Source organism: Burkholderia metallica, assembly GCF_001718555.1.
Classification (GTDB): Bacteria; Pseudomonadota; Gammaproteobacteria; order Burkholderiales; family Burkholderiaceae; genus Burkholderia; species Burkholderia metallica.
Genome location: NZ_CP013401.1, coordinates 2054475 through 2111702, shown reverse-complemented (window position 1 = coordinate 2111702; position 57228 = coordinate 2054475). Strand labels below are relative to the sequence as shown.

General features: G+C 66.9%; 50 protein-coding genes and 1 other RNA gene (2 of these 51 running past the window's edge). 38 read left to right on the top strand and 13 right to left on the bottom strand.

What is annotated here, in order from left to right:
* The 4 genes in view from WJ16_RS09445 to lipA are tightly spaced (at most 54 nt apart) and all read left to right on the top strand, a layout consistent with a single transcriptional unit that may run on beyond the window.
* Window positions 1–838, top strand: the 3' portion of a protein-coding gene (locus WJ16_RS09445; RefSeq protein ID WP_069256839.1) for a thiamine pyrophosphate-dependent dehydrogenase E1 component subunit alpha. The gene continues 146 nt to the left of window position 1, outside the view; the window shows 838 of its 984 coding nt (coding positions 147–984); its start codon lies beyond the left edge, outside the window; it ends in the stop codon at window positions 836–838.
* A gap of 54 nt (window positions 839–892) precedes the next feature.
* Window positions 893–1897: an alpha-ketoacid dehydrogenase subunit beta gene (locus WJ16_RS09440; RefSeq protein WP_069256838.1), complete on the top strand. Its 1005-nt coding sequence runs from the start codon at window positions 893–895 to the stop codon at window positions 1895–1897.
* A 4-nt stretch (window positions 1898–1901) separates the two neighbouring features.
* On the top strand, window positions 1902–3017 hold the full coding sequence (locus WJ16_RS09435; protein WP_069256837.1) for an acetoin dehydrogenase dihydrolipoyllysine-residue acetyltransferase subunit: 1116 nt from the start codon (window positions 1902–1904) through the stop codon (window positions 3015–3017).
* A gap of 2 nt (window positions 3018–3019) precedes the next feature.
* Window positions 3020–3985 (top strand): lipoyl synthase, encoded by a 966-nt coding sequence (gene lipA, locus WJ16_RS09430; RefSeq protein WP_069256836.1) that lies wholly within the window; start codon window positions 3020–3022, stop codon window positions 3983–3985.
* An 11-nt stretch (window positions 3986–3996) separates the two neighbouring features.
* On the opposite strand, the gene WJ16_RS09425 is transcribed toward lipA, so the two are convergent.
* The 8 genes from WJ16_RS09425 to trxA all read right to left on the bottom strand — a co-directional run bounded on the left by WJ16_RS09425 (window position 3997) and on the right by trxA (window position 12594).
* Complete coding sequence (locus WJ16_RS09425; RefSeq protein WP_069256835.1) at window positions 3997–5352, bottom strand: MATE family efflux transporter; 1356 nt, start codon at window positions 5350–5352, stop codon at window positions 3997–3999.
* 2 nt (window positions 5353–5354) lie between these two features.
* Entirely contained in the window at window positions 5355–7112 is a 1758-nt protein-coding gene (locus WJ16_RS09420; RefSeq protein ID WP_069256834.1) for an ArnT family glycosyltransferase, read from the bottom strand.
* Between the two features lie 218 nt (window positions 7113–7330).
* Window positions 7331–7594, bottom strand: coding sequence for a type B 50S ribosomal protein L31 (locus WJ16_RS09415; RefSeq protein ID WP_011884985.1), 264 nt, complete (start codon window positions 7592–7594; stop codon window positions 7331–7333).
* Between the two features lie 157 nt (window positions 7595–7751).
* A complete protein-coding gene (locus WJ16_RS09410; RefSeq protein ID WP_069256833.1) occupies window positions 7752–8585 on the bottom strand; it encodes a M90 family metallopeptidase in 834 nt (277 codons plus the stop codon).
* Between the two features lie 38 nt (window positions 8586–8623).
* Window positions 8624–10180, bottom strand: a complete 1557-nt coding sequence (locus tag WJ16_RS09405) for an MFS transporter (RefSeq protein WP_069256832.1) — start codon at window positions 10178–10180, stop codon at window positions 8624–8626.
* Window positions 10177–10677: a MerR family transcriptional regulator gene (locus WJ16_RS09400; protein ID WP_069256831.1), complete on the bottom strand. Its 501-nt coding sequence runs from the start codon at window positions 10675–10677 to the stop codon at window positions 10177–10179. The genes WJ16_RS09405 and WJ16_RS09400 overlap by 4 nt, the downstream gene beginning before the upstream one ends.
* A gap of 134 nt (window positions 10678–10811) precedes the next feature.
* Window positions 10812–12074 (bottom strand): transcription termination factor Rho, encoded by a 1263-nt coding sequence (gene rho / locus WJ16_RS09395; protein WP_006478662.1) that lies wholly within the window; start codon window positions 12072–12074, stop codon window positions 10812–10814.
* A 193-nt stretch (window positions 12075–12267) separates the two neighbouring features.
* On the bottom strand, window positions 12268–12594 hold the full coding sequence (gene trxA, locus WJ16_RS09390) for a thioredoxin TrxA (RefSeq protein ID WP_006402348.1): 327 nt from the start codon (window positions 12592–12594) through the stop codon (window positions 12268–12270).
* A gap of 405 nt (window positions 12595–12999) precedes the next feature.
* Between trxA and ffs the strand changes: the two genes are divergently transcribed.
* From ffs to WJ16_RS09340, 10 genes are all read left to right on the top strand, one after another.
* Window positions 13000–13098, top strand: an RNA gene (gene ffs, locus WJ16_RS09385) — signal recognition particle sRNA small type.
* A 127-nt stretch (window positions 13099–13225) separates the two neighbouring features.
* Window positions 13226–15619 carry a DNA polymerase III subunit gamma/tau gene (locus WJ16_RS09380; RefSeq protein ID WP_069256830.1) on the top strand — a complete coding sequence of 798 codons (2394 nt, stop codon included), beginning with the start codon at window positions 13226–13228 and terminating at the stop codon, window positions 15617–15619.
* A 92-nt stretch (window positions 15620–15711) separates the two neighbouring features.
* Window positions 15712–16038, top strand: a complete 327-nt coding sequence (locus WJ16_RS09375) for a YbaB/EbfC family nucleoid-associated protein (RefSeq protein WP_006482124.1) — start codon at window positions 15712–15714, stop codon at window positions 16036–16038.
* 31 nt (window positions 16039–16069) lie between these two features.
* The gene (gene recR / locus WJ16_RS09370; RefSeq protein ID WP_034181272.1) at window positions 16070–16666 is read left to right on the top strand and encodes a recombination mediator RecR; all 597 of its coding nucleotides are present in this window, start codon (window positions 16070–16072) and stop codon (window positions 16664–16666) included.
* Between the two features lie 48 nt (window positions 16667–16714).
* Complete coding sequence (locus WJ16_RS09365; RefSeq protein WP_069256829.1) at window positions 16715–17920, top strand: CaiB/BaiF CoA transferase family protein; 1206 nt, start codon at window positions 16715–16717, stop codon at window positions 17918–17920.
* Window positions 17921–18139: 219 nt separating this feature from the next.
* Window positions 18140–18901: a 5'/3'-nucleotidase SurE gene (surE, locus tag WJ16_RS09360; protein WP_069256828.1), complete on the top strand. Its 762-nt coding sequence runs from the start codon at window positions 18140–18142 to the stop codon at window positions 18899–18901.
* Window positions 18898–19830, top strand: a complete 933-nt coding sequence (locus tag WJ16_RS09355; protein WP_069256827.1) for a protein-L-isoaspartate(D-aspartate) O-methyltransferase — start codon at window positions 18898–18900, stop codon at window positions 19828–19830. The genes surE and WJ16_RS09355 overlap by 4 nt, the downstream gene beginning before the upstream one ends.
* A gap of 5 nt (window positions 19831–19835) precedes the next feature.
* Window positions 19836–20723, top strand: a complete 888-nt coding sequence (locus tag WJ16_RS09350; RefSeq protein ID WP_069256826.1) for a peptidoglycan DD-metalloendopeptidase family protein — start codon at window positions 19836–19838, stop codon at window positions 20721–20723.
* 11 nt (window positions 20724–20734) lie between these two features.
* On the top strand, window positions 20735–21823 hold the full coding sequence (gene rpoS / locus WJ16_RS09345) for an RNA polymerase sigma factor RpoS (protein ID WP_069256825.1): 1089 nt from the start codon (window positions 20735–20737) through the stop codon (window positions 21821–21823).
* 3 nt (window positions 21824–21826) lie between these two features.
* Window positions 21827–22603 (top strand): 3'-5' exonuclease, encoded by a 777-nt coding sequence (locus WJ16_RS09340; protein WP_069256824.1) that lies wholly within the window; start codon window positions 21827–21829, stop codon window positions 22601–22603.
* 42 nt (window positions 22604–22645) lie between these two features.
* Here the strand turns inward: WJ16_RS09340 and WJ16_RS09335 are convergent, their stop codons facing one another.
* Complete coding sequence (locus WJ16_RS09335) at window positions 22646–23500, bottom strand: endonuclease/exonuclease/phosphatase family protein (protein WP_069256823.1); 855 nt, start codon at window positions 23498–23500, stop codon at window positions 22646–22648.
* Between the two features lie 137 nt (window positions 23501–23637).
* On the opposite strand from WJ16_RS09335, the gene rlmD reads away from it, so the two are divergent.
* Window positions 23638–25131: a 23S rRNA (uracil(1939)-C(5))-methyltransferase RlmD gene (gene rlmD, locus WJ16_RS09330; protein WP_069256822.1), complete on the top strand. Its 1494-nt coding sequence runs from the start codon at window positions 23638–23640 to the stop codon at window positions 25129–25131.
* A gap of 63 nt (window positions 25132–25194) precedes the next feature.
* Here rlmD and WJ16_RS09325 read toward each other — a convergent pair whose 3' ends face one another.
* Window positions 25195–25893 carry a Bax inhibitor-1/YccA family protein gene (locus tag WJ16_RS09325; protein WP_069256821.1) on the bottom strand — a complete coding sequence of 233 codons (699 nt, stop codon included), beginning with the start codon at window positions 25891–25893 and terminating at the stop codon, window positions 25195–25197.
* Window positions 25894–26142: 249 nt separating this feature from the next.
* On the opposite strand from WJ16_RS09325, the gene ndk reads away from it, so the two are divergent.
* The 17 genes from ndk to WJ16_RS09240 all read left to right on the top strand — a co-directional run bounded on the left by ndk (window position 26143) and on the right by WJ16_RS09240 (window position 45077).
* The gene (ndk, locus tag WJ16_RS09320) at window positions 26143–26568 is read left to right on the top strand and encodes a nucleoside-diphosphate kinase (protein WP_006478674.1); all 426 of its coding nucleotides are present in this window, start codon (window positions 26143–26145) and stop codon (window positions 26566–26568) included.
* Between the two features lie 55 nt (window positions 26569–26623).
* Complete coding sequence (gene rlmN / locus WJ16_RS09315; protein WP_069256820.1) at window positions 26624–27763, top strand: dual-specificity RNA methyltransferase RlmN; 1140 nt, start codon at window positions 26624–26626, stop codon at window positions 27761–27763.
* Window positions 27764–27927: 164 nt separating this feature from the next.
* Entirely contained in the window at window positions 27928–28920 is a 993-nt protein-coding gene (locus WJ16_RS09310) for a helix-turn-helix domain-containing protein (RefSeq protein ID WP_069256819.1), read from the top strand.
* Between the two features lie 112 nt (window positions 28921–29032).
* Window positions 29033–30337, top strand: a complete 1305-nt coding sequence (ispG, locus tag WJ16_RS09305; RefSeq protein ID WP_069258020.1) for a flavodoxin-dependent (E)-4-hydroxy-3-methylbut-2-enyl-diphosphate synthase — start codon at window positions 29033–29035, stop codon at window positions 30335–30337.
* 16 nt (window positions 30338–30353) lie between these two features.
* Window positions 30354–31694 (top strand): histidine--tRNA ligase, encoded by a 1341-nt coding sequence (gene hisS / locus WJ16_RS09300; RefSeq protein WP_039360260.1) that lies wholly within the window; start codon window positions 30354–30356, stop codon window positions 31692–31694.
* A 55-nt stretch (window positions 31695–31749) separates the two neighbouring features.
* Entirely contained in the window at window positions 31750–32379 is a 630-nt protein-coding gene (locus WJ16_RS09295; protein ID WP_069256818.1) for a tetratricopeptide repeat protein, read from the top strand.
* Window positions 32380–32420: 41 nt separating this feature from the next.
* Window positions 32421–33566: an outer membrane protein assembly factor BamB gene (gene bamB / locus WJ16_RS09290; RefSeq protein WP_069256817.1), complete on the top strand. Its 1146-nt coding sequence runs from the start codon at window positions 32421–32423 to the stop codon at window positions 33564–33566.
* A 247-nt stretch (window positions 33567–33813) separates the two neighbouring features.
* Entirely contained in the window at window positions 33814–35151 is a 1338-nt protein-coding gene (gene der, locus WJ16_RS09285; protein WP_069256816.1) for a ribosome biogenesis GTPase Der, read from the top strand.
* A gap of 154 nt (window positions 35152–35305) precedes the next feature.
* On the top strand, window positions 35306–35545 hold the full coding sequence (hfq, locus tag WJ16_RS09280; protein WP_006399927.1) for an RNA chaperone Hfq: 240 nt from the start codon (window positions 35306–35308) through the stop codon (window positions 35543–35545).
* 72 nt (window positions 35546–35617) lie between these two features.
* Window positions 35618–36793 (top strand): GTPase HflX, encoded by a 1176-nt coding sequence (gene hflX, locus WJ16_RS09275; protein WP_175912572.1) that lies wholly within the window; start codon window positions 35618–35620, stop codon window positions 36791–36793.
* Between the two features lie 47 nt (window positions 36794–36840).
* A complete protein-coding gene (gene hflK / locus WJ16_RS09270) occupies window positions 36841–38181 on the top strand; it encodes an FtsH protease activity modulator HflK (protein WP_069256814.1) in 1341 nt (446 codons plus the stop codon).
* 14 nt (window positions 38182–38195) lie between these two features.
* Window positions 38196–39095 (top strand): protease modulator HflC, encoded by a 900-nt coding sequence (gene hflC / locus WJ16_RS09265; protein ID WP_069256813.1) that lies wholly within the window; start codon window positions 38196–38198, stop codon window positions 39093–39095.
* 36 nt (window positions 39096–39131) lie between these two features.
* Window positions 39132–39323, top strand: a complete 192-nt coding sequence (locus WJ16_RS09260; RefSeq protein ID WP_011352254.1) for a DUF2065 domain-containing protein — start codon at window positions 39132–39134, stop codon at window positions 39321–39323.
* A gap of 114 nt (window positions 39324–39437) precedes the next feature.
* Complete coding sequence (locus tag WJ16_RS09255) at window positions 39438–40586, top strand: ATP phosphoribosyltransferase regulatory subunit (protein ID WP_069256812.1); 1149 nt, start codon at window positions 39438–39440, stop codon at window positions 40584–40586.
* A gap of 113 nt (window positions 40587–40699) precedes the next feature.
* Window positions 40700–42046 carry an adenylosuccinate synthase gene (locus tag WJ16_RS09250; protein WP_069256811.1) on the top strand — a complete coding sequence of 449 codons (1347 nt, stop codon included), beginning with the start codon at window positions 40700–40702 and terminating at the stop codon, window positions 42044–42046.
* A gap of 7 nt (window positions 42047–42053) precedes the next feature.
* Window positions 42054–42650: a phosphoribosyltransferase gene (locus WJ16_RS09245; protein ID WP_006485899.1), complete on the top strand. Its 597-nt coding sequence runs from the start codon at window positions 42054–42056 to the stop codon at window positions 42648–42650.
* A 510-nt stretch (window positions 42651–43160) separates the two neighbouring features.
* The gene (locus tag WJ16_RS09240; protein ID WP_069256810.1) at window positions 43161–45077 is read left to right on the top strand and encodes a potassium transporter Kup; all 1917 of its coding nucleotides are present in this window, start codon (window positions 43161–43163) and stop codon (window positions 45075–45077) included.
* A gap of 21 nt (window positions 45078–45098) precedes the next feature.
* Here the strand turns inward: WJ16_RS09240 and WJ16_RS09235 are convergent, their stop codons facing one another.
* Both WJ16_RS09235 and WJ16_RS09230 read right to left on the bottom strand, forming a co-directional pair.
* Window positions 45099–46145, bottom strand: coding sequence for a terpene synthase family protein (locus WJ16_RS09235; protein ID WP_069256809.1), 1047 nt, complete (start codon window positions 46143–46145; stop codon window positions 45099–45101).
* Between the two features lie 414 nt (window positions 46146–46559).
* Entirely contained in the window at window positions 46560–48884 is a 2325-nt protein-coding gene (locus WJ16_RS09230; protein WP_069256808.1) for a Tex family protein, read from the bottom strand.
* Window positions 48885–49048: 164 nt separating this feature from the next.
* Here WJ16_RS09230 and WJ16_RS09225 point away from each other — a divergent pair, with 164 nt between their 5' ends.
* The 3 genes from WJ16_RS09225 (at window position 49049) to WJ16_RS09215 (ending at window position 52383) form a co-directional block, all read left to right on the top strand.
* A complete protein-coding gene (locus WJ16_RS09225; protein ID WP_069256807.1) occupies window positions 49049–49792 on the top strand; it encodes a hypothetical protein in 744 nt (247 codons plus the stop codon).
* A gap of 76 nt (window positions 49793–49868) precedes the next feature.
* On the top strand, window positions 49869–50084 hold the full coding sequence (locus tag WJ16_RS09220; protein ID WP_006478692.1) for a YdcH family protein: 216 nt from the start codon (window positions 49869–49871) through the stop codon (window positions 50082–50084).
* A 55-nt stretch (window positions 50085–50139) separates the two neighbouring features.
* Window positions 50140–52383, top strand: a complete 2244-nt coding sequence (locus tag WJ16_RS09215; protein WP_069256806.1) for an ATP-dependent DNA helicase — start codon at window positions 50140–50142, stop codon at window positions 52381–52383.
* 120 nt (window positions 52384–52503) lie between these two features.
* Here the strand turns inward: WJ16_RS09215 and WJ16_RS09210 are convergent, their stop codons facing one another.
* Entirely contained in the window at window positions 52504–53328 is an 825-nt protein-coding gene (locus tag WJ16_RS09210) for an outer membrane protein assembly factor BamD (protein ID WP_021163132.1), read from the bottom strand.
* Between the two features lie 41 nt (window positions 53329–53369).
* Between WJ16_RS09210 and WJ16_RS09205 the strand changes: the two genes are divergently transcribed.
* The 3 genes from WJ16_RS09205 to phaC form a co-directional block, all read left to right on the top strand.
* Window positions 53370–54578 carry an RluA family pseudouridine synthase gene (locus WJ16_RS09205; RefSeq protein ID WP_069256805.1) on the top strand — a complete coding sequence of 403 codons (1209 nt, stop codon included), beginning with the start codon at window positions 53370–53372 and terminating at the stop codon, window positions 54576–54578.
* A gap of 6 nt (window positions 54579–54584) precedes the next feature.
* Entirely contained in the window at window positions 54585–55424 is an 840-nt protein-coding gene (gene pgeF, locus WJ16_RS09200; protein WP_069258019.1) for a peptidoglycan editing factor PgeF, read from the top strand.
* Between the two features lie 359 nt (window positions 55425–55783).
* Window positions 55784–57228, top strand: partial view of a class I poly(R)-hydroxyalkanoic acid synthase gene (gene phaC, locus WJ16_RS09195; RefSeq protein WP_069256804.1) — the 5' portion only. 421 nt of this gene lie beyond the right edge of the window; only the first 1445 of its 1866 coding nucleotides appear in the window; it begins with the start codon at window positions 55784–55786; its stop codon lies off the right edge, out of view.

Below are 57228 nucleotides of genomic sequence, written 5' to 3'. Positions count from 1 at the left end.
GGCGTCGGCGGTCGGCACGATGCTGCACCTCGGCCTCGACGACTACGTCGCGACCACGCATCGCGGCCATGGCCATTGCATCGCGAAGGGCGTCGACGTGCACGGGATGATGGCCGAGATCTACGGCAAGAAGACGGGCGTCTGCCACGGCAAGGGCGGCTCGATGCACATTGCCGACCTGTCGATGGGGATGCTCGGCGCGAACGGGATCGTCGGTGCGGGCGGCCCGCTCGTGTGCGGCGCGGCGCTCGCGGCGAAGCACCGGAAGACGGGCGGCGTCGGCGTGTGCTTCTTCGGCGACGGCGCATCGAACCAGGGCGTGATCTTCGAATCGATGAACCTCGCGTCGGTGTGGCGGCTGCCCGCGATCTTCGTTGCCGAAAACAACGGCTACGCGGAAGCGACGTCGTCGAGCTGGTCGGTCGCGACCGACAACATCGCCGATCGCGCGAACGGCTTCGGGATGCCGGGCGTGATCGTCGACGGCTTCGACTTCTTCGCGGTGCACGAAGCGCTCGGCGAGGCCGTCGAGCGCGCGCGCAACGGCGGCGGCCCGACGCTCGTCGAGGTGAAGTTCACGCGCTACTTCGGCCACTTCGAAGGCGATGCGCAAACCTACCGCGCGCCCGGCGAGGTGCAGAAGCTGCGCGACGAGAAGGACTGCCTGAAGCATTTCGAAACGCGCGTCGTGCGCGCCGAAGTGCTGACGACCGACGATCTTCGCGCGGTCGATGCGCAGGTGAGTGCGCTGATCGACGACGCGGTCGCGCAGGCCAAGGCCGCGCCGGTACCCGATGCCGCCGACCTGCTGACCGACGTCTACGTGTCGTACCCGTGATCGCGGCCTGACACCGAGGCAGGCACGGCGAACCGAACAATTCAGGAGGCAGACATGGCAAGGAAAATCACTTATTCGCAGGCGATCAACGAGGCGCTCGCACAGGAAATGACGCGCGACGACAGCGTGATCGTGATGGGCGAGGACAACGCGGGCGGCGCGGGCGCGCCGGGCGAGGACGACGCGTGGGGCGGCGTGCTCGGCGTGACGAAGGGGCTGTTCCACAAGTTTCCGGGCCGCGTGCTCGATACGCCGTTGTCGGAGGGCGGCTACATCGGCGCGGCGGTCGGCGCGGCCGCGTGCGGAATGCGGCCCGTCGCGGAGCTGATGTTCATCGATTTCATGGGCGTGTGCTTCGACCAGATCTTCAACCAGGCCGCGAAGTTCCGCTACATGTTCGGCGGCAAGGCCGTGACGCCGGTCGTGATTCGCGCGATGTACGGCGCGGGCTTGCGCGCGGCCGCGCAGCACTCGCAGATGCTGACGTCGCTGTTCACGCACATTCCGGGGCTGAAGGTCGTGTGCCCGTCGACGCCGTACGACGCGAAGGGGCTGCTGATCCAGGCGATCCGCGACAACGATCCCGTGATCTTCCTCGAACACAAGCTGCTCTATACCCGCGAAGGCGAGGTACCGGAGGAGTCCTATGCGATTCCGTTCGGTGAAGCGAACGTGATGCGCGACGGCGACGACGCGACGATCGTCACGTACGGCCGCATGGTGCACCTCGCGATGGACGCGGCCGCGAAGCTCGCGAAGGACGGCATCCAGGTCGACGTGATCGACCTGCGCACGACGTCGCCGCTCGACGAGGAAACGATCCTTGAAAGCGCGGAGCGCACCGGGCGCGTGGTGGTCGTCGACGAAGCGAACCCGCGCTGCTCGATCGCGACCGACATCGCCGCGCTCGTCGCGCAGCGCGCGTTCAATTCGCTGAAGGCGCCGATCGAACTCGTGACCGCGCCGCATACGCCCGCGCCGTTCGCGAGCGTGCTGGAAGACCTGTATATCCCGTCCGCCGATGCGATTGCGCAGGCGGTCCTGAAGACGAGGAGCTGACACGATGTCGATTCACATGATCACGATGCCCAAGTGGGGGCTGTCGATGGAGCAGGGGCAGGTCAACGGCTGGCTGAAGGCGATCGGCGAGCGCGTGACGAAGGGCGACGAAGTGCTCGACGTCGAGACCGACAAGATCTCGTCGGGCGTCGAATGCGCGTTCGACGGCACGCTGCGGCGGCAGGTCGCGCAGGAAGGCGAGACGCTGCCGGTCGGCGCGCTGCTCGGCGTCGTTGCGGCCGCCGACGCGAGCGATGCCGACATCGATGCGGCGATCGCCGATTTTCAGCGCGACTTCGTGCCGAGCGCGGCGTCCGACGAAGCCGCGGGTCCGCAGCCCGAGAAGGCGCAGATCGGCGGCCGGACGGTGCGCTTCCTGAAGCTCGGCGAAGGCGCCGGTACGCCCGCGGTGCTGATCCACGGCTTCGGCGGCGATCTGAACAACTGGCTGTTCAATCACGCGGATCTCGCCGCGCACCGGCCGGTGTGGGCACTCGACCTGCCCGGGCACGGCGAATCGGGCAAGGCGCTCGACACGGGTAGCCTCGACGAACTGGCCGATGCGGTGCTCGCGCTGCTCGATGCGCAGCAGATCGACCGTGCGCACCTGATCGGCCATTCGATGGGCGGCGCGGTCGCGATGGCGGCGGCCGAGCGGGCGCCGCAGCGTGTCGCGTCGCTGACGCTGATCGCGAGCGCGGGGCTCGGCACCGAGATCAACCGTGCGTACATCGACGGCTTCGTCGCCGGCAACAGCCGCAACACGCTGAAGCCGCACCTCGGCGCGCTGTTCGCGGACAACGCGCTGGTCACGCGGCAGCTCGTCGAAGATCTGGTCAAGTACAAGCGGCTCGAAGGCGTGCAGGCCGCGCTGGCGAAGATCGCGGAGGCCGCGTTCGACGGCGCCGCCCAGCGGCGCGTGTTCCGCGACCGGCTCGCGTCGCTTGCGCCGCGTACGCTCGTGATCTGGGGCGAGCGCGACCAGGTGATCCCGGCGCACCACGCGCAGGGGTTGCCGGACGACGTGCGGGCCGAGGTGCTCGCCGGCAGCGGGCACATGGTGCAGATGGAGGCCGCCGCCGACGTGAACCGCCTGATCGCCGCGTTTCTCGGAGACTGACGATGGCCGCCGCGCTCGAACGACCCAGCCTCACCGCGCTCGGCCAGCCGGGCGCGCGCAGCCGCGACAAGCTCGCGCGCATTCCGGTGCGCGTCGAGCCGGCGGCCGGGGCGGCGTTGCCGAAGCCGCCGTGGCTGCGCGCGCGGCCGATGATGAGCGGGGCGGTCGCCGACATGGCGGCCGTGCTGCGCGAGCATCGGCTGCATTCCGTCTGCGAGGAGGCGATGTGCCCGAACATCGGCGAATGCTTCGCGCAGCGCACCGCGACCTTCATGATCATGGGCGGGCTGTGCACGCGGCGCTGCCCGTTCTGCGACGTCGCGCACGGCCGCCCCGAGCCGCTCGACCCCGGCGAGCCGGCGCGACTGGCGGCCGCGTCCGCCGCGCTCGGGCTGCGCTACGTCGTGATCACGTCTGTCGACCGCGACGACCTGCGCGACGGCGGCGCCGCGCATTTCGCCGCGTGCATTGCGGCGGTGCGCGCGCGCGTGCCGGGCATCGGCGTCGAAGTGCTGACGCCGGACTTCCGTGGCCGCGTGCCGCGCGCGCTCGATGCGCTGTCGGCCGCGTGGCCCGACGTGTTCAACCACAACATCGAGACGGTGCCGTCGCTGTATCGGGCGGCGCGGCCGGGCGCCGACTATCGCGGCTCGCTCGAACTGCTCGCGCAGGCGAAGGCCATGCGGCCGGGGCTGGTGACGAAATCGGGGCTGATGCTCGGGCTCGGCGAGTGCGACGACGACGTGCGCGACACGCTGCGCGACCTGCGTGCGCACGACGTCGACGTGCTGACGCTCGGTCAGTATCTCGCGCCGTCCGCGCACCATCTGCCGGTGCGGCGCTACGTGAGCCCGGACGCATTCGCTGCATGGCGCGACGACGCGCTATCGCTCGGTTTCAGGGAAGTGGTTGCCGGCCCGCTCGTGCGGTCGTCGTATCACGCGGCCGACGTACTGGAGGAGACGTAACGGGCCGCGCGTCAGGCGGATGCGGCCGCCTGCGCGCGACTGACGCGCTGCAGGTACAGCACGAGCCCGGCGCCCGCGAGCATCAGGCTGACCGTGTTCGCGAACCAGAAGCCGCGCGCGCCGGTCAGCCACGCGGGCGCGATGCCGCCCACGTCGAAACCGAGCGCGTAGCCGCCGCTGAGCCCGACGCCCCACAGCGCGACCGCATAGATCACGGTCGGCACGACCGCGACCTTGTACGCGCGCAGCACGAACGCCGACGTAACCTGCAGCGCATCGAAGACGTGGTAGCACGCGACGATCGCGACGAGCGGCATCGCGGCCGCGGCGACGGCCGGGTTCGGCGTATAGCCGCCGATGATCAGCGGGCGCAGCACGAACACGAGCAGGCCGTAGGTCGCGGCGATGCCGCACGCGAAGATCACGCTGTGCCGGCCGAGCAGCCGGGCTTCTTCGGGCCGGCCGGCGCCGAGCGCGCGTGCGACGAGCGTCGACGCCGCCACGCCGATCGACAGCGGCGTCATGTACAGCACCGCGCCGATGTTGCCGGCGATCTGGTGGCCGGCGAGCGTCGTCGTGCCGAATTGCGCGATGAACAGCGCCATGCACGTGTACGACGTGACTTCGATCAGGTACGACAGGCCCATCGGTACACCGAGTTTCAGGATCGCCTTCTGACGCGCCCAGACCGGCCAGCAGAAGCGCGAGAAGATCGCGAGCGGCGCGAACACGTCGAGCTTCGCGAGCAGCGTGTAGCCGATCAGTGCGAGCGCCCAGTTGATCAGCGTGCTCGCGAGCCCGCAGCCGGGGCCGCCGAGGGCCGGCACGCCGAACCCGCCGAAGATGAACCACACGTTGAGCGGAAACTTGAGCAGCAGCGCGCCGATCTGGAGGATCATCGCGAGCCTCGGCTTGCCGGCCGCGTTGGTCAGCGCGTTGTAGATGCGAAAGACGAGGCTGGCGGGCAGCCCGTAAGACAGGATGCGCAGGTACTCGACGGTGCGGTCGTGCAGCGCGGCGGGCGTATGCGCGAGGTGCAGCAGCGGTTCGGGAAAATGCAGCAGGAGAAAGCCGGGCACCGCGAGCAGGAGCGCGAGCCACAGCGCCTGGCGTACTTCCTCGCCGATCTCGGCGTAACGCCGCGCGCCGTACAGTTGCCCGGTGATCGGCTGCAGCGCGGACAGGATGCCCGTCAGGCCGATGTAGATCGACACGTAGATCGACGAGCCGAGCCCGAGTGCGGCGAGATCGACGGCCGAGTAGCGGCCGACCATCGCGGTGTCGATCACGCCGAACGCAATGATCGCGAGCTGGCCGACGAGCACCGGCCACGCGAGACCGACGATCCGGCGGATGTCGCCGAACATCGTCAGCCGGCCGGCTGACGGCGAGCCGGGCGCCGCTTGACGGGCGTCTTCGGCCGTTCGATGCGCTCGTACAGGCGGAAGCGTTCGTCGCGGTCGGCGACGCGGCGGCCTTCCCACACGAGACGCCACACGTATTGCGACATCGAGCTCGGCTCGCCGAAGTCCGAGCGGTCCTGGCGCAGAATCACGTCGCAGTCGCCGGAGAAATCGAAGCGCATGTTGCCGAAATAGGCGAAGGTCGCGATCTGCGCGTCGCCGAGCCGCGCGGGCGAGATGCACTCGTAGTCGGACGGCAGGTGCACGGCGATCTGCTGCGCGACGTCGCGATAGGTGCGGCCGTAGTTGACGATCGGCAGCCACAGCGTCATCAGCAGTACCCACATCAGCGTGGTGCCCGCGCCCGACAGCACGACGCTGCGCCACAGCACCTTCGGCTGCCGCGAGATGCGCCAGCGCACGAGGAAGCACCAGCACACGGTGGCGATCACCGCGCAGATGAACGACAGGATCTTGAAGTGCGGCTCGTAGCCGGGCACGAGCCGCGCGAGGTTGCGCGCGAGCGGATGCGGGAAGCCCGTGATCGACGCGAGCCACACGAGCCACACGAAGGTGCCGAGAATCGTGAAGCTCAGCACCGCGAACCAGTCGATCGCGTTGATCGCGCCGCGCTTGAGGGTCGGCAGCGCGAACGTCGCGAGCACCGCGAGCGGCGGCAGCAGCAGCATGTACATGCGGTTCGACTGCTGGCTCTGCAGGATCACGAGCGCGACGAGCGGCACGGCGACCGACAGCGGAATCGCGACGTGTGCACGGCGGCGCAAGCCGGCCCAGCTCCACCACGCCCAGATCGCGAGCGGCCACGCGGGCCACGTGAACAACGGCAGGTTCTTCGCCGCATAGCCGAGCACCGCGGTCGGCGGCCCCGAAAAGCGCATCAGGCTGCCGTGGATCCACTGGTTGAAGAACCAGGCGGCGTCGTCGGGCGCGGCGACTAACGCGGCCAGCGGCCACAGCGCGAAGATCGCGGCCGCGAGCGGCACGCCGACGAGCGGCAGGCGCAGGTTGCGCATCTCGGGCGTGACGAGCCACAGGACGGCCGTGCCGGCGAGCAGGGCGACGACCAGCACCGGGTTGCCGGACAGGGCGACGAGGCCGATCGCGGCGCCCCACCACAGCGCGCCCTGCATCGGCTTGTCGATGCCGCGCACGATCCCGTAGACGAGCATCGCGATCCACGCGAACTGCGCGAGCTGCGGCGTCGTTTCGTGCCCGCGCTCCGCGAGGCCGAAGCAGGCGACGAGGACCAGCAGCGCGCCGTCGGCGAGCGTGCGGCCGTAGTCGCGCGGCTCGGGCTCGCCGCCGAACGCGTATTTGAACGGCTGGACCTCGGCGCGCCGGCCGAGCAGGTAGGCTGCGTACCAGACGAACGCGCACGCGACGCAGAACAGCACGCCGGTGTCGACGCGCGACGCGTTGCTTGCGTCTACCCACGGGCCGAGCCCGCGGATCGACAGTGCGCCGAGCCAGTAGCCGAGCGGCCCGTCGGTCGTGATGAACTTGCCGACCAGGTTCGGCAGCAGCCAGTCGTGCCAGCCGCCCTTGGCCATCGTCCACATCACGCCGAAGCCCGCCGCGTCCTCGTTCTTCCACGGGTCGCGGCCGAACAGGCCGAACGCCGCGTAGACGAAGCAGAGCGTGAGCAGCAGCCAGCGCGGCAGCGCGCGCGTGGCGGAGGCGGTGAGACGGACGACAGGCTTCATGCAGATGAGCGATTTGTTATGGGCGGGTGGCCGGCGCGGTGGCGCGCGGTCGGGCCGGATTCGAGCATCCGGCATTGTAGACGCGCCCGCTGTTGCACGTCAGGTGGATGCCCGGGCGCCGGCGGGCGCGTGCCGGGCGAGCAGAGACAAAAAAGGGCAGCCTGGGCTGCCCTTTCGTGCGGTACCGGTCGATGCAACCACCGGATACGGTGCGAAGCTTACTTCGCGACCTTGCCGCTGGCGCGTGCGCCGAACTTGTTCTTGAACTTCTCGACACGGCCTGCCGTGTCCATGATCTTTTGCTGACCCGTGTAGAACGAGTGCGATTCCGACGACACTTCGATCTTGGCGAGCGGGTAGGTCTTGCCTTCGTGGTCGATGGTTTCACGCGTCTGGATCGTCGAGCGCGTGATGAACTTGAAGCCGTTCGACATGTCTTGGAAGACGACTTCGCGGTAGTCCGGGTGAATGCCAGGTTTCATGATGTTCCTTGGTGAGAGCGGTAGCCAACCCGCCGCTTGCCGTGCCGTGCCGCGCAGATTTGCGCGATTCGGCCGACGTCAAGCCCGGCGCGAGCCACTTGCCTAAGGTCGAAAAACGGCGATTATGCCAGAAAATCAGACGGTTGACGAATAATTTTCACGGTGCGCCGAGCGCGCCGGTGCCGGCCGGATCCTGCCGGTAGTAGCGCGCCAGCAGCCGGTACAGTTCCGGAAATTCGGACTCGAACGCCTTCGGCCGGACGAACAGCGCTTCGCTGCACACCGCGAAGAACTCCGAAGGATGGTCGGCCGCATAGGGATCGATCAGCGAATCCCGCTCGAAGCGCGCCCACGCGCGGTCCGGCACCGCGTCGACGCGCGCGCAGAACTGGTCGTACGCGTGCTCGAACACGTCGGCCCACGCCTGCGCATCGAGGTGCGGCGCGTGCCAGCGACGAAAAAGTGGCGGATAGCCGTCGGCTGCGCCGTTGACCATGTCGATCTTGTGCGCGAACTCGTGGATCACGACGTTGTACGCGTCGCGGCCGTCGGTCATCTGCGCGTCTTCCCAGGACAGGATCACCGGGCCGCCTTCCCAGGCTTCGCCGCTCGCATCCTGCTCGACTTCGTGGACGACGCCGTCTTCGTCCTGCACTGTCTTGCGGATCACGAATTCGCCCGGATACACGACGACGCCGACCCAGCCATCGTACAGCGACAGGTCGAGATTCAGCACGGGCAGGCAGGCCTGCGCGGCGATCGCGACGACCATCGCGTCGGTCAGCTCGAGCCCGTGCGCGGTCGAGAACGATTTCTTCGCGACGAACAGGCTCGTCAGTTCGCGCAGCCGGCCGAGCGCGTCGGGCGACAGCGTGGCGAGGAACGGCAGGCGCTCGACGGTGTCCTGCCACAACGCGTCGGGGATCGGATGGCTGCGCAGCGCGCGGTCGCGGCGGCGGTCGTCGAACCAGCGGGTCAGTTTCGAGAGCATGAAGGCGGTCCGCGGAAATCCAAAGCCTGTCTTTTAACTCAATCGATCTCTTTTTGCCATGCCGCAAAGAGACCGCCGACGAGCGCCACACCCGCCAGGAAGTAAAAGCCGTCGAGCGACGCGAGGAACGACGCCTGTTGCGCGACCATGCGCGCGATCGACGCGAGCGCGAGGCCGTGCGCGTCGTTCAGCGCGTGGCCGGCGGTAACATAGCTGTGCGTCAGCGCATCGACGGTCTGCTGGAACAGCGGGTCGAACACGTTCGCGCGCTCGACGAGCCGCGTCTGATGAACGGCCACGCGGTGCTGCTCGACGATGATCACCGACGACGTCGCGAACGAGATCGTCAGTTGCCGCACGATGTTCTTCAGCCGGTAGCCGTGCGTATATTCGTCGATCGCGAAGATCCGGAACGTCAGGTTGGCCACCGGCAGCACGATGAAGAGCAGCAGCAGCCCGCGCAGCAGCAGCGGGACGATCAGCGCGGCCTCGCCGACCTGCGGCGTCATGCGCGTCATCCACAGCGCGGCCGTGACGGCGATCGCGAACCCCGGCACGACGAACCATTTCTTGTGCGTGACGAATTTCGCGTAACGCAGGTACGCGAACAGCGCGGTGGCCGAAATCAGCGACATCGTGCCCACCAGCCGCCCGGCGTTCTCGACCGGATAGCCGAGCCCGCCTTCGAGAAACCGCGAGGTCAGGTAACTGAAGCCCGTCGACTCGTAGTAATAGAACATGTAGAGCAGCAGCCCGATCTGGAACGTCCGCTCGCGCAACGCGTGCAGGCGCACGAGCGGCGTCGGGTGGTTCCACTGGTGATACGCGAACCACGCGAGCGCGCCGATCCCCGCGATCGTCAGCACGATCAGCATCGGCGAGCCGCTGTACAACTGGTAGTGCACCTGCTGCAGCACGATCTGCAGCGCGCCTTGCGCGAGCGCGAACACCACATACGGCCAGAAGTGGCCGGAACCGCGCGCGTCGTCGGGCGTGCGGCCCGAATCGGGCAGCGTGAGCAGCGCGAGGATCGCGAACGCGACGCCGGCCGGCGCCGTGCACGCGAACAGTGCGCGCCACGTCGCATGCGCGACGAGCAGGCCGCCGACGATCGGCGCGAGCGCGCTGCCGAGCAGGATCATGATCAGGAACGCGCGCGTCGCGGGCGGCCGTTCCTGCGGCTTGAAGCTGATCTGGATCAGGATCCGGCATGCGCCCATCATCGGCCCGATGAAGTAGCCCTGGAAGCCGCGCGCGAACGCGAGTTCGAGCGACGTGTCGGCCAGCGCGGCCGCGATCGCGCCGAACGAGAACATCAGCATGCAGCCGGCGACGTAGCGACGATGGCCGAGCCGGTCGACCCACCATTGCTGCTGCAGGATGCCGAGCACGGCCGTGACCGCATACGCGCTCGACGACCACACGAGCTCGTCGGGCGACGCGTTGACGCCGCCCGCGATGTAGCTCGCGAAGAACGAGAAGACCGCGTTGTCGAAGTAGTCGATGCCGGTCACGAGCGCGAGCGCCCACGGGAACAGGTCCGCGCGCAGGTTCGCGCGGCTCCACAGCGGCGGGCGACCGGGCAGCGCGTTCATTCGCGCGCCTTGCGTACGCGCCGCGTGCCGGTTTCGGCCTGCCGCTGCGCGATCAGCGTCTCGGCGTTTTCGCCGGCAAGACGCCGCTCGACGTAGTCGATGTCGTGCTGCAGTTCCTTGCGCAGCGCGACGGCTTCCTTCAACTCGCGCTGGACGGCCGCGATCCGCCGATCGAGCGTGTCGATCTGCTCGGCAAGGCCGGTGCGGATGTCGCGCAGCGACGCGTCCGAATAGCGGCGCCGGCCGTCGCCCGTTTCTTCGAGCGGGCGCTTCAGCATCTCGGTGATGCCGTGCAGCGAGAAACCGAGCGCGCGCAGCCGCAGGATGCGCGCGAAGCGTTCGAGGTCGGCTTCGTCGTACAGGCGGTAGCGGCCTTCGCTGCGCGATGGCGTGACGAGCCCGCGCTCTTCGTAATACTTCAGCGTGCGCGGCGTGACGCCGAGCCGCGACGCGGCATCGCTCACGGTCAGCAACGGGGTGGGGGCGTCGTTCGGCATCGGGCGGCGTGGGAGTCGGTAGCGGCGATGTGGCGATTATAGATCAACCTGTACGTTCACGTTCAGGTTGGCGCGAAAAAACGGCCGCCGGGCAGAATGCGCGGGCGGCCGTTTTCGGGTGCGGGCGGAGGCGATCAGCCGCCGCGGCGCATCAGGTCGAAGAACTCGGAGTTGCTCTTCGTCTGACGGATCTTGTCGAGCAGGAATTCCATGGCCTCGACTTCGTCCATGTCGTGGATGAACTTGCGCAGCACCCAGATCTTCTGAAGGATCTCGGGCTTGATCAGCATTTCCTCGCGACGCGTGCCCGACTTGTTCAGGTTGATCGACGGGTACACGCGCTTTTCCGCGAGACGGCGCTCGAGGTGCACTTCCATGTTGCCGGTGCCCTTGAACTCTTCGTAGATCACGTCGTCCATGCGGCTGCCGGTTTCGATCAGCGCGGTGCCGATGATCGTCAGCGAACCGCCTTCCTCGATGTTGCGCGCCGCGCCGAAGAAGCGCTTCGGACGCTGCAGTGCGTTCGCGTCGACACCGCCCGTCAGCACCTTGCCCGATGCCGGGATCACGGTGTTGTAGGCGCGTGCGAGACGCGTGATCGAGTCGAGCAGGATCACGACGTCGTGCTTCATTTCGACGAGGCGCTTGGCCTTCTCGATCACCATTTCGGCGACCTGGACGTGGCGCGTGGCCGGCTCGTCGAATGTCGACGCGATCACTTCGCCGGCGACCGAGCGCTGCATTTCGGTCACTTCTTCAGGGCGCTCGTCGATCAGCAGCACGAACAGGATCACGTCCGGGTGGTTCTGCTTGATCGCGTGCGCGATGTGCTGGAGCATCACGGTCTTGCCCGACTTCGGCGACGCGACGAGCAGGCCGCGCTGGCCCTTGCCGATCGGCGCGATCATGTCGATGATGCGGCCCGTGACGTTTTCCTCGCCGCGCATTTCGCGTTCGAGCGACAGCGGCTTGTTCGGGTGCAGCGGCGTGAGGTTCTCGAACATGATCTTGTGTTTCGAGGCCTCGGGCGGCTGCCCGTTGACTTTGTCGACCTTCACCAGCGCGAAGTAGCGCTCGCCGTCCTTCGGCGTGCGGACTTCACCTTCGATGGTGTCGCCGGTGTGCAGGTTGAAGCGGCGGATCTGCGACGGGCTGATGTAGATGTCGTCGGTGCTCGCGAGGTACGACATTTCCGGCGAGCGCAGGAAGCCGAAGCCGTCCGGCAGCACTTCGAGCGTGCCGTCACCGAAGATCGTCTCTCCCGTCTTGGCGCGCTTTTTAAGAATGGCAAACATCAACTCCTGCTTGCGCAGGCGGTTCGCGTTTTCGATCTCCAGGCCGTTGGCCATTTCGATCAGTTCGGAGACGTGCAGAGACTTGAGCTCGGATAAATGCATACGGAGAACCCGCCAGGGAGGAGACGACGAAAGAAATAAAGGGAGGAGGGCGAGCGGAAGCGCTCAGAGACTTAAATGCGTCTTGTCGACGTTTTTTAATTCTAGCATAGGCCGATTCGCGCTTGAGCGAGCGATCGGCGGGTTGACGGCGGACGTGTTGCCGGCTGACAACACGTCCGCGGAACTGCCGGTATTACAGGTGGCTGTCCAGGAATGCGGTGAGCTGCGACTTCGACAGCGCGCCGACCTTCTGCGCAGCGGCCGCGCCGTTCTTGAACAGGATCAGCGTCGGGATCCCGCGCACGCCGAACTTCGCGGGCGTCGCCTGGTTGTCGTCGACGTTGATCTTCGCGATCTGCAGCTTGTCGCCGTAATCCTTCGCGACTTCGTCGAGGATCGGGGCGATCATCTTGCACGGGCCGCACCATTCGGCCCAGAAATCGACGAGCACGGGCTTGTCGGACTTGACGACGTCCTGTTCGAACGATGCGTCGCTGATGTGTTTGATCTGTTCGCTCATTGGGTCAATACCTCTTACGGTTCGGGGACTGCCTGCTTGCGCGTTGCGGCGTACCGGCCGCCGTGGGCGGCCGGCCGCTGCGGCAGGTCACTCCCGTCTCCGGAAAGGAAGGGTGTAAGCGCTGCATGCCGCGGCTCGCGGGTCGTTCGGGCGTCATATTAGCCTAAATTGCTATCTGCTGCGGGCGGCGATAGTAGCCGCTACGCGAGTAGGGGTACGACGCGACGTTCGACCATCGTACCCTGCAGGTGGAGGCCGGCTCGCGAATTACAAGGGGGAGCCGTGCGCGCGGCCCGATTCGCAGGCGCTTCGTGCGACCGGTTGCGCGCCGGTTTGCCCGCTCGCATGCGCATTGATGCGAACAAACGGTCGCATTCGTCCGGAAGCAGTGATAGAATATGCCGTGACGGGCCTCCTCGCATGGTGGGGCGGTGAACCTGGTCAGGTCGGGAACGAAGCAGCCACAATCGTTTTCCGCCAGTGCCGAGGGTTGGGCTCGTCACCTTCCTTCTCGCCCCGTTCGTTGGGCGTTTTTTATTTCTGCACCACACTCCGTTTGGCCTGCGCGTCGCCTGTCTTGCGCACCGTTTCGCGTGTCGGCGCGGCGCAGCGTTACTGATACAATTTCCCGATGACCTATCAAGTTCTCGCACGCAAGTGGCGTCCGAAGGATTTCGCTTCGCTCGTCGGCCAGGAGCACGTCGTCAGGGCGCTCACGCACGCGCTCGACGGCGGGCGTCTCCATCACGCCTATCTGTTTACCGGAACCCGCGGTGTCGGCAAGACGACGCTGTCGCGGATCTTCGCCAAGGCCCTCAACTGTGAAACCGGCGTCACGTCGCAACCGTGCGGCGTGTGTCGCGCGTGTCGCGAGATCGACGAAGGGCGTTTCGTCGATTACGTCGAAATGGATGCCGCGAGCAACCGCGGCGTCGACGAAATGGCCGCGCTGCTCGAGCGCGCGGTGTACGCGCCCGTCGATGCGCGCTTCAAGGTCTACATGATCGACGAAGTGCACATGCTGACGAATCACGCGTTCAACGCGATGCTGAAGACGCTCGAAGAGCCGCCGCCGCACGTCAAGTTCATCCTCGCGACGACCGATCCGCAGAAAATTCCCGTCACCGTGCTGTCGCGCTGCCTGCAGTTCAACCTGAAGCAGATGCCGGCCGGGCACATCGTGTCGCATCTTGAGCAGATTCTCGGCGAAGAGCAGGTCACGTTCGAACCGCAGGCGCTGCGTCTGCTCGCGCGTGCCGCGCAGGGCAGCATGCGCGACGCGCTGTCGCTCACCGACCAGGCGATCGCCTACTCGGCGAACGAGGTGACCGAGGCGGCGGTGTCGGGCATGCTCGGCGCGCTCGACCAGACTTACATGGTGCGTCTGCTCGACGCGCTCGCCGCCGGCAGCGGCCCGGAAATCCTCGCGATTGCCGACGAGATGTCGCTGCGCAGCCTGTCGTTCTCGACCGCGCTTCAGGATCTCGCGAGCCTGCTGCACCGGATCGCGTGGGCGCAGTTCGCGCCAGGCTCGGTGCTCGACGAATGGCCCGAAGCGGCCGACCTGCGCCGTTTTGCGGAGACGCTGAGCCCCGAGCAGGTGCAGTTGTTCTATCAGATCGCGACGGTCGGGCGCGCCGAACTCGGCCTGGCGCCGGACGAGTACGCCGGCTTCACGATGACGCTGTTGCGGATGCTCGCGTTCGAGCCGGCGGTTGCCGCCGGCGGGGCGCCGGGCGACCAGCCTTCGGTGCCGCGTGCGGTGCCGGCTCCGCGCGTGGCCGCATCGGCCGCCGCGGCGAAGCCGGCAGCGGCCGCGCCTGCCGAAGCCGTGCGGCCGCAGGTTGCCGCTGCGGCTGCGCCAGCCGCTCCGGTCGCACCAGCCGCATCCGCGGCGCCGGTTGCGCGTAAAGCGCCGGTGCAGTCCAGCGACGTACCCGACCAGTCAGCCGTGAAGCCGGTTGCCGTCCAGGCATCCGCGCCGGCGCCGGTCGACGCGCCGGTCGTCGAGACACCGCAGCCTACGCAGCCTACGGAAGCCTCTGCACCGCAAGCAGCGCCTGCCGGCGATCAGCCGGCCCCCGCGCACAAGGAACCTGAGCCGCCTGTTGCCGTTGCGCAGCGAGGCGACGAGCCGGCTGCGCCGGCCGACCCGGTGCCGCGCGCTGCGCCGGCCGAGCCCGCTGCACGTCCGGCCGCGCGTTCCGGCGGTGCCGCCGCCGCGCTCGACGTGCTGCGCAATGCGGGGATGCGCGTGTCGTCCGACCGCGGGCGCGCGGGCGCCGCCGCGAAATCGGCCGCGTCGCCGGCGGCCGAGAAGCCGGCCGCCCCGCGTCCCGCCGCCGTCCAGGTGCCGACGCCGCGCGCGGCGTCTCGTGCGCCGCAGGCAGCCGATTCGCGCCAGGCCCCGCCGCCGTGGGAGGACATCCCGCCGGACGAGTACGTGCCGCTCAGCGCCGACGAGATGTTCGGCGGCCCGGCCGACGACGGTTTCGTGCCGGTATTCGACAGCGGCCCCGACGACGTGCGCGTGACGCCGAAGCCGGCGGAAACCCGTCCGTCTGCACCGCTCGACACGCGTCCGTTGCCGCCCGCGATCGCACTCGATCCGGTCGGCTTCGACGGCGAATGGCCGGCGCTGGCCGCGCGACTGCCTCTCAAGGGCGTCGCGTATCAGCTCGCGTTCAACAGCGAACTGACGGCCGTCGATGCGACGACGTTGAAACTGTCCGTGCCGGTGCCGCAATACGCGGACGCCGCGCAGGTGGCGAAGCTGAAGGCCGCGCTGGCCGATGCGCTCGGCAAGTCGGTCGAGGTGAGCGTCGAAATCGGGCCGGCCCGGCGCACGGCGGCGGCGCTCGATGCGGCCGCCCGCGCGGCGCGCCAGCGCGAGGCCGAGCAGGAGATTCACGGCGATCCGTTCGTCCAGCAGCTCGTGCGCGACTTCGGTGCGCGCATCGTCGACGGGTCCGTGCGCCCGCTCGCCGATGCAGCGCCGGACGGCCCGCCGCCGACGCTGCATTGAACTGAGCGCCCCGCGGCAGGCACAATCACGCCCACACATTGGCCGGCACGCGCCGCGTGCCGGTTTTTACACGATCAAGAAGGAGTATTCCCATGTTGAAAGGCAACCTCGCCGGACTGATGAAGCAAGCGCAGCAAATGCAGGAAAACATGAAGAAGATGCAGGAGCAGCTTGCGCTGATCGAAGTCGAAGGGCAGTCGGGCGCCGGTCTCGTCAAGGTGACGATGACCTGCCGCAACGAAGTGCGCCGCGTGTCGATCGATCCGAGCCTGCTTGCGGACGACAAGGACATGCTCGAGGATCTCGTCGCCGCTGCGTTCAACGACGCGGTGCGCAAGGCCGAGGCGACCTCGCAGGAAAAGATGAGCGGCATGACGTCGGGCCTGCCGCTGCCCCCGGGCTTCAAGCTGCCGTTCTGAGCGCCGCGTCCGTGCCACTGCTTGCCGTCGTATGAAACAGCCGTCCGCCCTGTCCGCGCTCGTCGAAGCGCTGCGCGTGCTGCCCGGCGTCGGGCCGAAATCCGCCCAGCGCATGGCGGTCCACCTGATGCAGCACGATCGGGAGGGCGCGGAGCGGCTCGGCCGCTCGCTGCTGTTCGCGACCGAGCACCTGCAGCACTGCGAGAAGTGCAACACGTTCACCGAAGCGCAGATCTGCGAGGTCTGCAGCGACGAGGAGCGTGATCCGACGCTGCTGTGCGTCGTCGAGACGCCTGCCGACCAGATCATGCTCGAGCAGACGATGACGTACCGCGGGCTGTATTTCGTGCTGATGGGGCGCCTGAGCCCGCTCGACGGAATCGGCCCGAAGGAAATCCATTTCGACCGCCTCGTGCGGCGCGCGTCCGACGGTATCGTCAAGGAAGTCGTGCTCGCGACCAACTTCACGAACGAGGGCGAAGCCACCGCGCACTACCTCGGCCAGACGCTGAAGGCGCGCGGGCTCGCGGTCACGCGCCTCGCGCGCGGCGTGCCGGTGGGCGGCGAGCTCGAATACGTCGATGCGGGCACCATCGCCCGCGCGATGCTCGACCGTCGCACGATGTAAGCCGGGCGCCGCCGACCGGCGGCGCCGTTCCTCATGCCAGGGAGACACATGAGCACCAGCCAGGGCCCGCTCGCGGGCGTCAAAGTGCTCGAATTCGGAACGCTGATCGCGGGGCCGTTCGCGTCGCGGCTGTTCGCCGAATTCGGCGCGGAAGTGATCAAGATCGAGGATCCGAACGGCGGCGACCCGCTGCGCAAGTGGCGCAAGCTCTATCCGGAGCAGGGCGGCACGTCGCTGTGGTGGTCCGTCCAGGCGCGCAACAAGAAATCGGTCACGCTCAACCTGAAGGCCGACGCCGGCAAGGCGATCGCGCGGCAACTCGCGCGCGAGGCCGACATCGTGATCGAGAACTTCCGCCCGGGCTTGCTCGAAAAGCTCGGGCTCGGCTACGACGTGCTGTCGGCCGAGAATCCGGGCCTCGTGATGGTGCGCCTGTCCGGCTACGGGCAGACGGGCCCGTACCGCGACCGCCCCGGCTTCGGCGCGATCGCCGAATCGATGGGCGGGCTGCGGCACATCACCGGCTATCCCGACCTGCCGCCGCCGCGTATCGGCATCTCGATCGGCGATTCGATCGCCGCGCTGCACGGTGTGATCGGCGCACTGATGGCGCTCCATCACCGCAAGGTCAACGGCGGCGCGGGGCAGGTGGTCGACGTCGCGCTGTACGAAGCCGTCTTCAACATGATGGAAAGCGTGGTGCCCGAATACGGCGTGTACGGGATGGTGCGCGAGCGCACCGGCGCGTCGCTGCCGGGCATCGTGCCGTCGAATACGTATGCGTGCCGCGACGGCAGCATCGTGATCGGCGGCAACAGCGATCCGATCTTCAAGCGGCTGATGAAGGCGATCGAGCGCGACGACCTCGCGGACGATCCCGCGCTCGCGCAAAACGACGGGCGCGTGCCGCGCACGCAGGAGATCGACGCCGCGATTGCCGCGTGGCTCGCGCCGCGCACGATCGACGAAGCGCTCGTCGTGCTCAACGCGGCCGACGTGCCGGCCGGGCGCATCTACAGCGCCGCCGACATGTTCACCGATCCGCAGTTCGTCGCGCGGCAGATGATCCAGCGCTTCAAACTGGCCGACGGCACCGACATTCCGCTGCCGAACATCACGCCGAAGCTGTCGGACACGCCGGGCGAAACGCGCTGGCTCGGCCCCGAGCTCGGCGAGCACACGGACGAGGTGCTGCGCGGCCTCGGCTACGACGCGCAGGCGATCGCCGCATTGCGCGAGTCGGGCGCGATCTGAGCGTCCGCCGGGCCTGTCGCTTCGCGACAGGTTCGCCGCCGGGCGCATTCCGCGACGGGCTCCGTTGGCGGTAGAAAACCCGGGCCGCCCCGGTGTTTTCCCGGGCGCGCGCAACGCCGCGCGATACGGCGGGACAGCACCTGCGGGCGGTCGCAACGGTCCGTCCGCCGTCGCCGGACTGTCGCTCTCGCGCCATCTTTCCTCGGTTACAATCGCCGGATGCGAATCCTACTCAGCAACGACGACGGCTATCTCGCCCCCGGTCTCGCCGCGCTCAGCGACGCGCTGCAGCCGCTGGCCGAGCTCACGGTGATCGCGCCCGAGCAGAACTGCAGCGGCGCGTCGAATTCCCTCACGTTGTCGCGGCCGCTGTCGGTGCAGCGCGCGGCGAGTACGGGTTTCTTCTATGTGAACGGCACGCCGACCGATTCGGTGCACGTCGCGTTGACGGGCATGGTCGACGCCCGTCCGGACCTCGTCGTCTCCGGAATCAACAACGGCCAGAACATGGGCGAAGACACGCTCTATTCGGGGACAGTTGCGGCCGCCACCGAAGGCATCATGTTCGGCGTGCCGGCCATCGCGTTCTCGCTGGCCGACAAGGGCTGGGCCCATCTGGCCGACGCCGCGCGCGTCGCCGCGGAAATCGTCGAGCACTACCTCGCGCATCCGCTGTCGGGCCAGCCGCTGCTGAACGTCAATATTCCGAACCTGCCGTACGGCGAACTGAAAGGCTGGAAGGTCACGCGCCTCGGCAAGCGTCATCCGTCGCAGCCGGTGATTCGCCAGACCGACCCGCGCGGCGAACCGATCTACTGGATCGGCGCGGCGGGCGACGCGCTGGACGCGAGCGAAGGCACCGATTTCCACGCGGTGGCAAACGGTTTCGTGTCGATCACGCCGCTGCAGCTCGACCTCACGCATACGCAGATGCTGCCCGCGACGCGCGAATGGGCGCGCGCCGGAGGGCGGGCCTCATGAGCGGCGAGCGCGCGAAGCGGTTCCCGCTCGCGCTCGAAGATCTCAAGCGAGCGCCACGCAAGTCGGAAGGCCGGACCGGCGAACGCCATGCGGCGGTCGCGGTGTCGAAGGCCGCCGACAAGCCCGCGGCCGCGCCGAAACCGGTTGTCGTGAAGCCTGCCGCGCCGCGAACGGCGCTGCCCGGCTCCGCCGCCGCGAAGCCCGCGACCGCACCGAAGCCGACCGCGCTGAAGCCTGCGATGCCGAAGCCGGCCGCGCCCAGCGTTGTGCCGGCCGGTGCGTTCGCGCTCACGTCGGAACGTGTGCGCGAACGGATGGTCGAACGGCTGCGCGCGAACGGTGTGACCGACGCGCGCGTGCTGGAGGCGATGGCCGCGGTGCCGCGTCACCTGTTCGTGGATCCGGGGCTCGCGACGCAGGCCTACGAGGATTCCGCGTTGCCGATCGGCCATCAGCAAACCATTTCCAAGCCGTCGGTCGTCGCGCGCATGATCGAGCTCGCGATGGCCGGCCGCACGCTCGAGCGTGTCCTCGAAATCGGCACGGGCTGCGGCTATCAGGCCGCCGTGCTGAGCCACGTGGCACGCGACGTGTATTCGATTGAACGCATCAAGCCGCTCTACGAGCGCGCGAAGCTGAACCTGCGGCCGCTGCGCGTGCCGAACATCCGTCTGCACTACGGCGACGGGCGTGTCGGCCTGCCGTCCGCAGCCCCGTTCGACGCGATCGTGATCGCGGCGGCGGGGCTCGACGTGCCGCAGGCGCTGCTCGAGCAGCTCGCGATCGGCGGGCGGCTCGTCGCGCCGGTCGGCGCGCAGAGCGGGCAGCACCAGGTGCTCACGCTCGTCGAGCGCGTCGCGCACGCGCAATGGCGGGAGTCACGGCTTGATCGCGTTTTCTTTGTCCCTTTAAAATCCGGAGTAATTTGAAACCGATGAGTATGTTGCGCGCGATGCAAAACAACCGTTCCAGGGAACCGCTCACGCTCGCCCAGCGCGCGATCTGCGTAGCCGCGTTCTCCACGCTACTGGCCGCCTGTGCGACGCGGCTCGACAACGCGCCCGTCGTCGATCGCTCCGGTTCGCTCGGCACGACCGGCACCGCGCAGCCCGCGGCGCCGCTGCCGCCGGCGCCGCCCGGTTACTACCGGGTGAAGCCGGGCGACACGCTGTACCGGATCGCACTCGAAAACGGGCAGAACTATCGCGACATCGCCGCGTGGAACAACCTGGCGAACCCGAATCAGATCGAAGTCGACCAGCTGCTGCGCGTTTCGCCGCAGGCCGGTGCCGCCGTGGCGGGCACGCAGGTCGCCGCGCCGATCGCGGGCGCCGCCGTTGCGACCGCGCCGCTCAGCAGCGGCCCGGCGACGCCCGCCGCCGGTACGTCGTCGTCGGTCGCGACGTCGCCTGCCGCGGCAGCCGCATCGAGCGACACGGCCGCCGCGCCGAGCGGCCCCGTGACGTTTGCGTGGCCCGCGCGCGGCCCCGTGCTGAACGGCTTCGACGATGCGAAGAACAAGGGCGTCAATATCGGCGGCACCGCCGGCGAAACCGTGAAGGCGGCTGCCGACGGCCGCGTCGTCTATTCCGGTAACGGGCTGCGCGGCTACGGCAACCTCATTATCATCAAGCACGATGCAACTTACCTCACGGCATATGCACACAATCGCGCTTTGATGGTAAAAGAGGGGGACGCGGTAACGAAGGGGCAGAAGATCGCCGAGATGGGGAACAGCGATTCCGACCGCGTGATGCTGCATTTCGAGGTTCGCCGGCAGGGTAAACCTGTCGATCCGCTGAAGTATTTGCCGCCTCAATAACCGAGACGACCATGCCGAAATCGAAGCGCCACGAGCCGCAAGCCGAGTCTGAGAAGATCAGTCGCGCCACGCAAGCATCGGTGGGGCGTGCGGGTGCTTCGACGGACGATGACGAAGACGTCGCGGACAACGAGCGCGACCTCGAGGCTCGCGACGCCGACTCGGAAGGCGGCGACGACGAGCGCGACGGTCGCGCCGAGGTGGCGCCCGACGTCGACGATTTCCGCACGCTGCTGCAGGCCGAACTCACGGCCGACACGATCCAGCATTACCTGAACCGCATCAGCGTGAAGCCGCTGCTCACCGTCGAGGAAGAGCAGCGCTATTCGCGTCTGGCCAAGGCCGGCGAATTCGAGGCGCGGCAGGTGATGATCGAGCGTAACCTGCGTCTCGTCGTCAGCATCGCGAAGGGGTATCTGAACCGCGGCGTGCCGCTGCTCGACCTGATCGAAGAAGGCAACCTCGGCCTGATGCACGCGATCGAGAAATTCGACCCGACGCGCGGCTTCCGTTTCTCGACCTACGCGACGTGGTGGATCCGGCAGAGCATCGAGCGGGCGATCATGAATCAGGCCCGCACGGTGCGCCTGCCCGTGCACGTGATCCGCGAGCTGAACCAGGTGCTGCGCGCGAAGCGTCACCTCGAAAAGAATTCGATGTCGACGGGCGAAGCGGCCGAGCGCCGCGAAGCCAGCATCGACGACATCGCCTACCTCACCGGCAAGACCGCCGAGGAAGTCACCGACATCCTCGCGCTCAACGAGCACACGGCATCGCTCGACGCGCCGCTCGACCTCGATCCCGCGAGCAGCCTGCTCGACCTGCTGCCCGACGACCAGAGCCAGTCGCCCGACGCCGAGGTGCAGCACCGCGAGCTCGAGACGCTCACGCGCGCGTGGCTGTCGCGGCTGTCCGACAAGCATCGGCACGTGATCGAGCGCCGCTTCGGCCTGAACCACATCGAACCGGCGACGCTCGAGGAGCTGGCCGACGAGATGGGGCTCACGCGCGAGCGCGTGCGCCAGATCCAGCAGGAAGCGCTGGTGCGCCTCAAGCGGTTCTTTGCCTCCAACGGCGTGCGCAAGGACGCCGTTCTGTAACTGATGACTCCGATTCTCGTTTTTGACATCGAGACGATTCCCGATGTCGACGGCATTCGCCGTCTGGAAGACCTGCCCGCGACGCTCGACGATGCCGCGGTGGCCGAACATGCGTTCGCCGCCCGCCGCGAGAAGACCGGCAGCGATTTCCTGCCGCACCATCTGCAGCGCATCGCGGCGATCTCGTGTGTGTTCCGCGACAACAACGGTTTTCGCGTGCGCTCGCTCGGCACGCCGCAGGACAACGAAGCGACGCTGATCCAGTCGTTCTACCGCGTGATCGAGAAATACACGCCGCAGCTCGTGTCGTGGAACGGCGGCGGCTTCGATCTGCCGGTGCTCCATTACCGTGCGCTCGTGCACGGCATTCCCGCGACCCGCTACTGGGATCTCGGCGAGGACGACCGCGAGTTCAAGTGGAACAACTACATCTCGCGTTACCACTCGCGGCATACCGACCTGATGGACGTGCTCGCGATGTATCAGGCGCGTGCGAACGCGCCGCTCGACGCGCTCGCGAAGATGTGCGGCTTTCCGGGCAAGCTCGGGATGGACGGCAGCCAGGTGTGGCCGGCGTTCCAGGAAGGGCGGATCGATGAAATCCGCAACTATTGCGAAACCGACGTCGTCAATACGTACCTGCTGTATTGCCGCTTCCAGCTGATGCGCGGCGGCCTGACGCCGAGCGAGTATGCGGACGAGATCCTGCTCGTGAAGAACGCGCTCGCGCAGGAGCCGGCGTCCCACTGGGCCGAGTACCTGGCCGGCTTCGCCGCGTAACGCGGGCAGGCTGTGCGCGGCGGCCTGCGGCCCGCGGCGCGCTCATGCGAGTTCGAGCAGCACCGGCTGGTGATCCGACGCGCGCACGTCGCTGTCGATCTCGCAGCGCATGACGCGCGGCAGCAGCGTTTCGGTCACGAACACGAAGTCGCATGCGAGCGGTCCCTCCGACCATTGCACCGTATCGTAGACACCCGCCGTCGGCGGTGGTGTGCGGCCGGGGTGCCGTGCAATCCATGCGTCGACGAAGCGTGGAGCATCGGCGATCGGTTCCAGAAATCGGCAATACGCATCGCTGTCGAATGCGCTGTTGAAATCGCCGCAGACGATCGCATTGCGCGGCTGGCCGGTCGCGCTGAACGGCCCCTCGGCGGTTTCGGCGGGCGCCGGTCGTGCCGCATGCGCGCAGGCCTCGCGATGCCTCTCGCGCAGCGCATCCACCTGCGCGAGCCGCTGGCGCGCTGAATAATATTCCAGATGGGTGGTAACGACGCGCAGCGGCCCGAACGGCGCCTGCAGCTCGACGTTCAGCGCGACGCGCGGCATCGACGGCGCGCCGGCGTCGGCCGGCCACGGCAACAACTGGCGCAGCACGCGCCCGGTCGGCAGCCGGGTTGCGATCGCGTTGCCGAACTGGCGGCGCGGTGCGCCGGTTTCGATCGGCGGCAGGTCTGCGCCGATCGCTTCGAAGATCGTGTAGCCGGGCAGCAGCGCCGCGAGTTCGGCGAACTGGTCGGCGCCGGGCCGGCCGGGCAGTGCGCCGAAGCCGCGCGTGACTTCCTGCACGCACAGCACGTCGAAGTCGCCGAGCCGGCGGATCGCCGCAATGGTGCGCGCAAGGTCGACGCTGCCGTCCGCGTCCCGACCCCATTGGATGTTCCAGTCGATCAGTCGCATGGTCGAATCTCCTGTTGCGCGGGTTTCGAGCGCATTTCGTGCCGGCGGCCGTTGCGCGGGCCGCCCGTCGGCCTCGCCGGTCGCGGGTGCTGCCCGGGCCGCCTGCGGGGCCGTTCCGGGGCCGCGCCGAGTCGTCCATGCGCGGGCATCGACGCTTGCCTCAAGCAAAGCGCGCGACGCGGGCCTGCGTCGTCTACAATCTCGCCTTCTTCAACGTTTGTCAGGAAAAGCTGGTGTCCGAAGCCGTCCCCACTTCTGCGCGCAAATCTAGAAATGCGCCCGTCGCGCCCGGGCCCGCCCCGGTTCTCGAGATCGAATCGCTCGACATGGAAGCGCGCGGTGTCGGCCGCACGATTACCGAGAGCGGCGAGCCGGGCAAGGTCATCTTCGTCGAGGGTGCGCTGCCGGGCGAACGCGTCACCTATTCGAGCTTCCGCCGCAAGCCGAGCTACGAGCAGGCGACGGTTGTCGACATTCTGCGCCCGAGCGTGATTCGCACGAAGCCGAAATGCGCGTTCTTCGGCACCTGCGGCGGCTGCTCGATGCAGCATCTCGACATGCGCGCGCAGGTGGCGGTCAAGCAGCGCGTGCTCGAGGACAACCTGTGGCACCTGGCGAAGCTGCGTGCGGAAACGATGTTCGCGCCGATCCACGGCCCGTCGTGGGGCTATCGCTATCGCGCACGCCTGACCGTGCGCAACGTCGCGAAGAAGGGCGGCGTGCTTGTCGGGTTCCACGAGAAGAAGAGCAGCTACGTCGCCGACATGACGAGTTGCGAAGTGCTGCCGCCGCACGTGTCGGCGATGCTGGTGCCGCTGCGCCGGCTGGTCGAGGGGCTGTCGATTCGCGACCGGATGCCGCAGATCGAGCTGGCGGTCGGTTCGGAAGTCACGGCGCTCGTGCTGCGCGTGCTGGAGCCGATCAACGCGGACGACGAAGCATTGCTGCGCGCGTTCGCGGACGAGCACAACGTGCAGTTCTGGCTGCAGCCGAAGGGCCCGGATACGGTGACGCCGTTCTATCCGCTCGACGTGTCGCTCGACTACACGCTGCCGGAATTCGGTATCCGCATGCCGTTCAAGCCGACCGACTTCACGCAGGTCAACCATCAGATCAACCGTGTGCTGGTGGGCCGCGCGCTGCGCCTGCTCGCGCCGTCGCGCGACGACCGCGTGCTCGACCTGTTCTGCGGGATCGGCAACTTCACGCTGCCGCTCGCGCGGCTGTCGCGCGAAGTGATGGGCATCGAGGGCAGCGACACGCTGACGACGCGCGCGCTGGCGAACGCGCGCGAGAACGGCGTCGACGGCCACACGACGTTCGCGTGCCGGAACCTGTTCGAAGTGACGGGCGACGACATCCGCGCGCTCGGCGCCTTCGACAAGTTTCTGATCGACCCGCCGCGCGAAGGCGCGCTCGCGGTGTCGAAGGCGCTGGCCGAGATTGCGCAGAGCGGTCAAGGCCCGCTGCCGAAGCGCATCGTCTACGTGTCGTGCAACCCGTCGACGCTGGCGCGCGACGCGGGTCTGCTCGTGCACGAGGCCGGTTACCGCCTGAAGGGCGCCGGTGTCGTGAACATGTTCCCGAATACGTCGCACGTCGAATCGATCGCGCTGTTCGAGCGCGACTGAGCCGGGTCGTGGACGTAAAAAAACCGGCCCGCGGGCCGGTTTTTTCGTCGTGCAGCGCGAACGTCAGTTCCGGTTGCCGCCGAAGATGCCGAGCAGCGCGAGCAGGTTCGTGAACACGTTGTACAGGTCGAGGTAGATCGCAAGCGTCGCCGAGATGTAGTTGGTTTCGCCGCCGTTCACGACGCGCTGGACGTCGAACAGCATGTACGCGGAGAAGATCGCGATCGCGAGCACCGACACGGTGAGCATCAGCGCCGGGAGCTGCAGGAAGATGTTCGCGACCGATGCGAGCAGGATCACGATCACGCCCATGAACAGCCACTTGCCGAGGCCCGAGAAATCGCGCTTGCTGACGGTGGCGATCGTCGCCATCGCAGCGAAGATGATGCCGGTGCCGCCGAACGCGAGCATGATCAGCGACGGGCCGTTCGAGAAGCCGAGGATGAAGCTCAGCAGCCGCGACAGCATCAGGCCCATGAAGAACGTGAAGCCGAGCAGCACGAACACGCCGGCCGCGCTGTTTTTCGTCCGCTCGATCGCGAACATGAAGCCGAACGCGATCGCGAAGAACGCGAGCAGGCTCATCATCGGGCTCGTGGCCGCGAACAGCGAGAAGCCCGTCGCGACGCCGACCCAGGCGCCCAGCACGGTCGGCACCATCGACAGCGCGAGCAGCCAGTACGTGTTTCGCAGCACGCGGTTGCGAACCTCGGCGGTGCTGACGGAACCGCCGCGGCCGAAATTGTACGGATAGTCCTTCATGGTTTCTCCTAACATTGAACGCATGGGCGTTCGGGGCCGGTTCGGCGCGCGCGGTGTGCGGCGCAGCAAACCGGAGCAGCTATGGCTAAGATACGTTCCGTCCCGGGAGGTTTCAATGGCCGGGCGGCACAAAACACAGGGATTCCGAACCTTTCGCGTGTGTAAGGGTTCAATCGCAATGATACACGGGATCGTGCTACAATAGCGGATTCATTTGAACCTGTAACTTCTTAATTTTTTGGAGTTTTTATGGCAATCGAGCGCACCCTGTCGATCATCAAGCCGGATGCGGTGGCAAAGAACGTGATCGGCCAGATCTACAGCCGTTTCGAAGGCGCCGGCCTGAAGATCGTCGCATCGCGCATGGCACACCTGTCGCGTGCTGACGCAGAGAAGTTCTATGCGGTTCACGCAGCGCGTCCGTTCTTCAAGGACCTCGTCGATTTCATGATCTCGGGCCCGGTGATGATCCAGGTTCTGGAAGGTGAAGGCGCGATCCTGAAGAACCGCGACCTGATGGGCGCAACCGATCCGAAGAAGGCTGAAAAGGGCACGATCCGCGCCGACTTCGCCGACAGCATCGACGCGAACGCCGTTCACGGTTCGGACGCAGCTGAAACGGCAGCGGTCGAAATCGCGTTCTTCTTCCCGGAAATGAACGTCTACTCGCGCTAAGCCCTGGCTGGCAGCAAGTAGGCAGGATTCAGCGCACGCGGCAAGGCAGCACATCATGACGAGCGAAACTTCCGTCAATCTTCTCGACTTCGATGCCGAGGGTCTTGTCGCGTACTGCGGCAGCCTCGGCGAGAAGCCGTTCCGCGCCAAGCAGTTGCAGCGCTGGATCCACCAGTACAACGCTGGCGACTTCGACGGCATGACCGATCTCGCGAAGTCCTTGAGAGAGAAACTCAAGGGCCGCGCGTCGATCGTCATGCCCGAGATCGCCAGCGATCACGTTTCCGCCGACGGCACGCGCAAGTGGCTGATCGACGTCGGGAACGGCAATGCGGTCGAAACCGTGTTCATCCCGGAAGAGACGCGCGGCACGCTCTGCGTGTCGTCGCAGGCCGGGTGTGCGGTCAACTGCCGCTTCTGTTCGACGGGCAAGCAGGGCTTTTCCCGCAACCTGTCGACAGCCGAAATCATCGGCCAGCTGCGGATGGCCGAATTCGCATTGCGAGCGTCGCTGGGCCGCGCGCCCGGCCCGAACGGCAAGGCCGAACGGGTCGTCACCAACGTGGTGATGATGGGTATGGGCGAGCCGCTGCTGAATTACAGCGCGGTCGTGCCGGCGATGCGGCTGATGCTCGACGACAACGCGTACGGCCTGTCGCGCCGCCGCGTCACGCTGTCGACGTCGGGTGTGGTGCCGATGATGGACCGCCTCGGCGCCGAGCTGCCGGTCGCGCTGGCCGTTTCGCTGCACGCGCCGAACGATGCGCTGCGCGACGAGCTGGTGCCGCTCAACAAGAAGTATCCGCTGCGCGAGCTGATGGCGGCTTGCCAGCGTTATCTGAAAGTCGCGCCGCGCGATTTCATCACTTTCGAATACTGCATGCTGGACGGCGTCAACGACACCGAAGCGCATGCACGCGAGCTGCTGGCCGTCACGCGCGACGTGCCGTGCAAGTTCAACCTGATCCCGTTCAATCCGTTTCCGGAATCGGGCCTCATCCGCTCGAAGCCGGAGCAGATCAAGCGTTTTGCACAGGTCCTCATCGACGCGGGTGTCGTCACGACCGTGCGCAAGACGCGCGGCGACGACATCGATGCTGCGTGCGGCCAGCTGGCCGGCGCGGTGAAGGACCGCACGCGCCTCGCGGAACGAACGGGCGCGGCAGGAAAAGTCATCGAGGTTCGGGCGATTTGACGGGGGTGCGTGGCCGGGGATGCCAGCACCTTCAAGCGGTACAACACGCGAATAGCGATCGGTCGCGGCGCTTCGGCGTCGCGCATGGTATGGACAGTTGCGGGTGCCGGCCGGCGTGAACCGGCGGCGGCCGCCAGTGAAGAAGAATCGACGCGAGGACAAGGATGAGTGAGCCGCAGCCGTCTAACGGCGCAGAGACGAATGGCGCGAAGCCGGCACCGGCAGGGTTGGAATCGCTTGCGGCGGTCGGCAGCCGGCTGGCGCAGCTTCGGGAGTCGCGAGGCTGGACCGTCGACGACGTGTCGGCGCGACTCAAGGTCGCCCCGCAGAAGCTGCGGGCGCTCGAAGCCGGCGACATCAGCCATTTGCCCGGCGTGACGTTCGCGCTCGGCGTCGTGCGCAGCTACGCGAAGATGCTCGGCGTCGATCCGGAGCCGTTCGCGCAGGCATTGCGCCGCGAGCGCGGGGTGCCGGAAGTCGACCTGTCGATGCCTGCGTCGTCGGGGACGGATCTGCCGCGCGGCCGCGTGTCGATTCCGCTGGGCGGATCGTCGCGGCATCACCCGTGGCTGTGGGGCACGGCGATCGTCGTCGTCGCGGTGGTGGCGGTACTGATGTGGCACACTGGCGGCGATTCGTCGAGCCTGCTCGCACGCTTCAAGAGCGGCGACGCGGAGCACGCGTCGGCCGCGAGCGTGCCGGCGGCCTCGTCGTCGTCCGTCGAGGAGGCGGCTGCGAGCGGCGCATCTGCCACGGTTGCGAATGAGGTTCCGGCCCCGGCCGCTGCGTCGGCTGCGCCCGCGCCGGTGGCGCCGGTCGTGACGGCCGCTGCATCGCAGCCCGTCGTCGCCACGACCGCGGCAAGCGCCGCCGCGCCGGCTCAGCCGGCGAGCGTCGCGGTTGCGGCCGGCCAGTCGATGGTCGAGCTGAAGGTCAAGCAGGACAGCTGGTTCAGCGTGCGCGACAAGAACGGCAAGGAGCTGTTCTCCGGGCTGGTGCACGGCGGCGACGCGAAGCAGGTCGCGGGCGACGGCCCGTTCAAGGTCACGATCGGCAACAAGGCGGGCCTCGACGCGATCGCGTTCGACGGAAAACCTGTCGATCCGGCAAAATATTCGGCAGCGCGGGGTAACGTGGCGCGGTTCACGTTGCCCTGACGTCAAGCGCCGTGGCGAAGGCCTGTCGTCGATGTCGGCAGGCCGAGCGGGCACGGCGCTTTTTCAATTCATGCGCCGCGTCGCGGCGCATTCCGCGTAAATGGATCTATCGATGCAATCCGAAGCTCAATCCCCACGCATTAGTCAGATTTGTTCGACCGAACCGGTATTCGGCGGGCAGCAGCCGCGCCGCGTATCGCATGCGGTGGATGTCCGCTGGGGCGGGCAGCTCGTGACGATCGGCGGCGACGCGCCGGTGCGCGTGCAGTCGATGACGAATACCGACACGGCCGACGCGATCGGCACCGCGATCCAGATCAAGGAACTCGCGAACGCGGGCTCCGAACTGGTGCGCATCACGGTCAACACGCCCGAGGCCGCAGCCGCCGTGCCGGCGATCCGCGAGCAGCTCGACCGGATGGGCGTGAGCGTGCCGCTCGTCGGCGATTTCCACTACAACGGCCACCTGCTGCTGCGCGATTACCCGGGTTGTGCGGAGGCGCTGTCGAAGTACCGGATCAACCCGGGCAACGTCGGCCAGGGCGCGAAGCGCGACACGCAGTTCGCGCTGATGATCGAGGCCGCGGCCAAGTACGACAAGGTGGTGCGAATCGGCGTGAACTGGGGCAGCCTCGACCAGGATCTGCTCGCGCGCATGATGGACGAGAACGCTGCGCGTTCGGAGCCGTGGGGTGCGCAGAGCGTGATGTACGAAGCGCTGATCCAGTCGGCGATCGGCTCGGCCGAGCGCGCGGTCGAACTCGGCCTCGGCCGCGACCGCATCGTGCTGTCGTGCAAGGTCAGCGGCGTGCAGGACCTGATCGCCGTGTACCGCGAGCTCGGCCGCCGTTGCGGCTTCGCGCTGCACCTCGGGCTGACCGAGGCCGGCATGGGTTCGAAGGGCATCGTCGCATCGACGGCCGCGCTCGGCGTGCTGCTGCAGGAAGGGATCGGCGACACGATCCGCATCTCGCTGACGCCGGAGCCGGGCGCGCCGCGCACCGGTGAAGTGATCGTCGGCCAGGAAATCCTGCAGACGATGGGCCTGCGCTCGTTTGCGCCGATGGTGATCGCGTGCCCGGGCTGCGGCCGTACGACGAGCACGCTGTTCCAGGAGCTCGCGATGCAGATCCAGACATACCTGCGCGAACAGATGCCGGTATGGCGCAAGGAATATCCGGGCGTCGAAAAGATGAACGTCGCGGTGATGGGCTGCATCGTCAACGGCCCGGGTGAATCGAAGCACGCGAACATCGGCATCAGCCTGCCGGGTTCGGGCGAGAACCCGGCCGCGCCCGTTTTCATCGACGGCGAGAAGGTCAAGACGCTGCGCGGCGAGCGGATCGCCGAGGAATTCCAGCAGATCGTCAGCGACTACGTCGCACGCAACTACGGCCGCGCTGAGGCCACGAACTAATTCGTCCACACACACGATGACTGAACAAAAACGCAAGATCGAGAAGCTCACCGGCGTCAAGGGCATGAACGACATCCTTCCGCAGGATGCCGGCCTTTGGGAGTTCTTCGAAGCCACCGTGAAATCGCTGCTGCGTGCGTATGGCTACCAGAACATCCGCACGCCGATCGTCGAGCACACGCAGCTCTTCACGCGCGGCATCGGCGAGGTCACGGACATCGTCGAGAAGGAGATGTACAGCTTCACCGACGCGCTGAACGGCGAGAACCTGACGATGCGTCCGGAAAACACCGCGGCCGTCGTCCGTGCGTCGATCGAGCACAACATGCTGTACGACGGCCCGAAGCGCCTGTGGTACATCGGCCCGATGTTCCGTCACGAGCGCCCGCAACGCGGCCGCTACCGCCAGTTCCACCAGGTCGGTGTCGAGGCGCTCGGCTTCGCGGGCCCGGATGCGGACGCCGAGATCATCATGATGTGCCAGCGTCTGTGGGACGACCTCGGGCTGACAGGCATCAAGCTCGAGATCAACTCGCTCGGCCTCGCCGAAGAGCGTGCCGCGCACCGCGTCGAACTGATCAAGTACCTCGAGCAGTTCGCCGACGTGCTCGACGAGGATGCGAAGCGTCGCCTGTATACGAACCCGCTGCGCGTGCTCGACACGAAGAATCCCGCGCTGCAGGAAATCGCGCAGAACGCACCGAAGCTGATCGACTTCCTCGGCGACGAGTCGCGCGCGCACTTCGAGGGGCTGCAGCGTCTGCTGCTCGCGAACAACATCCCGTTCAAGATCAACCCGCGTCTCGTGCGCGGTCTCGACTACTACAACCTGACCGTGTTCGAATGGGTGACCGACAAGCTCGGCGCGCAGGGCACGGTCGCGGCCGGCGGTCGTTACGATCCGCTGATCGAGCAGCTCGGCGGCAAGCCGACCGCCGCGTGCGGTTGGGCGATGGGCATCGAGCGGATTCTCGAACTGCTGAAGGAAGAGGATCTCGCGCCCGAGCAGGAAGGCGTCGACGTGTACGTCGTGCATCAGGGCGAGACCGCGCGCGAACAGGCGTTCATTGCGGCCGAGCGCCTGCGCGACACGGGCCTCGACGTAATCTTCCACTGCAGCGCCGACGGTGCGCCGGCGAGCTTCAAGTCGCAGATGAAGCGGGCGGATGCCAGCGGTGCCGCGTTCGCGGTGATCTTCGGCGAAGAAGAGGTCGCGAACGGCACGGTGGGCGTGAAAGCGCTGCGCGGCGCGGGCGGAGACGGCGAAAAGAACGTTCAGCAGACCGTACCGGTCGAAGGCTTGACCGAATTCTTAATCAATGCGATGGTTGCATCCGCCGAAGACGGCGACGACTGATCGCGCTGGCATCCGCTCGACAAAAACGGCCTGAACAGGAAGGAATCGCTCGCCGATGAGTTATCACGACGAACAAGAATCGATTGAAAGTCTCAAGGCGTGGTGGGCCCGCTGGGGCAACCTCACCACGTGGATCGTGCTCGCGGCGCTCGTCGTCGCGGCCGGCTTCAACGGCTGGAACTACTGGCAGCGCCGTCAGGCTGCCGAAGCGTCCGGGCTGTACGAGCAGGTCCAGAAGGCCGCCGCCGCGAACGACAAGGCGACGATGGCCCGCGCGGCCGCCGACATGGAAGACAAGTTCGGCAGCACGCCGTATGCGCAGATGACGGCGCTGTCCGCTGCGAAGACGCTGTACGCGGCCGGCGACTCGGCGGGTGCGAAGGCGCAGCTGCAATGGGCCGCCGATCACGCCAAGGATGACGAGTACAAGCAGATCGCGAAGCTGCGTCTCGCGTCGCTGCTGCTCGACGAGAAGGCGTACGACGCGGGCCTCGCGCTGCTGTCGGGTACGCCGGTCGATGCATTCAAGGGCCTCGTGGCCGATCGCCGCGGCGATCTGCTGGCCGCGCAAGGCAAGACCGACGATGCGCGCGCCGCTTACAAGCTCGCGCTCGACGGCCTGTCGAAGGACGACCAGTCCGCACGCCAGCTCGTACAGTTCAAGCTGGACGCGCTCGGCGGCTGAACTCCGGTCCCCTCAACCTCTTAACTCTGCTTCGCTAACCGATGAATTTGCTGAAACGTTACGCTGTGCCCGTTGCCTGCGCGGCGGCTGTTCTCGCACTGGCGGCCTGCTCGTCGTCGAAGGACGCGCGCCGCGTGCCGACGCCGCTCACCGAGTTCAAGCCCGTGATGGACGTGCAACAGGTCTGGAAGGCGAGCGTCGGCAAGGGCGGACGCTATCTGTTCTCGCCGGTCGCCGTGGGCGACGCCGTCTATGCGGCGGGCGAAAACGGGTCGGTCGAGAAGATCGACGCGAAGACGGGCCAGACGGTCTGGCGTGCGAAGGTCGGCTCCGATCTGTCGGCCGGTGTCGGCAGCGACGGCAACCTGACCGCGGTCGGCGCACTGAAGGGCGGCGTGTTCGTGCTGGGCCCGGACGGCAAGCAACTGTGGAAGACCAGCGTGCAGGGCGAGATCTTCTCGCCGCCGCTCGTCGGCAATGGCCTCGTGGTCGTGCGCACGATCGACGGCCAGGTGATCGCGTTCAACGCGCAGACGGGCGAGCAGAAGTGGAACTACCGCAATCGTGCGGTGCCGCTGAACCTGCGCGTGTCGGCCGGCATGACGTTCGCCGGTGATGCGGCCGTGCTGGCGGGCTTCCCGGGCGGCGGGCTGGTCGCGATCAACCTGCAGACGGGCGAGCCGTTCTGGCAGACTCCGGTGTCGTTCCCGAAGGGTGTGACCGAGGTCGAGCGCATCAACGACGTCAGCGGCCCGCCGACGCTCGTGGGCGCGGAAGCCTGCGCGGTCACGTTCCAGGGCCAGCTCGGCTGCTTCGATGCGAACTCGGGCCGCCCGCTGTGGGAAAAGCCGTTCTCGAGCCGCAGCGGTCTGGCCCAGGACGATTCGGTGGTCGCCGGCGGCGACGACTGGTCGATCGTGACGGCGTACGACGCGGCCACCGGCAACCAGCTGTGGCGCAACGACAAGCTGAAAAGCCGTGACGTCGGCGTGCCGTATCTGCTCGGACATGCGGTCGTGATGGGCGACTACAAGGGCTTCGTACACTTCCTCTCGCGCGAAGACGGCAGCTTCATCGCACGGATGAAGACCGACGGCAGCGCGATTACGGCGGCGCCGGTCCTCGCGGGCAACACGCTCGTCGTGCAGACGAAGGACGGCGGCCTGTACGGATTCCGTCCGCGCTGACGCGCAGGAAACAGGCGCGGGCGCGGCGCGACGGGCTTGTCCCGCGCGCCGCGCTCGCGCGACTTGAAGGCGGCCGGTGCATCCGGCCGCTCGGTATTTGAAAGGCAGTTCGAGACGAAAGACGATGGCGCGCTGCGCGCGCCAGGCGCGCGCATCCGGCGCGGCGCGAATTCGTGATATTTTCATTCAGCGCAGCCGCCCGCAGCAGCGGGCCTCCCGCTGCTGCGCTTCACCGTAGAAAACACAGATGAAACCGGTCATTGCCCTCGTTGGGCGCCCCAATGTGGGGAAATCCACGCTGTTCAACCGGCTCACGCGCTCGCGTGACGCGCTGGTCGCCGACTTGCCGGGCCTGACGCGCGATCGCCATTACGGCGAAGGGCGCGTCGGCGAACGGCCGTACCTGGTCGTCGATACGGGCGGCTTCGAGCCCGTCGCGAAGGACGGCATCCTGCACGAGATGGCGCGCCAGACGCGGCAGGCCGTCGAGGAAGCCGACATCGTCGTGTTCATCGTCGACGGCCGCAACGGGCTCGCGCCGCAGGACAAGTCGATTGCCGACTACCTGCGCAAGACCGGCCGGCCGATCTTCCTCGTGGTCAACAAGGCCGAGGGGATGAAGTACACGTCGGTCGCCTCCGAGTTCTACGAGCTCGGGCTCGGCGATCCGCGCGCGATTTCGGCCGCGCACGGCGACGGCGTGACCGACATGATCAACGAAGCGCTCGCGGTCGCCTATGCGGACCGGCCGGAGGAAGAGGACGAGAACGATCCGTCGCGCGGCATCAAGATCGCGATCGTCGGCCGTCCGAACGTCGGCAAGTCGACGCTCGTGAATGCGCTGATCGGCGAAGATCGCGTGATCGCGTTCGACATGCCGGGCACGACGCGCGATTCGATCTACGTCGACTTCGAGCGTAACGGCAAGAAATACACGCTGATCGACACGGCCGGCCTGCGCCGTCGCGGCAAGGTGTTCGAGGCGATCGAGAAGTTCTCGGTCGTGAAGACGCTGCAGTCGATCTCCGACGCGAACGTCGTCATTCTTCTGCTGGATGCGCAGCAGGACATTTCCGACCAGGACGCGCACATCGCCGGCTTCGTCGTCGAGCAGGGCCGCGCGCTCGTGATCGGCGTCAACAAGTGGGACGGTCTCGACGAGCATGCGCGCGACCGTGCGAAAGCGGATTTGACCCGCAAGCTGAAATTCCTCGACTTCGCGAAATCGCACTTCATCTCGGCCGCGAAGAAGACAGGCATCGGTACGCTGATGCGCTCGGTCGACGACGCGTACGCGGCGGCGATGGCGAAGCTGCCGACGCCGAAGCTCACGCGCGCGCTGATCGAAGCGGTCGAATTCCAGCAGCCGCGCCGTCGCGGCCCGGTGCGTCCGAAGCTGCGCTATGCGCACCAGGGCGGCCAGAATCCGCCGATCATCGTGATCCACGGCAACGCGCTCGACGCGGTCACGGAAACCTACAAGCGCTACCTCGAAAACCGGTTCCGCGAAACTTTCTCGCTGACCGGGACTCCATTGCGCATAGAGTTCCGTTCGTCGAACAATCCGTACGCGGACAAGAGCTGAAGCAGCCTGTTACACACGTCATGCAAGGGGTTGGCCGCAAGGCCTATGCCCCGGGCGGGCCAGGCAAAATCAGCTATAGTGTAGCGATTGGCGCCGGATCTCTTTTTCTTTCCCGCCAATCCAGATCAACCTGCAAAAAAAGATGGAGTACGCCATGAGCAACAAAGGGCAATTGTTACAAGACCCGTTTTTGAACGCACTGCGCAAAGAGCACGTTCCCGTTTCGATTTACCTCGTCAACGGCATCAAGCTTCAAGGGAACATTGAATCGTTCGACCAGTACGTCGTGTTGCTCCGTAATACGGTGACCCAGATGGTGTACAAGCACGCCATCTCGACGGTCGTGCCGGCGCGCCCGGTGAATTTCCACCCGGACGCGGAAGCCTCGTCCTAACCTATCGCAGCGGCCGGCGTCCGGTCGCCGCGAGCGACCGATGCCAGCCGCCTTATCTTGACACCCGAAAATTTGATCAACGCAGCGCTCGTCGGCATCGATTTCGGCAAGACCGATTTCGAAGCCAGTCTCGAAGAACTCAGTCTTCTCGCCTCCAGCGCGGGGGCCCGTCCCGCAGTCACCCTCACGGGTCGTCGCTCAAGCCCCGATGCCAAGATGTTCATCGGCAGCGGCAAAGCCGAAGAATTGCGGCTTGCCTGCGACGCGCACAACGTCGAAATCGTCATCTTCAACCACGCACTGGCGCCGGCCCAGCAACGTAATCTGGAGCAGGCGCTTAACAGGCGTGTGGTCGATCGCACCAGCCTCATCCTCGACATCTTCGCCCAGCGCGCCCGCAGCCACGAAGGCAAGCTGCAGGTCGAACTCGCGCAGCTTCAGTACCTGTCGACGCGGCTCATTCGCGCATGGACCCACCTTGAACGGCAGAAGGGCGGTATCGGCCTGCGCGGCCCGGGTGAAACCCAGCTCGAAACCGACCGCCGGCTGATCGGCGAGCGTATCAAGATGCTGAAGTCGCGGCTCGACCGGCTGCGCCGGCAGCACAGCACGCAACGTCGGCAGCGCGCGCGCAGCGGCACGATGTCGGTGTCGCTCGTCGGCTATACGAACGCGGGCAAGTCGACGCTGTTCAATGCGCTGACGAAAGCGCAGGCGTACGCGGCCGACCAGTTGTTCGCCACCCTCGACACGACGTCGCGGCGCGTATACCTCGGCGACGAGGTCGGCCAGATCGTCGTGTCCGATACGGTCGGCTTCATCCGTGAACTGCCTCACCAACTGGTCGCGGCATTCCGGGCGACCCTCGAGGAAACGATCCACGCGGATCTGCTGCTGCACGTGGTCGATGCATCGAGCGCGGTCCGGCTCGAGCAGATCGAGCAGGTCAACGGCGTGCTGCACGAGATCGGCGCGGACACGATCCGGCAGGTGCTGGTGTTCAACAAGATCGACGCGGTGCCCGAGCTGGCGGCCCGCGGCGACGCGGTCGAGCGGGACGAGTATGGTAATATTTCGCGCGTCTTTTTGAGCGCGCGCACCGGTCAGGGTCTTGACGCGTTGCGTGCCGCCATCGCCGAAATCGCCTCCGCGGAACACCTTTCCGGCGCGACGTTACCCAACGACGTGCTCGACGGCGCACCCGCTGAACCACACGAAGACCACACGATTTCCGAACACGGGCGCTAACCGGTCCCGGCCGGTTCGCCGGCGTCCAATCTGGTGAACAAACTCTGGTGAACGAATACAACGAGCGGAGTACCTGGCGGCGGATGCGCGCCTTGCTGTCGATCAACGATCCCCGCTGGGGACGCGGCGAAGGCAATGGCAAAGACGGATCCCGTCCCCGTGCGAACGAATCGAAGCGTCCGCAAGGCGGCGACGGCGATGGTCCGCCCGATCTCGACGAGATGTGGCGCAACTTCAACCGGCGCCTGAACGGCCTCTTCGGCGGCAAGGGCGGTAACGGCTTCCGTCCCGACAACGGGCGGGCCGCGAAGGTCGGCGTCGGCATCGTGATCGGCGTGCTGGTCGCGATCTACGCGGGCAGCGGGCTGTTCGTCGTGCAGGACGGGCAGACGGGCGTCGTGCTGCAACTCGGCAAGCTGTCGGGCACGGTCGGCCAGGGCGTGCACTGGCGCGCGCCGTATCCGTTCGCGTCGCACGAGATCGTCGATACGTCGCAGGTGCGCTCGATCGAGATCGGCCGTAACAATGTCGTGCGTCTCGCGAACGTGAAGGAAGCGGCAATGCTCACGCGCGATGCCGATATCGTCGACGTGCGCTTCATCGTCCAGTACCGGATCCGTTCCGCAACCGATTACCTGTTCCGCGGCGTCGATCCCGAGCGCAGCGTGTCGCAGGCCGCCCAGGCCGCGGTGCGCGCGATCGTCGGCACGCGCAGCGCGGCCGACCTGCTGAATCAGGACCGCGACGCGCTGCGCGAGCAGCTTTCCGCCGCGATCCAGCGCGATCTCGACCGCTATCAAACGGGCCTCGAAGTGACGGCCGTCACGATGCAGAGCGTCGCGGCGCCCGAGCAGACGCAGGCCGCCTACGCCGAGGTCGCGAAGGCGCGCGACGAGCGCGAAGCCGCGAAGCGTGCCGCGCAGGCGTATGCAAGCGACCTGCTGCCGAAGGCGCAGGGCGACGCCGCGAAGCTCGTCGACGAAGCGAAGGCGTATGCCGATCGCGTGGTCACGCAAGCCGAAGGCGATGCCGACCGCTTCAAGCAGGTCTATGCGCAGTATTCGAAGGCACCCGCGGTGGTCCGCGAGCGCATGTATCTCGAGACGATGCAGGAAATCTATTCGAACGCGACGAAGGTGTTCGTCGGCAACAAGGGTGGCAACAGCGTCGTGTATCTGCCGCTCGACAAGCTCGTCGAGCAGGGGCGACAGAATGCCGCGACGTCCGCCGGCGCATCCGCGCCCGATGCAGCGTCGGCACCGGCGGCCGTCGCGCCGGCTGCGGCCGCACCCGCCAGTGCGGCATCGGCCGCGGCGGCGTCGGGCAGCGACGTGCTGCGATCGCGCGAGGGGTTTCGCAGCCGGTCGCGCGAAGACGATCTGAAGTAACGGGAGCGCAGAACATGAACCGAATCATTGCGCTCGTCGTCGCAATCGTGATCGTTGCCTTCGCGGCATCGTCGACCGTCCTTACCGTCGATCCGCGCCATGCGGCCGTTCTGTCGGGGCGCGATGGCGCGCAGCCCGAGCTCGCGGGCCCCGGCATCCATTTCAAATTGCCGCCGCCGCTGCAGACGGCCACGCTGATCGACACGCGCCTGCAATCGCTCGAGTCGTCGGACCCGCTGCAACTGGTCACGGCGGACAAGCACGACCTGCTCGTCGCCTACGCGCTGAAGTACCGGATCACCGATCCGATGAAGTATTTCACGGCGACGGGCGGCGACCCGGCCGCCGCCGGCGACCGTCTGGCCGGTGTGCTGAAGAGCGCACTCGGCGACGCGTTCGGCAAGCGCGCGCTCGACGACGCACTCGGTGGCCAGCGTGCGATCGCCGATGCGGCCCGCGACGAAGTGAAGGCGAAGGCGTCCGGTTTCGGCGTCGACGTGGTCGACGTCCAGCTGACGCGCGTCGATCTGCCGGCCGCGCAGACCGATGCCGTCTATCAGCGGATGATCGGCTCGCTGCACGATCAGGCGGCGCAGGTGCGTGCGCAAGGCGCGGCCGACGTCGAGCAGATCAAGGCCGACGCCGAACGCGAACAGCAGGCCGTGCTTGCGAACGCGTACAAGTCCGCGCAGACGATCAAGGGCGAGGGCGACGCAAAGGCCGCGACGATTGCCGCCGATGCATTCGGCCGCGATCCGCAGTTCTACCAGTTCTACGCGAGCCTGCAGGCTTACCGGAACACGTTCAAGCGCAACGACATCATCGTCGTCGATCCCGACAGCGAGTTCTTCCGCTTCATGCGCAGCCCGACGGGCGGCGCCGCACCGGCGGCGCCTGCTCCCCGCAAACACTGACCTTGGGGCGCCGCGTCGAGCGGCGCCGTCGCTCGCATGGACCTGGCTGGCTCGTTGTTGCTCGCAGTAGCGCTGATGCTGATCATCGAGGGGGCGTTCCCCTTCGTGTTTCCCGTCGCCTGGCGCGACACGTTTCGTAGAATAGCGGAGCGGCCGCCGCATCATATCCGGATCGGCGGGCTGATCGTGATGGTGCTCGGGCTCATATTGCTGCTGCTCGCCACCTGACCAGGGGGCTGATCCAGACGGCTTATCCGCCGTTCGCCCCGCCCGAATTCAGAATTTCCGATTCATATCGCGGCGCGCGTGTCGCGCGCCGTTTCCCGTCGTAGGACCGTACCGATGTCGACCTGGTTACTTCCCGAGAATATCGCCGACGTGCTGCCGTCGGAAGCGCGCAAGATCGAGGAGCTGCGCCGCAGGCTGCTCGACCGTTTCCGTTCGTACGGCTACGAAATGGTGATGCCGCCGCTGCTCGAATACCTCGAGTCGCTGCTGACGAGCGGCGGCGCCGACCTGCGCCTGCGCACTTTCAAGCTGGTCGACCAGCTGTCGGGCCGTACGCTCGGCCTGCGCGCGGACATCACGCCGCAGGTCGCGCGGATCGACGCGCACCTGTTGAACCGTCAGGGCGTGACACGCCTCTGCTATGCAGGCCACGTGATGCATACGCGCCCGCGCGGCCTGCATGCGACGCGCGAACAGATCCAGATCGGCGCCGAAATCTACGGGCATGCCGGGCTGGAAGCCGACCTCGAAATCCAGCAACTGATGCTCGACGCGCTGCATCTCGCGGGCCTGTCGCGCATCCGCCTCGACCTCGGCCACGCGGGCGTGCTCGCGGCGCTGCTCGCGCGCGACGCACAGGCCGCCGAGCGCGGCGAGTCGCTGTACGACGCGCTGTCGGGCAAGGACGTGCCGCTGCTGAACGAGCTCACCGACGATCTCGGCGCCGATACGCGCGCCGCGCTGCGCGCGCTGCCGCACCTCTATGGCGACGCGAGCGTGCTCGCCGAGGCGCGTGCGCGGTTGCCGGTGCTGCCCGAAATCACGCGGGCGCTCGACGATCTCGCGCAGCTCGCCGCACAGGCGAAGGGCGCCGAAGTGGCGATCGATCTCGGCGACCTGCGCGGTTACGCGTACCACAGCGGTGCGATGTTCAGCGCCTACATCGACGGCGTGCCGAACGCGATCGCACGCGGCGGCCGCTACGACCACGTCGGTCAGGCGTATGGCCGCGCCCGTCCGGCCACGGGCTTCTCGCTCGACCTGCGCGAGCTCGCGCGGATTTCGCCGGTCGAGGCGCGCGGCACCGCGATTCTCGCGCCGTGGGCGCAGGACGACGCGCTGGGCGCGGCCGTTGCGGCGCTGCGCGATGCGGGCGAAGTCGTGATCCAGGCACTGCCGGGCCACGATCATGTGCTCGACGAATTCGCGTGCGACCGGTCGCTTGTCGAGCGCGACGGTGCATGGGTGGTCGAACCCCGATAAACAGGTGTTCGCGGGACGTGCTTCGGCGTGCATATCGTTGAAGCGAAACGGAAAAATTCGGAATCGCCCGCGAACATAGGTAGAATACGTTTTTAACCAGCTAACGAATCAACATGTCTGCCAGCGCTGTGAACGTGACTCCCGGGCGCAATGTCGTCGTCGTGGGAACGCAATGGGGTGATGAAGGCAAGGGCAAGATCGTCGACTGGCTGACGGACCACGCCAAGGGCGTCGTGCGTTTCCAGGGCGGTCACAACGCCGGCCACACCCTCATCATCGGCGGCAAGAAAACCATCTTGCGCCTCATCCCGTCGGGCATCATGCGTGAAGGCGTCGCCTGCTACATCGGCAACGGCGTCGTCCTGTCCCCCGAAGCACTGTTCAAGGAAATCGGCGAGCTCGAAGAAGCCGGCGTGAACGTGCGCGACCGTCTGTTCATCTCCGAAGCCACGACGCTGATCCTGCCGTACCACATCGCGATCGACCAGGCGCGCGAAGCGCGCAAGGGCGCGGGCAAGATCGGCACGACCGGCCGCGGCATCGGCCCCGCGTACGAAGACAAGGTCGGCCGTCGGGCGCTGCGCGTGCAGGACCTGTTCGACGCGAAGACCTTCGCCGACCGCCTGCGCGAAAACCTCGATTTCCACAACTTCGTGCTGACCCAGTACCTGGGCGGCGCGGCCGTCGATTTCCAGGCCACGCTCGACACGATGCTCGGTTACGCCGACCGCCTGAAGCCGATGGTGACGGACGTATCGCGCCGCCTGTACGACGCGAACAATGCGGGCCAGAACCTGCTGTTCGAAGGCGCGCAAGGCACGCTGCTCGACATCGATCACGGCACCTATCCGTTCGTCACGTCGAGCAACTGCGTCGCAGGTGCGGCGTCGGCCGGCGCGGGCGTCGGCCCGCAGAAGCTCAACTACATCCTCGGCATCACGAAGGCATATTGCACGCGCGTCGGCTCGGGCCCGTTCCCGAGCGAACTGTACGATGCGGACAATCCGCAGCGCCAGGATCAGGTCGGCGTCACGCTCGCGAACGTCGGCAAGGAATTCGGTTCGGTCACCGGCCGTCCGCGCCGCACCGGCTGGCTCGACGCAGCCGCGCTGCGCCGCTCGATCCAGATCAACGGCGTGTCGGGCCTGTGCATGACCAAGCTCGACGTGCTCGACGGCCTCGACGAAGTCAAGCTGTGCGTCGGCTACAAGATCGACGGCAAGGATGTGGACATCCTGCCGCGCGGCGCGGCCGATGTGGCGCGTTGCGAGCCCGTGTACGAAACGTTCCCCGGCTGGAAGGAAAGCACGGTCGGCATCAAGACGTGGGATGCGCTGCCGGCGAATGCGCAGGCGTACCTGAGCCGCGTTCAGGACGTGGCTGGCGTGCCGGTCGACATGGTGTCGACGGGCCCGGACCGCGACGAAACGATCCTGCTCCGCCATCCGTTCAAGGTGTAATTCCCAGATGACGCAGCAAATTACGATGACGGCGGCAGACTTGATGACCGATCCGCGTAACGACGACAAGAACCTGTGGGTAGGCTGGGACGAGTATCACCGTCTGATCGAGCTGCTCGCGCTCCAGGTGCATGCGTCGGGCTGGAAGTTCGACCAGATCCTGTGCCTCGCGCGCGGCGGCCTGCGTGTCGGCGATCAGCTGTCGCGCATCTACGACGTGCCGCTCGCGATCCTCGCGACCAGCTCGTACCGGGAAGCGGCCGGCACGGAGCAGGGTGAGCTCGACATCGCGCAGTACATCACGATGACGCGCGGCAACCTCGCGGGCAACGTGCTGCTGGTTGACGATCTCGTCGATTCGGGCGTCACGCTCGCGCGCGTGCAGGAGCACCTGAAGGAGCGCTATCCGTCGGTGACGGCCGTGCGCTCGGCCGTGCTCTGGTACAAGGGCTGCTCGAAGGTCAAGCCCGACTATCACACGCAGTTTCTGCCGACGAATCCGTGGATTCACCAGCCGTTCGAGGAGTGGGACACGGTTCGTCCGCACAACCTCGAAGCGTGGATCAAGCGCGGTCGCGCGCAGCGCGACGGTTCGGGCGCGTAAGCGGCCGGCCGATCGAAGGAAAGCCTTGTACGGCGCCGCTTGCGGCGCCGTTTTTCATGGGCGCCCGGCATCATGGGCGTCCGCCTGTACAAGTCGCGCCATGGATCGCGGCAAATGGAGCGAAGCGTCACTGCATGACGGTGGTCGAATGCAGGGAGGAAGCGCGAAGCGTCAATCGCGAGCCGACGGACGAGCGCCGTATAGAAAGAAGGCGTTGCCGGGCAGCGCGAGGAGGGCATAAAACTGCGAAGCGCGCGTGATCAGGGCGAAGCGGCGACCGTCCGCGGCCCGATCGGCGCACCAGGTACGCCGGACGGTGCGCTCGGCGCACCCGATAGGCAGACTGCGCGGCCCCGGCTATGATTGGCAGCCCTGCCACAGCTCGCGCCGGATTGCATGCGCGACGTGGATCACGTGGCTCCACGGCAACAGGGCAGGACGGTGATTCACGGGGGCGCGAGTAGAATAGCGCTCGTTTTGTCCGACCCGGACCCGATTATTACGCTTCATATGAACGACACGATCCACGCGAACGACGCAGCACACGCGCCGCATTCGACGCAACAACACTCGATGCGGGCGCTAGCGATAGCAGCCATCGGCGTCGTGTTCGGCGACATCGGCACCAGCCCGCTGTATTCGCTCAAGGAGGCGTTCAGCCCCGCGCACGGCATTCCGCTCACCGAAGGATCGATTCTCGGCGTGATCTCGCTGCTGTTCTGGGCAATCATCCTGGTGGTCGGCGTCAAGTACCTGCTGTTCGTGATGCGGGCGGACAACAACGGCGAAGGCGGCGTGCTCGCGCTGATGGCGCTGTCGCTGCGGCCGCTCGACTCGAAAACCCGTGTCGCGGGCGCGCTGATGGCGCTCGGGATCTTCGGCGCGTGCATGTTCTACGGGGACGCAGTGATCACGCCGGCGATCTCGGTGATGTCGGCGGTCGAAGGTCTCGAAATCGCGACGCCGCACCTGTCTCATCTCGTGTTGCCGATCACGATCGTGATCCTGATCGCGCTGTTCTGGATCCAGCGCCACGGCACCGCGCTGGTCGGCAAGCTGTTCGGGCCGATCATGGTGCTGTGGTTCGTCGTGATCGCGGCGCTCGGCGTGTACCACATCGTGCGCGTGCCGGGCATCATGGCGGCCGTCAACCCGTATTACGCGGCGTCGTTCATGGCCGACCATCTGCTGCAGGCGTACGTCGTGCTCGGCTCGGTCGTGCTGGTGCTGACCGGCGCGGAAGCGCTCTACGCGGACATGGGCCACTTCGGCGCGAAGCCGATCCGCATCGCCGCCTACGGGCTCGTGATGCCGTCGCTCGTGCTGAACTACTTCGGCCAGGGTGCGCTGCTGATCCAGAACCCGAAGGCGATCGAGAACCCGTTCTTCCTGCTGGCCCCGGAATGGGCGCTGCTGCCGCTCGTCGTGCTGTCGACGGTCGCGACCGTGATCGCGTCGCAGGCGGTGATCTCGGGCGCGTATTCGCTGACGTCGCAGGCCATCCAGCTGGGCTACGTGCCGCGCATGAAGGTGCTGCACACGTCGGAACTCGCGATCGGCCAGATCTACGTGCCGGTCGTGAACTGGCTGCTGCTGTTCGTGATTCTCTGCATCGTGGTCGGCTTCAAGAGCTCCGACAACCTCGCGGCCGCGTACGGCATCGCGGTGACGGCGACGATGGTGATCACGACCGTGCTGGCTTGCGTCGTGATGGTGAAGGTGTGGAACTGGAACCGGCTGCTGGTCGGCGCGATCATCGCGGTGTTCCTCGCGATCGACCTCGGCTTCTTCGGCGCGAACCTGCTGAAAGTCGCGCAGGGCGGCTGGCTGCCGCTCGGCATCGGCGCGCTGCTGTTCTTCCTGCTGATGACCTGGTACAAGGGGCGTCACATCGTCAAGGAGCGCACGGCGGCCGACGGCATTCCGCTCGAACCGTTCCTGCAGGGGCTGCTCGCGCATCCGCCGCATCGCGTGTCGGGTACCGCGATCTACCTGACCGGCAACGACAAGCTCGTGCCCGTCAGCCTGCTGCACAACCTGAAGCACAACAAGGTGCTGCACGAGCGCACCATTTTCCTCACGTTCGTCACGCGCGACTTTCCTTACGTGCGCGACGACAAGCGCCAGACCGCGCGTGATGCGGGCGGCGGGCTGTACATCGTCAAGGCCGAGTACGGCTTCAACGAGACGCCCGACGTGAAGGCCGTGCTCGAGGAATTCGGCCGCACGCACGACATGACGTTCGAACTGATGGACACGTCGTTCTTCCTCGCGCGCGAAACGGTCGTGCCGACCCATCTGCCCGGCATGTCGATCTGGCGCGAGCGCGTGTTCGCGTGGATGCACCAGAATGCCGCGAAGCCGACCGACTTCTTCTCGATCCCGGCGAACCGCGTGGTCGAGCTCGGAACGAAGATCGAGATCTGACCGGGTACGGCGCGCGGCGGCTCAGCCGCGCGCCACCGATTCCGCCGCGTCCGTGGCGTCAGCCGACCGGACGATCAGGCCGCGATCGTCCGCATCGCCGGCCGCGAACGCAGCCGCATAGCGCTGTGTATCCCGCGCAACCCAATCCAGATAGCCGCGTATCCAGTATCGGCAGCCGTCGACGAGGCCGCGTACGCGCGTATCGGCATGCTGCGTGAGCACATCGGCCCACTGGATGAACGCGCGGATCTCTTCGCGCACGCGCTCGGCCGTGTAGTCGACGCTTTCCTGCAGCGTATGACCGCGCGACGCGTGGATCATCACCATGTTCCGGAACTGCCCCGGCTGGTGCACTTCGACGCGGAGGCTCTGGATGTCGTTGCTCCAGCACACGATATGGTTCGCGTGCCGGCACAGCGCCTGGATTTCCGGCCGATGGAACGTATCGGGCGGGACGGCACCGGAATTGGCCGCGTCCGCCAGCGCGAGGCACGGATTCATCCCGCTGGTGTGGCGCCGGATCGTTTCGTATTGCGGCACCGCTATCGGCTCGACCGTTAGATGGCCGAGAATCTGCAGCCCTGCCGTGGTGGCCCACAGGCGCATGCCTTGTGCGAAGCGCGCGAAATGCTCGGCCGACAGGCGCACGCGCAGGCGCTGGCACACATCGAGCCACGCACGCTCGCCGTATACGGGCTCGGGGCCGGTGCACGCGTAGTCGAGCAGGTCGATTATCGCGGTCAGATTGCGCAGCGTGTCGGGGCCGACCGGCTCCACGCGATCGACGAACAGGTCGTCGACGAGAAAGAACCACACGAAATAATCGGCGAGCGCCTGCAGCAGCGAAGGATCGGCGTTCGGGTAACAGCGCGCGGCGAGCCAGCCGTATCGGGTGCGCGCGACGCGTTCCCGGTACGCGTCGCTGAGGAACAGGCCGTACGCGTCGGCCCATTCGAGCATGCGCGATTCGATTCGCTCGACGTGCGGTGAACAGGCGCCGGCCCACGGCACGTCGAAAACGGGTATGCGCAATGCGGCCAGTTCGGCTTTCAGAAGGTCTTCTTCCATGGTTTCCCGATCCATTTTCGCGAATTCGTCCCGGCTTGCCGGCCAGGTGAATACCGGACGCAATGCGTTGCGAATCGACCGCAAATGCGAGACTGAAAGACGGAACACCGGATATTCACGGCATACGCGAGCGCCGCATTCGAGAACCCCGCTGCCGAGCGGAAAGATCGCTGCGTATTGCGAAGGCATCAAATAAAGCCGTTCGCGAATTTATTTTATGTAGCGATCGTGATGCGTCAAGAAAATGCACATCACGACGCGGATTGTTCAACTCGCCGATTAACCGTGAGGGAATGATGATGAAAAACGTGTCTATTCGTTTTTCGTCGCGGATATTGAAATGCACGCTGCGATTGAATAGAAAAAGCCCGCTGGAAAGGCGGGCTTTTTCGTGTGTCGATGCTTTTCGCGTGCTCAGCGCTTCAGCTTCGCGAACGCCGCGGCCATCGCGCCGGCCGGTTCCGGCTCGCGCGAACGCTGCGGGCGCGCTGCGCCGCGCCCCGCGTTGCCGCGATCCTGGCCGCCGCGCGCCGGCATGCCGGGTGCTGCGGCTTCGTCGTCGAGGCGCATCGTCAGCGCAATGCGCTGGCGCTTCACGTCGACGTCGAGCACCTTGACCTTGACGACCTGACCGGCCTTCACGACTTCGTGCGGGTCCTTGATGAACTTCGTCGACATCGCGGATACGTGGACGAGGCCGTCCTGGTGAACGCCGATGTCCACGAACGCGCCGAACGCGGCGACGTTCGTCACGACGCCCTCGAGCGTCATCCCCGGCACGAGATCCGACACCTTCTCGACGCCTTCGCGGAACGTCGCGGTCTTGAATTCGGGGCGCGGATCGCGGCCCGGCTTCTCGAGTTCGGCCAGGATGTCGCGCACGGTCGGCAGGCCGAAACGTTCGTCGACGAATTCCGCCGGGGACAGGCCCGACAGCGCTTCGCGGTTGCCGAGCACGTCGTCGATGCGCTTGTTGATCTTCGCGAGCATGCGTTCGACGACCGGATACGCTTCCGGGTGCACCGACGAGCGGTCGAGCGGATTCTCGCCGCCGTTGATGCGCAGGAAGCCGGCCGCCTGTTCGAAGGTCTTGTCGCCGAGGCGCGGCACCTTGCGCAGATGCTCGCGCGACGGGAACGGGCCGTTCGCATCGCGGTAGTCGACGATGTTGCGCGCGAGCGTCGCGTTCAGCCCCGACACGCGGGCGAGCAGCGGGGCGGAGGCCGTGTTCGCGTCGACGCCGACCGCGTTCACGCAATCCTCGACCACCGCATCGAGCGAGCGGGCGAGTTCGCGCTGGTTCACGTCGTGCTGGTACTGGCCGACGCCGATGGCCTTCGGCTCGATCTTCACGAGCTCGGCGAGCGGGTCCTGCAGGCGGCGTGCGATCGACACGGCGCCGCGCAGCGACACGTCGAGCTCCGGGAATTCCTTCGCGGCCAGCTCGGACGCCGAATAGACCGATGCGCCGGCTTCCGACACGACGATCTTCTGCAGGCGCAGTTCCGGGTGCTTCGCAATCAGTTCGCTCGCGAGCTTGTCGGTTTCGCGCGACGCGGTGCCGTTGCCGATGCTGATCAGCTCGGCCTGCGTCTGCGCGGCGATGCGCGCGAGTTTCGCGATCGAGCCGTCCCAGTCGCGGCGCGGCTCGTGCGGGTAGATCGTGTCGGTCGCGAGCACCTTGCCGGTGCGGTCGACGACTGCGACCTTCACGCCCGTGCGCAGGCCGGGGTCGAGACCGATCACGGCCTTCGGGCCGGCCGGCGCGGCCAGCAGCAGGTCGTTCAGGTTGCGCGCGAACACGCGGATCGCTTCGGTTTCGGCCGTTTCGCGCAGTTGCGTGAGCAGTTCGTTCTCGATGTGCGGCTGCACCTTCACGCGCCAGCACCAGCGGCATACGTCGGACAGCCATTTGTCGGCCGGCCGGTTCTGGTTCGCGATGCCGAAATGGCGCGCGATCATCGCCTCGCCGGGATGCGGCACCTGCGCGTCGAGCTCTTCGCCGAGGCCGAGCTTCACGGTCAGCACGCCCGCGTTGCGGCCGCGGAACAGCGCAAGCGCGCGGTGCGACGGCACGGTCTTGATCGTTTCCGCGTAGTCGTAATAGTCGCGGAATTTCTCGCCTTCCTCGTTTTCCTTGCCCTCGACGACGGCCGACGACACGACGCCCTGGTTGTGCAGGTAATCGCGCAGCTTGCCGAGCAGTTCGGCCGTCTCGCCGAACTGTTCGGACAGAATGTCGCGCGCGCCGTCGAGCGCGGCCTTCACGTCGGCCACGCCCTTGTCGGCGTCGACGTACGCGGCCGCCTCGGCCTGCGGGTCGAGCAGCGGGTTCGCGAGGAGTGCCTGCGCGAGCGGCTCGAGGCCGGCTTCGCGGGCGATCTGCGCACGCGTGCGGCGCTTCGGCTTGTACGGCAGATAAAGGTCTTCGAGCACCTGCTTGCTGTCGGCCGCATCGATCGCGGCGCGCAGTTCGTCGGTCAGCTTGCCCTGTTCGTCGATGCTCGACAGGATCGCCGCGCGGCGATCCTCGAGTTCGCGCAGATACAGGAGGCGTTCCTCGAGCTGGCGCAACTGCGTGTCGTCCAGGTTGCCGGTCACTTCCTTGCGGTACCGGGCAATGAACGGAACGGTCGAGCCTTCGTCGAGGAGTTGCACGGCCGCCGCGACCTGACGCGGCTGGACGGACAGTTCGGTGGCGATGCGCTGTACGATCTTGAGTGCTACGGTTTCCGTCATGTCGTGGATGGTCTGTCTGCCTGCTGAAATCGCGGCGCGGGCCGGCAGGCCCGAAGCGGCGGGCTGCGTGGCGGGCCCGACGGGCCAGATGCCGCGGGTGAGTGAAGCGGGGCATTTTGCCATAAATGGCGGAGCGTCCAGCCGGGGGTGATAGAATTTGACACATGTCCCGCAGCTTTCCTACGACGTTGCCAACTTCCCGAATTTCTCTCGTCGCGCTCGGCGCAGCGCTCGCCGCAGCTTTGTCTGCAGGGCCTGCCGGCGCCTTCGCGCAGGCTTCGGACGCCACCGCGCCAGCCGCGGCCGCGCCCGCGACGGCCACGGCCGCACCGGATTTCGACGCCCGTCAAAAAGTGCTCAATCAACGCTCCGCGGAAAACGATTATCGTTATGCGGTGGCCGAGCACGATTGCTACAGCAAGTTCTTCGTCAATCACTGTCTCGGCAAGGCGCGTGACCGGATGCGCGACGAGCGGGCGAGTATCCGTCAGGAGCAGCTCGCGCTGAACGACGAGCAGCGGGCGGTGCACGCGCAGCAGCGTGACCAGCAGCTGGCGCTGAAGGCGGCGCAGAATGCGGCGGAAGCGCCGCAGCGCGCGGCGAACGACGCGGCAAACGCGGCTGCGTTCCGCGACAAGCAGGAGCAGAATGCACTGAAGCAGGCGCAGCGCGGCGCGGAAGGGCCGCAGCGCGCGGCGAGCAAGCAGGCATACGACCAGAAGCAGGCCGATTTCCAGCGCAAGCTCGGCCAGGCGCACCAGCAGGCCGCGCAAAAGGCGCAGGAGCGCGCGGACAACGCCGCACGCTACGAGCAGAAGCAGAATGAAGCCGCGCAGCACAAGGCCGATGTCGAGCGGCGTCAGAAGGAAGCGGCCGAGAAGGCGCAGCAGAAGCAGCAGGGGCAGTAACGTGTTGGATTGATCGGGATCAGTCTCGGGCGCGCTGGCACGCCAGCCTGCGCGCTGCTTCGATGAGGAGGCAAACATGCAAAACCGTCACACGGAACAGCAGCAGGAATTGCACAACCGTTTGGCTGCATTGCAGGAGCAGCACCAGCAGCTTGCTCGGGAGATCGAGCTGAAGGAAGGACACTCCGACATCGACGACATCACGCTGCACCGGCTGAAGAAGGAAAAGCTGGCGGCCAAGGACAAAATCATTTTGCTGCAATCGCAGCTGGAACCGGATAAGCGCGCCTGAGCGCGGCCTGGCAAGCGCCGGCGCCGCCCGGGCGCTGGACACAGGAACGCTTGCCTTGAATTCACCGCTTGAAGCCACCCCCGATGCCCGGCGTGACGTGTCGTCCGCCGGTCGCGCACGTGCGCCCGAAGGCACCTTTGAGCTGAGCCGCAAGCGCGTCGACGAACTCGACACGATCTTCGGCGAAGGCGGATTGCTCGCGCGTGCGCTCGACGGCTATCGGCCGCGTGCGTCGCAGATCGAGATGGCGCGCGCCGTCGCGTCCGCGATGGAAGCGTCCGCGCGCCGGATGCCCGAACCCGAGATCTTCGAAACGCGCAAGCGGCCGGCGCGCCGTCTCGGCGACGACAAGGCCGCCGAACCGGGCGCGGATGCGGCCGCCGCCGAGCCCGACAGCGATGCCGGCGACAACACGCTGATCGTCGAGGCCGGCACGGGTACCGGCAAGACCTACGCGTACCTCGTGCCCGCGATGCTGTGGGGCGGCAAGGTGATCGTGTCGACCGGCACGAAACACTTGCAGGACCAGCTCTTCCAGCGCGACATTCCGACCGTGCGCAACGCGCTCGCGGTGCCGGTGTCGGTCGCGATGCTGAAGGGGCGCGCAAACTACCTGTGCCACTACTACCTGCAACGCACGGCCGACAACGGCCGGCTGCCGTCGCGGCAGGATACGGCCTACCTGCAGGAAATCGTCCGCTTCGCGAAGATCACGAAGAGCGGCGACAAGGCCGAGCTCGCGAGCGTGCCGGAAACGGCGCCCGTGTGGTCGATGGTCACGTCGACGCGCGACAACTGTCTCGGCCAGGAATGCCCGCATTACAAGGAATGCTTCGTGATGCAGGCGCGGCGCGAGGCGCAGCAGGCCGACGTCGTCGTCGTGAACCACCACCTGTTCTTCGCGGACATCATGCTGCGCGATACCGGGATGGCCGAGCTGCTGCCGAACGCGAACACGGTCATCTTCGACGAAGCGCACCAGTTGCCGGAAACCGCGACGCTGTTCTTCGGCGAGACCCTGTCGACGACGCAGATTCTCGAGCTTGCCCGCGACACGGTCGCGGAGGGCCTGAGCCATGCACGCGATGCGGTCGAGTGGGTGAAGCTCGGCGGCGATCTCGAGCGCGCGGCGCGCGACTTGCGCCTTGCGTTCGCGAACGACCAGATCGTCCGCATGTCGCTTGCCCAGCTCGGCGACGATCATCCGATGTTCGGCGCGCTCGACGCGCTCGAGGCCGCGCTCGATGCGCTGGCGTCGGCGCTTGCGAGCCAGGCCGAGCGGGCGGAATCGCTCGGTGCGTGCCTGCGGCGTGCGCGTGAGCTGCAGGACCTGCTGGCCGGCTGGGTCGCGCCCGGCGCGACGGAGGCGGCCGCGAAGGCCGACGCGGCGGCGGCCGGAGACAAAACGGCGGCCGACGGCGATCCGAACGAGAAGGTGCGCTGGGTCGAAGTGTTCGCGCATACCGTCCAGCTGCACGAAACGCCGCTGTCGGTCGCGCCGATCTTCGCGAAGCAGCGCGCGGGCGTGCCGCGTGCATGGGTGTTTACGTCGGCCACGCTGTCGGTGCGCGGCGATTTCACGCACTACGCGGCGCAGATGGGCCTCAGCTCGCGTCGCTCGATGACGCTCGCGAGCCCGTTCGACTATCCGTCGCAAGGGCTGCTGTACGTGCCGCGCAACCTGCCGCAACCGTCTTCGCCGGCGTTTACCGATGCGGTCTTCGATGCCGCGCTGCCGGCGATCGAGGCGTCCGGCGGCGGCGTGTTCATGCTGTGCACGACGCTGCGCGCGGTCGACCGGATCGCGTCGAAGCTGCGCGACGTGATCGAATCGCGCGGCTGGAACACGCCGCTGCTCGTGCAGGGCGATGCGAGCCGCACCGAACTGCTCGACCGTTTCCGCGCGTACGGCAACGCGATCCTGGTCGGCAGCCAGAGTTTCTGGGAAGGCGTCGACGTGCGCGGCGATGCGCTGTCGCTCGTCGTGATCGACAAGCTGCCGTTCGCGCCGCCGGACGATCCGGTGCTGGCCGCGCGGCTCGACGCGCTGACGAAGAAGGGGTTGAGTCCGTTCGCCGTGCACCAGTTGCCGCAGGCCGTGATCACGCTGAAGCAGGGCGCGGGCCGGCTGATTCGCGCGGAGACGGATCGCGGCGTGCTGATGATCTGCGACACGCGGCTCGTCGACAAGCCCTACGGGCGCCGGATCTGGCAGAGTCTGCCGCCGTTCAAGCGGACCCGCGAGATCGCGGTCGTCCAGGACTTCTTCGACGAACATCGCTCGGACAAGCGCGCGTGACGGCACGCGCGGCGCTCGCCGCGCGACTCTGCCGGCGGGGCTTGATGGCCGCGCCAATAAAAAACCCGGCTCGATGGCCGGGTTTTTTGTTCGTGCAGCGACTGCCGCACGGGGCTGGCATCAGAACTGCCACCACGACTTCTTCGCGCCGGGGCGCGAGTGGCCCGTTACGTACGGGCTGTCGGGGAACGTACCGGCGAGCACGCGCTTCGTGTCTTCCGCCAGTTGCGGCTGGTTCAGCTTGCCGTACGACAGGATCATGATGTGCAGCGCGTCCTCGATCGCCGGCGCGCCCTTGTAGTCCTTGATCGCGAGCTGCGCACGGTTGATGGCCGCCACGTAGGCGCCACGCCGGTAGTAGTAGTCGGCTGCGTGCACTTCGTGCGATGCGAGCGCGTTGACGATGTAGCGCATCCGTGCCGCTGCATCGGGCGCGTACTTGCTCTTCGGGAAGCGGTCGACGACGACCTTGAACGCGTCGTACGATTCGCGCAGCGCCTGCGGATCGCGCTCGCTCATGTCCTGGCCGGAGAAGCGCCCGAACAGGCCGAGGTCGTCGTTGAAGTGGATCATCCCCTTCAGGTAGTACGCGTACGGGATGTCCGGATGATCCGGGTGGAGCTGGATGAAGCGATCGACGGCCTGGTCGGCTGCGGCCGCTTCGTTGTCCTTCCAGTTGCAGTACGCAACGTTGATCTGCGCTTGCTGCGCGAAATGGCCGAACGGATCGCGGCCTTGCAGCGATTCGAAATATTTCGCGCACTTGCCCCAGTCGCCGCCGGACAGTGCGTCCTGGGCCTCTGAGTATAATTTGTTGTTCGACCAGGTAGCCGTCTCGTCCTGCTTCTGCGGCAAGCCGTGGCAGCCGGCGATGAGGGCCGCGGCCGCTACCGCCGCAGCCCGGGCGGCGACGGTTCTGGCCGTGCGTTTGGTCGAATTCATCATGCTCGCATGTCCTAGCTTCAAGTCTCGGTGACCCAGTCTAAATGACCCGTTCAAGTTCGCAGAATGCCCAGCCGGGCACACCAAATCGCGAAGATTATAGCCCAAGCGATCGGCCCGCCGACGCTGCGTCGGGGGATTCCCTCGATGACGATCTGGCCGGCGACGCGATGCAGCCGCCCGTCGTGCCGTCCACGGCGGCCGACGACGCGCCGCGTGTCGTCGAAGTGCCGCTGTCGCTCGCGGGCGAACGCCTCGACAAGGCGCTCGCCCAACTGTTCCCCGAATTCTCGCGCAGCCGCCTGCAGAGCTGGATCGAGGCGCAGCGCGTGCTCGTCGACGGCGCGCCGGCGAAGATCCGCCAGCCGGTGCCGCTCGGCGCGAAGATCGCGCTCGTGCCCGACCTGTTGCCCGAGCAGCTCGCATTCACGCCGGAGCCGGTGCCGCTCGACGTGATCTACGAGGACGACGCGCTCGTCGTCATCAACAAGCCGGCCGGCCTCGTCGTGCATCCGGCCGCCGGCAACTGGAGCGGCACGATCCTCAACGGTTTGCTGCACCGCTACGGCGACGCGGCGGCCGGCCTGCCGCGCGCGGGGATCGTCCACCGGCTCGACAAGGAGACGTCGGGCCTGATGGTGGTGGCGCGCACGCTGGCCGCGCAGACCGATCTCGTGCGCCAGCTGCAGGCGCGCACGGTGAAGCGTCGCTATTTCGCGCTCGTGTGGGGCACGATGCCCGACGAAGGCACGATCGACGCGCCGATCGGCCGCGATCCGCGCGAACGCACGCGCATGGCCGTCGTCACGGGCGCGTCGGGCAAGCCCGCGCGGACGCATTTCCGCACGGTTGACACATGCCTGTGGCAACGTCAGCCGGTTTCGGCGATCCAGTGCGATCTCGAGACCGGTCGCACGCACCAGATCCGCGTGCACTGCGCGCATGCCGGGCACCCGCTGCTCGGCGATCCCGTGTACGGCCGCGCGCGCGGGAAGCGTTCGGTCGCGCCGCTGCCGGACGGGTTCGCGCGGCAGGCGCTGCATGCGTGGCGGCTCGGTCTCGTGCACCCGGTCACGGGCAAGGCGATGCAATGGCGCTGCCCGTTGCCGGACGACATGAACGCACTCGTCGCGGCGCTCGGCTTCGGGCAGGGCGACGAGGAATTCGACGACGATGACGATGTCTACGGCGATGACGATTTCGGCGGCGAGTATCACGACGACGAGCCGTACCTGGACGATGAAGAGGAGTGAGTGCCGATGACGAACCTGGCGCCGTTGACGTGGCAGGACTGCGTACGACCCGACTGGCAGGTGTCGCCGCGCGTGGGCGCGCTGATCACGACGCGCGCCGGCGGCGTGAGCGAGGGCCCGTACGGGCGCCGGCAGGGTGAGGGCGCGCTGCCGGGCGGGATGAATCTCGGCCTGCACACCGGCGACGACCCGGCTCACGTCGCCGCGAATCGCGCGCGCCTGCTCGCGCTGGCAGGCCAGCCGAACGCCGCGTGGCTCGAGCAGGTTCACGGCGCGCAGATCGTGCGCGCGGACGAGGTGATTGCGTCGGCGCCCGCGGCCGCGGCGCCGGTGCAGGCCGATGCGAGCGTCACGGACCAGGCGGGCGCCGTCTGCGTCGTGATGGTCGCGGATTGCCTGCCCGTGCTGCTGTGCGATGCGCAGGGCCGCGCGGTCGGCGCCGCGCACGCGGGCTGGCGCGGGCTCGCGGCCGGCATCGTCGAGCAGACCGCGGCGCGTGTCGCGGCACTCGCGGGCGGCGCGACGGACGCGCTGCATGCGTACCTCGGGCCGGCGATCGGCCCGCGGGCGTTCGAGGTCGGCGCCGACGTGCGTGACGCGTTTCTCGACACGGCTCCGCAGTCGGAGCATGATGAAACCCGGCTCGCGTTCGTCGCGATCGACGGCGCACCCGGCAAGTATCTTGCCGATCTCTATGCGCTTGCGCGCCTGCGTCTCGGGCGTGCGGGCGTTGCGCACGTGAGCGGCGGGACGGCCTGCACGGTCACCGAGCAGGACCGCTTCTATTCGTACCGGCGCGACCGCGTGACGGGCCGCATGGCAGCGGCGATCTGGCTGGCCGATTGACGCGACGCGCATGCGTGCGTGGTTTATTGCATCGCAAAATCGGGTTATCTCGATATTTTGGCGCTCATGCCGCGTTGCATGCGCGATTGAATGAAAAATTCCGGAGTCGAGGCAGGCAAAATGTTTTATGTTTCTCCGGAACCCTTGTCCCGCCTGTTGCGCGAGGATTATCTCCGTATGGAAATGTTCAGCGGTTTGACAGGGCTTCACATGGGGAAAACGATAATGATAAAAATACCGCACTGCGGCAGAATCTGGAGACGCCTCTCCATAGCATGACGGCCCCGGCTCGCAGCCGGCATGCCGCGCGCGAGCAGGATTTCACGATAGACGCTCACGAATCACCGGTAAGGCAGGTAATGACAGCATCGAAAAAATCGTCGACGTCCGCTCAGGCGGGCACTTCCACCGGCAGCACTGGTTTCGATCCGGCCGCCCAGCCGATGCAGCAGATGTTCGAGTCGTGGTTGAACGCGTGGCGCGGTTTCGCGGATCCGGCACGCGCCGCAACCGCGTCGGCCAGCATGAATCCGTTCGCAACGTTCCAGTTTCCGACCTCGTTTCCGTTCCAGATGCCGTCGATGCCCGATTTCGGCGCGCTGGCGTCGCCGTTCGCCGGGCTGAAGCTGCCGGCCGCCGCGATTCCGCCCGAGCGGCTGCAGGCGCTGCAGGCCGACTACGCGCGCGATTGCATGGCGCTGATGCAGCAGGCGGCCGCCGCGAAGCTCGAATCGCCCGAACTGAAGGACCGCCGCTTCAGCGGCGATGCGTGGAAGGCGTCGCCGGCGCATGCGTTCGCGGCGGCCTGGTATCTGCTCAACGCGCGCTACCTGCAGGAGCTGGCCGACGCGCTGCAGACCGATCCGAAAACGCGCGAGCGCATTCGCTTCACGGTCCAGCAGTGGACGGCCGCGGCCGCGCCGAGCAACTTCCTCGCACTCAATCCCGATGCCCAGAAGTCGATCCTCGAGACGCAGGGCGAAAGCCTGCGGCAAGGGATGATGAACCTGCTCGGCGACCTGCAGCGCGGCAAGATTTCGCAGACCGACGAATCGCAGTTCGTGGTCGGCAAGAACCTGGGGTGTACCGAAGGCGCGGTCGTCTACGAGAACGACCTGATCCAGCTGATCCAGTACACGCCGAAGACGGACAAGGTGTTCGAGCGGCCGCTGCTGATCGTGCCGCCGTGCATCAACAAGTTCTACATCCTCGACCTGCAGCCCGAGAATTCGCTCGTCGCGCACGCGCTGTCGAGCGGCCATCAGGTGTTCCTCGTGTCGTGGCGCAACGCGGACGCATCGGTCGCGCACAAGACGTGGGACGACTACATGAACGAAGGGCTGCTCGCGGCGATCGACGCCGTGCAGCAGATCAGCGGCCGCGAGCAGATCAATACGCTCGGCTTCTGCGTCGGCGGCACGATGCTCGCGACCGCGCTCGCGGTGCTCGCCGCGCGCGGCGAACATCCGGCCGCGTCGATGACGCTGCTCACCGCGATGCTCGACTTCACCGACACCGGCATTCTCGACGTGTTCGTCGACGAGGCGCACGTGCAGATGCGCGAGCAGACCATCGGCGGCAAGAACGGCGCGCAGCCGGGGCTGATGCGCGGCGTCGAGTTCGCGAACACGTTCTCGTTCCTGCGGCCGAACGACCTCGTGTGGAACTACGTCGTCGACAACTACCTGAAGGGCCGCACGCCGGCGCCGTTCGACCTGCTGTACTGGAACAGCGATTCGACGAGCCTGCCGGGCCCGATGTACGCGTGGTACCTGCGCAATACCTATCTCGAGAACAAGCTGCG

What these genes read in the sequence shown, in the direction of transcription:
- WJ16_RS09335 (WP_069256823.1), bottom strand. Translation starts at nt 23,500, where the DNA reads ATGCGACTGATCGACTGGAACATCCAATGGGGTCGGGACGCGGACGGC.
- lipA (WP_069256836.1), top strand. Translation starts at nt 3,020, where the DNA reads ATGGCCGCCGCGCTCGAACGACCCAGCCTCACCGCGCTCGGCCAGCCG.
- WJ16_RS09205 (WP_069256805.1), top strand. Translation starts at nt 53,370, where the DNA reads ATGACCCGTTCAAGTTCGCAGAATGCCCAGCCGGGCACACCAAATCGC.
- ispG (WP_069258020.1), top strand. Translation starts at nt 29,033, where the DNA reads ATGCAATCCGAAGCTCAATCCCCACGCATTAGTCAGATTTGTTCGACC.
- WJ16_RS09250 (WP_069256811.1), top strand. Translation starts at nt 40,700, where the DNA reads ATGTCTGCCAGCGCTGTGAACGTGACTCCCGGGCGCAATGTCGTCGTC.
- recR (WP_034181272.1), top strand. Translation starts at nt 16,070, where the DNA reads ATGAAACAGCCGTCCGCCCTGTCCGCGCTCGTCGAAGCGCTGCGCGTG.
- WJ16_RS09375 (WP_006482124.1), top strand. Translation starts at nt 15,712, where the DNA reads ATGTTGAAAGGCAACCTCGCCGGACTGATGAAGCAAGCGCAGCAAATG.
- WJ16_RS09325 (WP_069256821.1), bottom strand. Translation starts at nt 25,893, where the DNA reads ATGAAGGACTATCCGTACAATTTCGGCCGCGGCGGTTCCGTCAGCACC.
- pgeF (WP_069258019.1), top strand. Translation starts at nt 54,585, where the DNA reads ATGACGAACCTGGCGCCGTTGACGTGGCAGGACTGCGTACGACCCGAC.
- hisS (WP_039360260.1), top strand. Translation starts at nt 30,354, where the DNA reads ATGACTGAACAAAAACGCAAGATCGAGAAGCTCACCGGCGTCAAGGGC.
- WJ16_RS09355 (WP_069256827.1), top strand. Translation starts at nt 18,898, where the DNA reads ATGAGCGGCGAGCGCGCGAAGCGGTTCCCGCTCGCGCTCGAAGATCTC.
- WJ16_RS09240 (WP_069256810.1), top strand. Translation starts at nt 43,161, where the DNA reads ATGAACGACACGATCCACGCGAACGACGCAGCACACGCGCCGCATTCG.
- WJ16_RS09405 (WP_069256832.1), bottom strand. Translation starts at nt 10,180, where the DNA reads ATGAACGCGCTGCCCGGTCGCCCGCCGCTGTGGAGCCGCGCGAACCTG.
- WJ16_RS09435 (WP_069256837.1), top strand. Translation starts at nt 1,902, where the DNA reads ATGTCGATTCACATGATCACGATGCCCAAGTGGGGGCTGTCGATGGAG.
- bamB (WP_069256817.1), top strand. Translation starts at nt 32,421, where the DNA reads ATGAATTTGCTGAAACGTTACGCTGTGCCCGTTGCCTGCGCGGCGGCT.
- WJ16_RS09225 (WP_069256807.1), top strand. Translation starts at nt 49,049, where the DNA reads ATGTCCCGCAGCTTTCCTACGACGTTGCCAACTTCCCGAATTTCTCTC.
- WJ16_RS09440 (WP_069256838.1), top strand. Translation starts at nt 893, where the DNA reads ATGGCAAGGAAAATCACTTATTCGCAGGCGATCAACGAGGCGCTCGCA.
- WJ16_RS09310 (WP_069256819.1), top strand. Translation starts at nt 27,928, where the DNA reads ATGAGTGAGCCGCAGCCGTCTAACGGCGCAGAGACGAATGGCGCGAAG.
- WJ16_RS09365 (WP_069256829.1), top strand. Translation starts at nt 16,715, where the DNA reads ATGAGCACCAGCCAGGGCCCGCTCGCGGGCGTCAAAGTGCTCGAATTC.
- rpoS (WP_069256825.1), top strand. Translation starts at nt 20,735, where the DNA reads ATGCCGAAATCGAAGCGCCACGAGCCGCAAGCCGAGTCTGAGAAGATC.
- WJ16_RS09220 (WP_006478692.1), top strand. Translation starts at nt 49,869, where the DNA reads ATGCAAAACCGTCACACGGAACAGCAGCAGGAATTGCACAACCGTTTG.
- WJ16_RS09380 (WP_069256830.1), top strand. Translation starts at nt 13,226, where the DNA reads ATGACCTATCAAGTTCTCGCACGCAAGTGGCGTCCGAAGGATTTCGCT.
- WJ16_RS09245 (WP_006485899.1), top strand. Translation starts at nt 42,054, where the DNA reads ATGACGCAGCAAATTACGATGACGGCGGCAGACTTGATGACCGATCCG.
- WJ16_RS09235 (WP_069256809.1), bottom strand. Translation starts at nt 46,145, where the DNA reads ATGGAAGAAGACCTTCTGAAAGCCGAACTGGCCGCATTGCGCATACCC.
- WJ16_RS09255 (WP_069256812.1), top strand. Translation starts at nt 39,438, where the DNA reads ATGTCGACCTGGTTACTTCCCGAGAATATCGCCGACGTGCTGCCGTCG.
- der (WP_069256816.1), top strand. Translation starts at nt 33,814, where the DNA reads ATGAAACCGGTCATTGCCCTCGTTGGGCGCCCCAATGTGGGGAAATCC.
- WJ16_RS09295 (WP_069256818.1), top strand. Translation starts at nt 31,750, where the DNA reads ATGAGTTATCACGACGAACAAGAATCGATTGAAAGTCTCAAGGCGTGG.
- WJ16_RS09340 (WP_069256824.1), top strand. Translation starts at nt 21,827, where the DNA reads ATGACTCCGATTCTCGTTTTTGACATCGAGACGATTCCCGATGTCGAC.
- WJ16_RS09420 (WP_069256834.1), bottom strand. Translation starts at nt 7,112, where the DNA reads ATGAAGCCTGTCGTCCGTCTCACCGCCTCCGCCACGCGCGCGCTGCCG.
- ndk (WP_006478674.1), top strand. Translation starts at nt 26,143, where the DNA reads ATGGCAATCGAGCGCACCCTGTCGATCATCAAGCCGGATGCGGTGGCA.
- rlmD (WP_069256822.1), top strand. Translation starts at nt 23,638, where the DNA reads ATGCGCGGGCATCGACGCTTGCCTCAAGCAAAGCGCGCGACGCGGGCC.
- hfq (WP_006399927.1), top strand. Translation starts at nt 35,306, where the DNA reads ATGAGCAACAAAGGGCAATTGTTACAAGACCCGTTTTTGAACGCACTG.
- WJ16_RS09260 (WP_011352254.1), top strand. Translation starts at nt 39,132, where the DNA reads ATGGACCTGGCTGGCTCGTTGTTGCTCGCAGTAGCGCTGATGCTGATC.
- surE (WP_069256828.1), top strand. Translation starts at nt 18,140, where the DNA reads ATGCGAATCCTACTCAGCAACGACGACGGCTATCTCGCCCCCGGTCTC.
- WJ16_RS09350 (WP_069256826.1), top strand. Translation starts at nt 19,836, where the DNA reads ATGAGTATGTTGCGCGCGATGCAAAACAACCGTTCCAGGGAACCGCTC.
- hflC (WP_069256813.1), top strand. Translation starts at nt 38,196, where the DNA reads ATGAACCGAATCATTGCGCTCGTCGTCGCAATCGTGATCGTTGCCTTC.
- rlmN (WP_069256820.1), top strand. Translation starts at nt 26,624, where the DNA reads ATGACGAGCGAAACTTCCGTCAATCTTCTCGACTTCGATGCCGAGGGT.
- WJ16_RS09410 (WP_069256833.1), bottom strand. Translation starts at nt 8,585, where the DNA reads ATGCTCTCGAAACTGACCCGCTGGTTCGACGACCGCCGCCGCGACCGC.
- rho (WP_006478662.1), bottom strand. Translation starts at nt 12,074, where the DNA reads ATGCATTTATCCGAGCTCAAGTCTCTGCACGTCTCCGAACTGATCGAA.
- WJ16_RS09415 (WP_011884985.1), bottom strand. Translation starts at nt 7,594, where the DNA reads ATGAAACCTGGCATTCACCCGGACTACCGCGAAGTCGTCTTCCAAGAC.
- WJ16_RS09425 (WP_069256835.1), bottom strand. Translation starts at nt 5,352, where the DNA reads ATGTTCGGCGACATCCGCCGGATCGTCGGTCTCGCGTGGCCGGTGCTC.
- WJ16_RS09400 (WP_069256831.1), bottom strand. Translation starts at nt 10,677, where the DNA reads ATGCCGAACGACGCCCCCACCCCGTTGCTGACCGTGAGCGATGCCGCG.
- WJ16_RS09230 (WP_069256808.1), bottom strand. Translation starts at nt 48,884, where the DNA reads ATGACGGAAACCGTAGCACTCAAGATCGTACAGCGCATCGCCACCGAA.
- WJ16_RS09210 (WP_021163132.1), bottom strand. Translation starts at nt 53,328, where the DNA reads ATGATGAATTCGACCAAACGCACGGCCAGAACCGTCGCCGCCCGGGCT.
- trxA (WP_006402348.1), bottom strand. Translation starts at nt 12,594, where the DNA reads ATGAGCGAACAGATCAAACACATCAGCGACGCATCGTTCGAACAGGAC.